This window comes from Kribbella sp. NBC_00382 (assembly GCF_036067295.1).
Taxonomy (GTDB): domain Bacteria; phylum Actinomycetota; class Actinomycetes; order Propionibacteriales; family Kribbellaceae; genus Kribbella.
Map to the genome: position 1 here is coordinate 7,725,524 of NZ_CP107954.1, position 57,671 is coordinate 7,783,194.

51 protein-coding genes (2 of these 51 running past the window's edge) are annotated in these 57,671 nt (G+C 66.1%); 21 read left to right on the top strand and 30 right to left on the bottom strand.

Annotation, left to right across the window (positions count from 1 at the left end):
• Positions 1–199, top strand: partial view of an ornithine carbamoyltransferase gene (argF, locus tag OHA70_RS36260; RefSeq protein WP_328325737.1) — the end only. The gene continues 803 nt to the left of window position 1, outside the view; the window shows 199 of its 1,002 coding nt (coding positions 804–1,002); the start codon falls outside the window, past its left edge; its stop codon occupies positions 197–199.
• Positions 200–201: 2 nt separating this feature from the next.
• Complete coding sequence (locus tag OHA70_RS36265) at positions 202–1,107, top strand: carbamate kinase (RefSeq protein ID WP_328325739.1); 906 nt, start codon at positions 202–204, stop codon at positions 1,105–1,107.
• Positions 1,108–1,165: 58 nt separating this feature from the next.
• Here the strand turns inward: OHA70_RS36265 and OHA70_RS36270 are convergent, their stop codons facing one another.
• From OHA70_RS36270 to OHA70_RS36285, 4 genes are all read right to left on the bottom strand, one after another.
• Entirely contained in the window at positions 1,166–1,327 is a 162-nt protein-coding gene (locus tag OHA70_RS36270) for a hypothetical protein (RefSeq protein WP_328325741.1), read from the bottom strand.
• Positions 1,328–1,786: 459 nt separating this feature from the next.
• Positions 1,787–2,698 (bottom strand): hypothetical protein, encoded by a 912-nt coding sequence (locus OHA70_RS36275; protein ID WP_328325743.1) that lies wholly within the window; start codon positions 2,696–2,698, stop codon positions 1,787–1,789.
• A gap of 51 nt (positions 2,699–2,749) precedes the next feature.
• Positions 2,750–2,911 carry a helix-turn-helix domain-containing protein gene (locus OHA70_RS36280; RefSeq protein WP_328325745.1) on the bottom strand — a complete coding sequence of 54 codons (162 nt, stop codon included), beginning with the start codon at positions 2,909–2,911 and terminating at the stop codon, positions 2,750–2,752.
• A gap of 1,757 nt (positions 2,912–4,668) precedes the next feature.
• The gene (locus tag OHA70_RS36285; protein WP_328325747.1) at positions 4,669–5,193 is read right to left on the bottom strand and encodes a recombinase family protein; all 525 of its coding nucleotides are present in this window, start codon (positions 5,191–5,193) and stop codon (positions 4,669–4,671) included.
• 334 nt (positions 5,194–5,527) lie between these two features.
• Here OHA70_RS36285 and OHA70_RS36290 point away from each other — a divergent pair, with 334 nt between their 5' ends.
• On the top strand, positions 5,528–6,784 hold the full coding sequence (locus OHA70_RS36290; RefSeq protein WP_328325749.1) for a YobI family P-loop NTPase: 1,257 nt from the start codon (positions 5,528–5,530) through the stop codon (positions 6,782–6,784).
• Between the two features lie 97 nt (positions 6,785–6,881).
• On the opposite strand, the gene OHA70_RS36295 is transcribed toward OHA70_RS36290, so the two are convergent.
• Positions 6,882–7,229 (bottom strand): twin-arginine translocase subunit TatC, encoded by a 348-nt coding sequence (locus OHA70_RS36295; RefSeq protein ID WP_328325750.1) that lies wholly within the window; start codon positions 7,227–7,229, stop codon positions 6,882–6,884.
• Positions 7,230–7,452: 223 nt separating this feature from the next.
• Entirely contained in the window at positions 7,453–7,998 is a 546-nt protein-coding gene (locus OHA70_RS36300; RefSeq protein WP_328325752.1) for a hypothetical protein, read from the bottom strand.
• Positions 7,999–8,224: 226 nt separating this feature from the next.
• Between OHA70_RS36300 and OHA70_RS36305 the strand changes: the two genes are divergently transcribed.
• On the top strand, positions 8,225–9,442 hold the full coding sequence (locus OHA70_RS36305; RefSeq protein ID WP_328325754.1) for a sensor histidine kinase: 1,218 nt from the start codon (positions 8,225–8,227) through the stop codon (positions 9,440–9,442).
• On the top strand, positions 9,439–10,104 hold the full coding sequence (locus OHA70_RS36310; RefSeq protein WP_328325756.1) for a response regulator transcription factor: 666 nt from the start codon (positions 9,439–9,441) through the stop codon (positions 10,102–10,104). Before OHA70_RS36305 ends, OHA70_RS36310 begins: the two co-directional genes overlap by 4 nt.
• A 45-nt stretch (positions 10,105–10,149) precedes the next feature.
• Here the strand turns inward: OHA70_RS36310 and OHA70_RS36315 are convergent, their stop codons facing one another.
• Positions 10,150–11,538 carry a glycosyl hydrolase gene (locus OHA70_RS36315; RefSeq protein WP_328325758.1) on the bottom strand — a complete coding sequence of 463 codons (1,389 nt, stop codon included), beginning with the start codon at positions 11,536–11,538 and terminating at the stop codon, positions 10,150–10,152.
• A gap of 223 nt (positions 11,539–11,761) precedes the next feature.
• On the opposite strand from OHA70_RS36315, the gene OHA70_RS36320 reads away from it, so the two are divergent.
• Entirely contained in the window at positions 11,762–14,467 is a 2,706-nt protein-coding gene (locus OHA70_RS36320) for an RICIN domain-containing protein (RefSeq protein WP_328325760.1), read from the top strand.
• A 96-nt stretch (positions 14,468–14,563) separates the two neighbouring features.
• Positions 14,564–15,601: a LacI family DNA-binding transcriptional regulator gene (locus tag OHA70_RS36325; RefSeq protein WP_328325762.1), complete on the top strand. Its 1,038-nt coding sequence runs from the start codon at positions 14,564–14,566 to the stop codon at positions 15,599–15,601.
• Between the two features lie 246 nt (positions 15,602–15,847).
• Here the strand turns inward: OHA70_RS36325 and OHA70_RS36330 are convergent, their stop codons facing one another.
• Entirely contained in the window at positions 15,848–16,222 is a 375-nt protein-coding gene (locus OHA70_RS36330) for a hypothetical protein (protein ID WP_328325764.1), read from the bottom strand.
• Positions 16,223–16,326: 104 nt separating this feature from the next.
• Between OHA70_RS36330 and OHA70_RS36335 the strand changes: the two genes are divergently transcribed.
• Positions 16,327–17,436 carry a glycoside hydrolase family 53 protein gene (locus OHA70_RS36335; RefSeq protein WP_328325766.1) on the top strand — a complete coding sequence of 370 codons (1,110 nt, stop codon included), beginning with the start codon at positions 16,327–16,329 and terminating at the stop codon, positions 17,434–17,436.
• Positions 17,437–17,891: 455 nt separating this feature from the next.
• Here the strand turns inward: OHA70_RS36335 and OHA70_RS36340 are convergent, their stop codons facing one another.
• Complete coding sequence (locus OHA70_RS36340) at positions 17,892–18,653, bottom strand: isocitrate lyase/PEP mutase family protein (RefSeq protein WP_328325768.1); 762 nt, start codon at positions 18,651–18,653, stop codon at positions 17,892–17,894.
• A gap of 466 nt (positions 18,654–19,119) precedes the next feature.
• Here OHA70_RS36340 and OHA70_RS36345 point away from each other — a divergent pair, with 466 nt between their 5' ends.
• From OHA70_RS36345 to OHA70_RS36355, 3 genes are all read left to right on the top strand, one after another.
• The gene (locus OHA70_RS36345) at positions 19,120–19,824 is read left to right on the top strand and encodes a GntR family transcriptional regulator (RefSeq protein ID WP_328325770.1); all 705 of its coding nucleotides are present in this window, start codon (positions 19,120–19,122) and stop codon (positions 19,822–19,824) included.
• Between the two features lie 128 nt (positions 19,825–19,952).
• A complete protein-coding gene (locus OHA70_RS36350; RefSeq protein WP_328325772.1) occupies positions 19,953–21,431 on the top strand; it encodes an NCS1 family nucleobase:cation symporter-1 in 1,479 nt (492 codons plus the stop codon).
• 5 nt (positions 21,432–21,436) lie between these two features.
• On the top strand, positions 21,437–22,147 hold the full coding sequence (locus OHA70_RS36355) for an aspartate/glutamate racemase family protein (protein ID WP_328325774.1): 711 nt from the start codon (positions 21,437–21,439) through the stop codon (positions 22,145–22,147).
• A gap of 133 nt (positions 22,148–22,280) precedes the next feature.
• Here the strand turns inward: OHA70_RS36355 and OHA70_RS36360 are convergent, their stop codons facing one another.
• Complete coding sequence (locus OHA70_RS36360; protein WP_328325776.1) at positions 22,281–23,867, bottom strand: glycoside hydrolase family 53 protein; 1,587 nt, start codon at positions 23,865–23,867, stop codon at positions 22,281–22,283.
• A 10-nt stretch (positions 23,868–23,877) separates the two neighbouring features.
• The gene (locus OHA70_RS36365; protein ID WP_328325778.1) at positions 23,878–25,905 is read right to left on the bottom strand and encodes a beta-galactosidase; all 2,028 of its coding nucleotides are present in this window, start codon (positions 25,903–25,905) and stop codon (positions 23,878–23,880) included.
• Positions 25,906–26,066: 161 nt separating this feature from the next.
• On the opposite strand from OHA70_RS36365, the gene OHA70_RS36370 reads away from it, so the two are divergent.
• The 5 genes from OHA70_RS36370 to OHA70_RS36390 all read left to right on the top strand — a co-directional run bounded on the left by OHA70_RS36370 (position 26,067) and on the right by OHA70_RS36390 (position 31,080).
• Entirely contained in the window at positions 26,067–27,383 is a 1,317-nt protein-coding gene (locus OHA70_RS36370) for an ABC transporter substrate-binding protein (protein ID WP_328325780.1), read from the top strand.
• Positions 27,380–28,297, top strand: a complete 918-nt coding sequence (locus OHA70_RS36375; RefSeq protein ID WP_328325782.1) for a carbohydrate ABC transporter permease — start codon at positions 27,380–27,382, stop codon at positions 28,295–28,297. Before OHA70_RS36370 ends, OHA70_RS36375 begins: the two co-directional genes overlap by 4 nt.
• Positions 28,297–29,193, top strand: a complete 897-nt coding sequence (locus OHA70_RS36380; RefSeq protein ID WP_328325784.1) for a carbohydrate ABC transporter permease — start codon at positions 28,297–28,299, stop codon at positions 29,191–29,193. Before OHA70_RS36375 ends, OHA70_RS36380 begins: the two co-directional genes overlap by 1 nt.
• A gap of 22 nt (positions 29,194–29,215) precedes the next feature.
• On the top strand, positions 29,216–30,229 hold the full coding sequence (locus OHA70_RS36385) for a LacI family DNA-binding transcriptional regulator (RefSeq protein WP_328325786.1): 1,014 nt from the start codon (positions 29,216–29,218) through the stop codon (positions 30,227–30,229).
• Positions 30,230–30,450: 221 nt separating this feature from the next.
• Positions 30,451–31,080 (top strand): tyrosine-type recombinase/integrase, encoded by a 630-nt coding sequence (locus OHA70_RS36390; protein ID WP_328325788.1) that lies wholly within the window; start codon positions 30,451–30,453, stop codon positions 31,078–31,080.
• Positions 31,081–31,152: 72 nt separating this feature from the next.
• Here OHA70_RS36390 and OHA70_RS36395 read toward each other — a convergent pair whose 3' ends face one another.
• The 16 genes from OHA70_RS36395 to OHA70_RS36470 form a co-directional block, all read right to left on the bottom strand.
• Entirely contained in the window at positions 31,153–32,370 is a 1,218-nt protein-coding gene (locus OHA70_RS36395) for an acyl-CoA dehydrogenase family protein (protein ID WP_328325790.1), read from the bottom strand.
• Positions 32,370–33,695 carry an acyl-CoA dehydrogenase family protein gene (locus OHA70_RS36400; RefSeq protein WP_328325792.1) on the bottom strand — a complete coding sequence of 442 codons (1,326 nt, stop codon included), beginning with the start codon at positions 33,693–33,695 and terminating at the stop codon, positions 32,370–32,372. The genes OHA70_RS36395 and OHA70_RS36400 overlap by 1 nt, the downstream gene beginning before the upstream one ends.
• A 178-nt stretch (positions 33,696–33,873) precedes the next feature.
• Positions 33,874–35,115, bottom strand: a complete 1,242-nt coding sequence (locus OHA70_RS36405) for an RNA polymerase sigma factor (protein ID WP_328325794.1) — start codon at positions 35,113–35,115, stop codon at positions 33,874–33,876.
• Between the two features lie 30 nt (positions 35,116–35,145).
• Entirely contained in the window at positions 35,146–36,738 is a 1,593-nt protein-coding gene (locus OHA70_RS36410; RefSeq protein ID WP_328325796.1) for a phytoene desaturase family protein, read from the bottom strand.
• Between the two features lie 10 nt (positions 36,739–36,748).
• Positions 36,749–37,288 (bottom strand): CGNR zinc finger domain-containing protein, encoded by a 540-nt coding sequence (locus tag OHA70_RS36415; protein ID WP_328325797.1) that lies wholly within the window; start codon positions 37,286–37,288, stop codon positions 36,749–36,751.
• Positions 37,285–38,133 (bottom strand): MBL fold metallo-hydrolase, encoded by an 849-nt coding sequence (locus tag OHA70_RS36420; protein WP_328325799.1) that lies wholly within the window; start codon positions 38,131–38,133, stop codon positions 37,285–37,287. The genes OHA70_RS36415 and OHA70_RS36420 overlap by 4 nt, the downstream gene beginning before the upstream one ends.
• A gap of 463 nt (positions 38,134–38,596) precedes the next feature.
• Positions 38,597–39,418: an HpcH/HpaI aldolase/citrate lyase family protein gene (locus tag OHA70_RS36425; protein ID WP_328325801.1), complete on the bottom strand. Its 822-nt coding sequence runs from the start codon at positions 39,416–39,418 to the stop codon at positions 38,597–38,599.
• On the bottom strand, positions 39,419–40,606 hold the full coding sequence (locus OHA70_RS36430) for a CaiB/BaiF CoA transferase family protein (RefSeq protein ID WP_328325803.1): 1,188 nt from the start codon (positions 40,604–40,606) through the stop codon (positions 39,419–39,421). It abuts the gene before it with no gap.
• A gap of 4 nt (positions 40,607–40,610) precedes the next feature.
• On the bottom strand, positions 40,611–42,599 hold the full coding sequence (locus OHA70_RS36435) for an SUMF1/EgtB/PvdO family nonheme iron enzyme (RefSeq protein ID WP_328325805.1): 1,989 nt from the start codon (positions 42,597–42,599) through the stop codon (positions 40,611–40,613).
• Positions 42,596–43,480, bottom strand: coding sequence for a ribokinase (locus OHA70_RS36440; protein ID WP_328325807.1), 885 nt, complete (start codon positions 43,478–43,480; stop codon positions 42,596–42,598). The genes OHA70_RS36435 and OHA70_RS36440 overlap by 4 nt, the downstream gene beginning before the upstream one ends.
• Positions 43,473–44,858: an ADP-ribosylglycohydrolase family protein gene (locus OHA70_RS36445; RefSeq protein WP_328325809.1), complete on the bottom strand. Its 1,386-nt coding sequence runs from the start codon at positions 44,856–44,858 to the stop codon at positions 43,473–43,475. The genes OHA70_RS36440 and OHA70_RS36445 overlap by 8 nt, the downstream gene beginning before the upstream one ends.
• Positions 44,855–45,991 (bottom strand): ADP-ribosylglycohydrolase family protein, encoded by a 1,137-nt coding sequence (locus OHA70_RS36450; protein WP_328325811.1) that lies wholly within the window; start codon positions 45,989–45,991, stop codon positions 44,855–44,857. Before OHA70_RS36450 ends, OHA70_RS36445 begins: the two co-directional genes overlap by 4 nt.
• The gene (locus tag OHA70_RS36455; protein WP_328325813.1) at positions 45,991–47,268 is read right to left on the bottom strand and encodes an ABC transporter substrate-binding protein; all 1,278 of its coding nucleotides are present in this window, start codon (positions 47,266–47,268) and stop codon (positions 45,991–45,993) included. The genes OHA70_RS36450 and OHA70_RS36455 overlap by 1 nt, the downstream gene beginning before the upstream one ends.
• A 21-nt stretch (positions 47,269–47,289) precedes the next feature.
• Complete coding sequence (locus OHA70_RS36460) at positions 47,290–48,123, bottom strand: carbohydrate ABC transporter permease (RefSeq protein ID WP_164592851.1); 834 nt, start codon at positions 48,121–48,123, stop codon at positions 47,290–47,292.
• Positions 48,120–49,043, bottom strand: a complete 924-nt coding sequence (locus OHA70_RS36465) for a carbohydrate ABC transporter permease (protein ID WP_328325817.1) — start codon at positions 49,041–49,043, stop codon at positions 48,120–48,122. Before OHA70_RS36465 ends, OHA70_RS36460 begins: the two co-directional genes overlap by 4 nt.
• Positions 49,040–50,074: a LacI family DNA-binding transcriptional regulator gene (locus OHA70_RS36470; protein WP_328325819.1), complete on the bottom strand. Its 1,035-nt coding sequence runs from the start codon at positions 50,072–50,074 to the stop codon at positions 49,040–49,042. The genes OHA70_RS36465 and OHA70_RS36470 overlap by 4 nt, the downstream gene beginning before the upstream one ends.
• Before the next feature lie 202 nt (positions 50,075–50,276).
• Between OHA70_RS36470 and OHA70_RS36475 the strand changes: the two genes are divergently transcribed.
• A complete protein-coding gene (locus tag OHA70_RS36475) occupies positions 50,277–51,416 on the top strand; it encodes an LLM class flavin-dependent oxidoreductase (RefSeq protein WP_328325821.1) in 1,140 nt (379 codons plus the stop codon).
• A gap of 138 nt (positions 51,417–51,554) precedes the next feature.
• Here OHA70_RS36475 and OHA70_RS36480 read toward each other — a convergent pair whose 3' ends face one another.
• The 3 genes from OHA70_RS36480 to OHA70_RS36490 form a co-directional block, all read right to left on the bottom strand.
• Positions 51,555–52,637, bottom strand: coding sequence for a potassium channel family protein (locus OHA70_RS36480; RefSeq protein WP_442913914.1), 1,083 nt, complete (start codon positions 52,635–52,637; stop codon positions 51,555–51,557).
• Positions 52,603–53,589, bottom strand: a complete 987-nt coding sequence (locus OHA70_RS36485) for a GNAT family N-acetyltransferase (protein ID WP_328325825.1) — start codon at positions 53,587–53,589, stop codon at positions 52,603–52,605. The genes OHA70_RS36480 and OHA70_RS36485 overlap by 35 nt, the downstream gene beginning before the upstream one ends.
• A gap of 91 nt (positions 53,590–53,680) precedes the next feature.
• Positions 53,681–54,076, bottom strand: a complete 396-nt coding sequence (locus OHA70_RS36490; RefSeq protein WP_328325827.1) for a hypothetical protein — start codon at positions 54,074–54,076, stop codon at positions 53,681–53,683.
• A 66-nt stretch (positions 54,077–54,142) separates the two neighbouring features.
• On the opposite strand from OHA70_RS36490, the gene OHA70_RS36495 reads away from it, so the two are divergent.
• The 4 genes from OHA70_RS36495 to OHA70_RS36510 form a co-directional block, all read left to right on the top strand.
• Entirely contained in the window at positions 54,143–54,748 is a 606-nt protein-coding gene (locus OHA70_RS36495) for a hypothetical protein (protein WP_328325829.1), read from the top strand.
• Between the two features lie 461 nt (positions 54,749–55,209).
• A complete protein-coding gene (locus OHA70_RS36500; protein ID WP_328325831.1) occupies positions 55,210–56,298 on the top strand; it encodes a glycoside hydrolase family 5 protein in 1,089 nt (362 codons plus the stop codon).
• Between the two features lie 139 nt (positions 56,299–56,437).
• Entirely contained in the window at positions 56,438–57,172 is a 735-nt protein-coding gene (locus OHA70_RS36505) for an ABC transporter ATP-binding protein (protein WP_328325833.1), read from the top strand.
• Positions 57,169–57,671: the 5' end (the start) of an ABC transporter permease gene (locus OHA70_RS36510; RefSeq protein ID WP_328325835.1), read on the top strand. 2,275 nt of this gene lie beyond the right edge of the window; 503 of the gene's 2,778 nt are visible here — the first part of the coding sequence; its start codon is at positions 57,169–57,171; its stop codon lies beyond the right edge, outside the window. The genes OHA70_RS36505 and OHA70_RS36510 overlap by 4 nt, the downstream gene beginning before the upstream one ends.

The window sequence follows — 57,671 nt, forward strand, 5'->3', positions numbered from 1 at the left end:
GGTCAAGTTCATGCACTGCCTGCCGGCCTTCCACGACCGTCAAACCGAGGTCGGCGAAGACCTCTACCGCCAGACCGGCCTCACCTCGCTCGAGGTGACCGACGAGGTCTTCGAGTCACCGGCCTCGATCGTCTTCGACCAGGCCGAGAACCGCCTGCACACCATCAAGGCCGTCATGGTCGCCACCCTGGGACGCTGACCATGCGCATAGTCATCGCACTCGGCGGCAACGCCCTCCTGCGCCGTGGCGAGAAACCCGACGCCGCCACCCAGCTCGCGCATCTCGTCGCGGCAGCACCCGCCCTGGCCAAGATCGCCGCCGAACACGAGCTGGTACTTGTCCACGGCAACGGTCCGCAGGTCGGACTGCTCGCTCTCGAAAGCACCACGGACACCAGCTTGTCCCGCTCTTACCCGCTGAGCGACCTCGTCGCCGAAACTCAGGGAATGATCGGGTACTGGATCCAGCAGGCCCTCACCAACGCCGGCCTGATGCATCCGGTCGTCACCCTCGTGACGCAAACCGTCGTCGACCAGAACGACCCCGGTTTCATCACTCCCACCAAGTTCATCGGCAGCGGCTACAGCGAGGACAAGGCCCACCAACTCGTCAAACGCAACAACTGGACCATCCGCCGCGACGGCAACAACTGGCGCCGAGTGGTCGCTTCCCCCAAGCCTCAACGAATCGTCGAGCTCGACACCGCCGAGATCCTCCTGCAGCACCACACGACCGTCGTACTCGCAGGCGGAGGCGGAATACCCGTCACCGAAGGCCCCGACGGCCTGACCGGCGCCGAAGCAGTCGTCGACAAGGATCACGCCGCCGCCCTCATCGCCACCGAACTCAAAGCCGACCTCTTAGTCATGCTGACCGACGTACCGGCCGTCTACCTCGACTACGGCTCGCCGTCCGAGCGGCCTCTGCGCGACGTCACCCTCGCAGACCTGACCGGCCGCTCCTTTCCAGCCGGCTCGATGGGCCCGAAGATCGCCGCCGCCGTCCAGTTCGTCGCAACCACCCACGGCCGAGCAGCAATCGGCGCCTTGGACGACACAACCGCCGTGGTGGCCGGAACAGCCGGCACCCAACTCACCACGACCTGACGATGGGTGCCCACTCTCGTTTCGCGCAACGAGAAGCGAGTGGCGAGGCAGCCTGGGGTTACTTCAGCTCGGCGGAGGTCTTGCCCAGCAGCCTGCGGGCGACGATCAACTGCTGGATTTGTTGGGTGCCTTCGAAGATGTCGAGGATCTTCGCGGTGCACGCGAGGGCATATTGGCCATCGCAGACGATATGCCCTCTGACCTGCGGTTTTCCTCTCAACAGCCCTCAACCCTAACCATCGCTTGCCAACGTCTCACGGAGCAGTGACGGAGCTGGCCCGAACGGCAAACCGCGATCGCAGAGATCCCGTCCGCCAAACGGATCGTGCGCGTCTCCTCTCCTCGCGCGACTTAGGTCGCAGCCATCGATGATTTCGGTAGCTGCCTGCGCCACGTCTTTCAGCCATAAATCCGTTGCGGTCCAAGGCATGCTCGCCGGCCTCTACCTCGAGGCCCCACCCCGTCAAGATCGCAGCCTCTGCCTTGAGCTGCTCAGAACTCGGACAACTCCCAGGCGACGGCAACCGCACCCGATCGCCCGGTCTCGACTTCGGCGGGACGCCGTCAGCACGTTGCATGGCAGGTCAGCACCTTCCCAGCAGGTCCATCAGGTTCGGCCATCCCCTGTACTGCTGTGGAGACCGTGCGACCAAGGCGGCAGCCACGGTACCAGCGGCTGTTACTCGCCGGAGAGTTCGTCGAAGTCTAGGGTGGCCCAGCGGAAGTGGATGGGGGCATTGAGGGTGGCGGGGAGTTTGCCGAGGCCTTGGATGACGGTGGTTGGGCCGGTGGCGTGGCCTACGGCGTAGAGGTATGCGGTATCGGTGTCCTTGTCGAGGCCGAAGAGGAGGGTGCCTTGGGAGCCGCACTTTTCGGCAATCAGGGTCTCGAAGCCTTGCCAGGTTGCGGTGCGGACCTTTTTCACCACCGGCTTCATCGGGGCGGTGGTCGGGATGTGGATGGTGTAGATCGCCCCGCCCTTGGTGTTCGCCAGGAAGGTGTCGTACGTCTGCGTCTTGCTGATCAGGACCATCGTCTTGATCGCGGCGAACCCGGGCGCGGATCCCGCGTTCCGCCATACCCCTCGGCTGTCGACAGTCCAGCGGAACAGCGTGCCGTCGTTGCGCAGGCCGTACTCGTTCGTGTGGGAGGAAGTCCCGTTGTACGGCGCGTACCGCGACTCCTGCAAGACCACGAACGCGTCCCAGCCGCCGCCGATCCGCTGCAGGACCACCGACTCGGGGATGACGGTTCCGTCGACGAGCGCGTCGTACCGGGTCCGGTACAGGGCCGATCCGATCACGACGTACCCGAAGACCCTTGGTCCGCCGGCAACCGGTTCGTAGACCATTGCGGTACTCAGTCGCGTGGCGCCGTCCGGGTATAGGTCACGGGCGATGACCCGCACGCCCCCGATGGTGGGCGGCGTCGTCGCGACGATGTCCTGCCCCTGCGAGTCGCCCGTCGCCGAGACCGACCCCACAGCCATCCGGCACTGCGCCGAGGCCGTTGCCACGCTTGCGACCGCTGGTTCGGGTAGAAGGCCCGCGGTCAGGACTGCCGCGGCCAGTACGCCCGTCATTCGCTTCATGGAAGCCACCCCTCATCATCTAACTCGATGCGAGAAGCCGACCGAAAGTTGTCAGCCGCGACAGGTAGATCCGGCCGGCCCTTGAACAGCCTCGTCGGCGACCCAGCGCAGGATGTCGCCAGGCTGGCAGTCCAGCGCCTCACACAGCGCCTCCAGCGTACTGAACGGGACCGCCTTCGCGCGCAAGACGAGAGCCGCTGCAGCAACGGCCACCAAAACGGTAGCCGATGGCGCCGCGAGTTCGGCGCAGGTCGGTCAGCTGGGCCCGCGATGCGGATGCCGCTCGGCATCGCGACCGTTCAGCGCTCCGCGGCCCGGCGGCGTCCGACCCGGCCGAGCATCGTGGTGCGATCGGTGATCCCCCGGCCGACGTTGTCTTGCACGAGTGCAATGGGCAAGACCCTCGTGGTCACTGCAACCGTAACGGTCTGCGCTGCCGCGAGGCGCCCAGGACCTGTCCAGAAAGGTCGGACACGACCCACTTGTTGTCGATCGCTACTGGTTCTACATCACGAACGATGCCGGTGCTCTTGGGTGTGTGCGTGGTGTTCGCGGTGATCGTATGCGTGTCCACGCGTAGGGTCCGCGGTCACTCCTTGGAGAGCGTTGGGCGGCCTCGGCACGGCGGGTTTGAAGCCCAGCGGCTGCAGATCGACCACTGAACCATCGTCGGCCAGCACCGCCAGCCGTGATCGCACGAGCGTTTCGCGCCCGAAGCCTGCTTCTCGCGGTCGATCTACCAAACTGGTACCGCCATCGGGCGGCGTACCCGATCTGCCACACAGACCCAGGTTCCAGCACTTCACTGGCGCCCCAGTTCTCGAGCAGGATCGCCGGCCAGGCGTCCGCTGCTCGCAGCAGCAACTCTTGCCGGAAGATGATCCCCGCTAACGCATTCACCTCGTACAATCGCTGCCTCCCATCGGACGAGACGCGGCCTGTCTCCACATCATTCATTGCAGCCTCCGAAACACGGCATCCGTCCTTGCCGTGTCGAACATCGCCGCTCTGCTACGTCGTGAGAACCCGGATAGGGAGGTCTGCAACCTGTGGACATTGAGGAACTTTGGATTCGGCTGGCAGAAGCCGGCGTGTCAGCGCTGCTGAAGATCAACCATGAGCGATACGAAGAGCGCGGCAAATACTGGACACTCCTGGTGTCCGGGCCTTCGCTCGGCGAAGCAAGGTTCGTCCGCGCTGAGGAGTCCTCATTCGAGAGATGCCTCCAGGTCGGCCTAACTCGCTTAATGAGCAAGGGCGACCAATGGAGCCGGCTCTCAGAGCACCTGCCTAAAGGTCCATAGATCGGCAGTGCAGCCGAACAATCGTTGGCCTCAATTCCTTCTCCCCACGTTGACCTGTCGATCTAGGCGCGGACAGACGATCGGCTATGAGCCCGATCGCCTGACCGCGTACAGGACCTTTCCACTCAGCTAAGGCTCAGGCGTGTGGTTAAGGTGCGTGTTCGGCCTCGGACACAACAAGCCGCAGACCTATGGGTCGGCGGCCTTCTTGTTGCCCAGGCTCTCTCGACCGCCTGGTAATGCGTTCAGGCACTCGATACCCGTAAGCGCCTCGCAGCTCCCCGGCGTCCAGGGAGGCACAACCTTGTAATGGCCGTCTCAGCAGCCCGCTTCTCTGCCACAGCAGCGTTGTACTGCTCCCGCAACGCTGCCGGATCCCACCCCGCATCCAACGCCCGCTGCAGCCGTGCCATCACCACATCCACCGCCGCCACGCGATCCCGCAACTGCGCCACATGCTCGTCGCGACGCGCCGAACCGTCGTCAGCCGCCAGAAGTAAGTCAATCGTTACCTGCCGATTCAACAGCCCAAACAGCTTCCCGATCCACCGATTGATCGCCGGTGTGATCAGGTCCTCCCGAAGATAAATCTGCTGCGGATGCGCCAGCGCCGTAGCCGGCTCCGGCACCAAGGTCCGGGCGTTGCATCGGTGGTACTTCAGCTCCTTATGCCGCGCAGCCCCCTCCCATCTTCCGGTCACAAATCCCACACTTGATTCGCCCGCGCAGCTCATAGCTCCGCTCCTTCGGAGCGCGCCGCCGACTCCTCGACGACCACTCGGCCACTCCACCGCTCCGCCTCTTCCGCTTCTCGAACTGAACCGCGGTAAACATCTCCACCGAAACGAGCGCCGGATGCGCCGGCTCCCGCGACCGCACAATCTTCGCCTGCGGCGACCGCCTGAACCTCGCGATGTAGCCCGCGGCAACATCGTCCGGATCCAGCAACTCCTCGACCTTCTGCCAGCGTCCGTAGATGGCGTATCCGGTATAGCGAGGGTTCTCGAGGATCGCGACGATAGTTGAGTGCTGCCAGCCGTCCATCTTCCGATGCCGATTCTGATGAGGCGCATGAGCCGACGGGCAAGGCACTCCATCCCGGTTCAGCTGCTCTGCGATCGCCTTCCTCCCCCATCCGGCGAGATACATCTCAAAGATCCTCTGCACCACCGCCGCTGCGAAGTCACCCACCACCAACACCCGCAACCGCTGCCCCTCCTGCGCCTTCCTCGGATGCGGATGAGGCCCACCATCCGCCACCACATACCCGTACGGCGGCCGCCCACCCTGATACCGCCCATCAATCAACACCTGAGCAGCCATCGCCGCCCGAACCCGCCGCCGCACATGCTGCCGCTCCGACTTCGACAACCCACCAGTAATCGTCATAGCCATGTCATGCACGGTGTTCTCAGGATCGAACCGCCCACCCAAACTCGGTATCCACAGGGACACCCCATACCGATCAAACCTCGGCCAAGTCAGGCTGAACTGATTACTGAACCAACACCGAGTCGCAGCTGCCGTGGAGACGATTCGGGCGAACCGGACCAAGTTCTTCGACCTGGTCATCCCGGTCGTGCCATTCATCTCGTACCGCAACGCCCGCGAACTGCTCAGCGCCTTGCTCAAGCAGGCAGGAATCACAGGCATCGAGCGGCCGCTGGTCGATCTGGTCGCACGCCACACCACCGATATGCGGCTGCTGCTGAACATGCGGAACGAGTACCTGGTGTTTGCCGAGCGACCACTCGAAGCAGACAAGCGCGCCCCAGGTTTGACGACGAGCAACCTCTTCGCCCTCGTGGCCTACAAGAACCTCCACCTCGAGGACTTCGAGCAGATCTCCCGCCGCAACAGCGACCTCGACAACCTCTATGTCGATCGACGCGACCTTGTCCGGTCATGCGTTGCAGGCCTCGAGAAGGAAAAGCGCGATCTGCTGGCGAATCACGTCCGTGTGCGCTCCATGCAAGCTATTGCGGAACGACTCGGCCAGAAACTCGCACGCTTCGCGGAGCTCGCCTGGAAAAGTTCGGGCTACGCGAGTTGGCCTCAACACTGCTGCCAGATCGGTGGTGACGAGTTCACCTCGGAGCAACTGGCGACCTACGAGTTCTGGGCTGCGGCACCGGACGCCGGCTCGATAGATCTCGTGGCGATCAATCCCCCAAGTGGGCAGCGCCAGAGATTTCTCACCCTGCAGCGTGAGGATGTCAATCTGTTGTTCTCGGACGCCGTGGAAGCCGGCCGATGGGACAAGATAGACACGGAAGCCGATTCCGCGAAGCTCGCGCGGATCGACCGCGATCTCGCCTTCGTCAGAGGTGCCGACTTCGACGACTTGGCGAAAGCCAGGCGGTTTCGCCTCGCCGTCGATGCGAGCGAGCAGACGTTCGCCGAGCTCGTTGACGCCACCATGAGGTCCGAGCTAGCTGGGGAGCTGGTCAAGCGCGGCTACATCGACCGCAACTTCGCGCTGTACGCGGCACAGTTCTACGGCGACTTCACTGGCGTCGACGTTGCAACCTTCATCGTGCAGAACGTCCAGACGAACACGATGGAGGCCGCCTATCAGTTCACCAGCCCAGGTGCCGTCGAAAACCTCCTCGCGGAAACTGACGACGACTTCACCCACTCAGTCAGCGCCTACAACATCGATGTTCTGAACCATCTCCTCAGCCGGCACGACGTGCGAGCCGACAACATCGTCGACCGCATCGGTCACCGAACGTCCGTCTCGAACCCCGCGGACCGCCGTCAGCTCACCGTACACAGTTGAGCGAACTCGAACGGCACTTCTGCTATCTGCTCAACCCACGGTCTCCGGAGAACTGCCGCCTTCCTGAGCTCATCGAGCTCTGCACGGCCGGCTCGCATCACCGCGTTGCAGCATAGAAAAGCTTTGTGAGCAAAGGTTGTTTGAGCGCGGAGGCCGGCACCAGGCCGAGCATGTTCCGCAGGACGACGACCAGCGGGATCAGGAACGCGATCCCGAAGACGAGCATCGTACGGATCACGAAGTCCAGGTAGTGCGGGATCTCGATCAGGTTCGTCGTGTCACCCGCTTTGGGGCCCAGTTGCCGCACACTCTCCTGGAAGGGCGCGGTCAGCAGCTTGAACGCCTCGTCATAGACGAACCAGGCGGCGACGGTACAGACCACGATCGCCACCACGCCGATGAGCAGCCGGTTGCGCAGCTCCACGATGTGCCCGCGCAGGCTCATCCGACCGTCACCAGCCTCCTCCACGGAGTCGAGTTGGTCAGCACGACGATCGCGAGAATGACAAGCCACTCCGCGCCCTGAGGCATCCCGAGAAGTGCCGGCATCATGACTCCATTTCCTTGGCTCATAGACCTGGTGTTCGGAGCCGCTCACCTCGAGGAGGGTCCGCCCGTCAAGCGGACTCTGGTTTTGCCGGCGGCGTCGACTGCGACCGATCCGGGCCTCAGACCAGCACAGGGCTGGACTCGTCGTACGCAGTCTGCGGGCGGCGATTGATTGTCGAGGCGCGGGCAGCGAGCGAGAGCGTGCGGGTGAGCATCATGGCGACGGCCATCATGATGAGGGCGTCTGTGAGCGCGTTGCCGGCGACGTGGTGGGTCGACATCCAGGTGACCAATTGCGGGCCGAACCAGTTGGACGCCCCGTAGGAGAAGGCGCTGCGGGCTGCGATCACGCCGATCCATACTGCGGCGTACCCCCAGGTTGCGGAACTGACCGGCTTGCCGGTGCGGGGACTGCGGTAGACATGGGTGAACTTGACCGCCAGCAGCCCGAGGAGGAGGCCTGCGGCGGTGAGGGCGAGCTCCAGGGCCAGTCCGGCTCCGTCTGTCGCGATGCCTTTGAGATACAAGGGGACGATGAGGCCGGCCGTGAGCAGCGGCCGCAGGATCCGGAATTTGCCGATCTTGCGATGCGGCCCCAGATCAGCCTCCAGCACCGAGACCAGGACGACTATGTTGATGAGCATGGCCTGCGCGATGGGAGACATTGTTCGACCTTTCGGCTGTGTTTGTCGTGCTGACCTCTCAAGTCTTGGTCGGAGAGCGCACCGACGGCATCACCGTCAGTGGTGAGGCCGGGGTGAACCGTGCCCGCCTCCGGGTGGTCCCCGGTACTACGCGACGTCACCGTGTGGTGTGACGCGCTGAACGCCTGGGGTGCCTAATGTGGGGAGCGCGTCTAGTTGCCCGCAGCCACAACCTCAGGGAGAACCCGTGCACGACGAGCTGCACCGGCAAGACAACGGCGTGATGGCCCGTCTGCGCGTGCCGACGTCCCTGCGCGGTCCGCACTCGGGGTCGGTGCTGCGGAACCTGTCCTGGCTGGCTCGAGTTGCCGCGTTCGTTCTGATCGGGATCGAGACCTTCATCCACTCCCCCGCCGGCTCAGCCGACCTGATCATCGCCGCAACCGCCTACCTGCTGTGTGGACTGCTGCTCTGCGGCTGGGCAGTCGCAGAGCTTCGAACTCCCAACCACCAGAACGGGTTACTACCGATGCTTGGCCTCACGGCCGCACTCTCAGGAGCAGCAAGTACGGTGACGCACGGCCATGCGCTACTTGGCCTAACCCTTCTGGTGGTCGTCAGTGCCGGGAGCGCCGGCAGCGTGGCCGTCGGCTGGGCGGTGACTGCGGCCGGGGTTCTGGGCATCGCCGTCAGCGGTCTGCTCACTGGGTCCGATCGCGCCGTTCTGCTGGGCTACCCGGCCGCGCTACTGCTCGCTCTCCTGGTCGGCAGCAATCGGCGGACCTACCGTGTCCACGCCGAGGAGACCTCGGCCCTGCTCGCCCAGGTCGAACAGCTCCAGGCCGGACAACGCCGCGCCGCGGTACTCGACGAGCGGACTCGAATCGCCCGCGAGATCCACGACGTACTGGCCCACTCCCTGGGTGCGCTCGGCATCCAGATCCAGACGGCGCGGGCCTTGCTCGATCACGACACCCGACGCGCCGACGAGGTACTCGAAGTCGCCCAGCGGATGGCCGCCGACGGTCTAGGAGAAACCCGTCGAGCTGTCCAGGCTCTTCGCGCCGACATAGCTCCGTTGCCCCAGTCGCTGGCCGAGATCTCCGATGCCCACCGCGGGCGCCACGGCACGTCGGCCGAACTCACGATCCACGGCGAACCTGCCACGCTGCCGTCCGAGCAGATCCTCGCTTTGGTTCGTGTCACCCAGGAATCGCTGGTCAACGCTGCCAAGCATGCCCCCGGCCAGTCTGTTGACATCACCCTCTACTACGAGGATGAGCACGTGAACTTGACCATCATCAATCTGCTGACCGGCCAACAGGCAGATGGGTCCGGCTTCGACACCGTCAACGGCGGCTACGGCCTCACCGGAATGCGTGAGCGACTCCTGCTCCTGGGCGGCAGCTTGACCGCGGAACCCACGAATCACCGGTGGCAAGTCACCGCCCGGGTCCCGCGATGACGGCGGTCGAACCACCACCGCTGCGTATCGTGGTGGCTGACGACCAGGCCAGCATTCGCGAAGGCCTGGTCATCATGCTCGATCTCCTGCCCGACATCGAGGTCGTCGGCTCCGCTGCCAACGGACTGCAGGCGCTCGATCTGGTCGCCGAACTGGCGCCCGACGTGATCCTGCTGGACCTTCACATGCCCGAACTCGACGGCATCGAGGTCACTCGCCGGCTCACTGCAGAACACCCAGGCGTCGCCATCGTCGTACTCACCACGTACGCCGACGACGCGTCGATCATGAAAACCCTCCGCGCCGGTGCACGTGCCTATCTGACCAAGGACGCCGACCGCCGAGACATCGCTCGAACTCTGCAGAGCGCCGCCGAGGGTTACTCAGTCCTGGCCCCCCAGGTCCAGGCCACCCTCCTCGCCGCCACATCCGTGCCGACCGAACCGACCGGCCGGGCAGAAGCCCCGCCGGACGGCCTCACCCCGCGCGAGGCAGAGATCCTCACCCTGGTCGCCGCCGGCCTGACCAACACCGAGATCGCCACCGCACTCTTCCTCAGCCACAACACCGTCAAGACCCATCTCAACCGAATCTTCACCAAGACAGGATCCCGCGACCGAGTCGCCGCCATCCACTACGCCCAACGCCACCACCTCGACTGAGACAACCCTCGATGCCAGGCGATCGCGATTGCTGACGAGTCCGGATCAGGTAGGTAGGGACCACTTCTGCCAGGCGTTGGTGTTGCAGTCCCAGATCTGCAGGCGGGTGCCGTCCGCGGTATTGCCGCCAGGTACGTCGAGGCAGCGACCCGACTGTGGATTGCGCAACTGGCCGGCTCCGGTGGCCTGCCACAGCTGGGCGCCGGAGCCGTTGCAGTCCCAGAGCTGGATGAGCGTTCCGTTCGCGGTGCCTTGACCGGTCACATCAAGACATTTGCCCAGGGCCCGCAATGTTGCGTCACTCCCGACCGTCCAGGTCTGTGCACTGCCGGCATTGCAACCGTACAACTGGACCGCGGTACCGTCCGCCGTTGCTGAACCCGCCACGTCGACGCATTTGCCGCCGACGCCGGTAATCGGTCCACTGCCCGGCTGTGGTGTTCCAGGCGATAGGTCCAGTTCGCCTTGGTTCAGTACACGAGGGTGGTTGTAGGCGGCGCGAACCTCGTCCGGGGTGTTGTTGCCACGGAGATGTTCGGACCACAACATGAAATAGCTCCACTGCGGCTGACCAGTGAGCAACGACGTATTGGGCATCTTGCCCAGCTCAGCAATCGCGATCGGCTTCGAGCCTGCGATCGACCGGATCTGCTGGTAGTCGCCGGAGCTGGGATAGCTCTTGTACCAGGCGTCGAGGCTGACGACGTCGACGTACGACGATCCGGGGTAGTAGGAAGCCCAGTTCCCCTCCGGGTTGTCCTGCACGTTCCAGACCCAGATCAGATTGCTGAGCCCCTTGCCGACCAGGTAGTCGTGGGTGATCTGGAAGAGCTTGGCTCCGCCGTTGGGTCCCGAGCGGTGGCCCCACCAGTTCCAGCGCTCGTTCATCTCGTGCAGAGGGCGGAACAGCACCGGTACGCCGGCGGTCTTCAGCTGCTCGAGGTAGGGCACCACCTCGTCGAGGCGGCGCTTCCAGGCGGTGTTCAACGACGTCCCGTCGGTGACGATCTGCCGGAACTGATCGTCGGTGATGCTGGTCTTCACGCCGCTGTCGAACTGGCAGGTGCTGCCGCTGGTCGGCGTACAGACATGCCAGGTGAGGGCGACCAGTGAGCCATTGGCCCATTCGACCTTGGCCTGATCGATCACCCGCTGGCGATTCGCGACGTCCTCCGGCCGGAACATCAGCTCCCCACCCCACAGGCCGGGGTAGACGCCGGTGATGTCCTTGACCTGCTGGGTGTACTGGCCCGGACTGCTCGCAGGTTCCTTGTTGTGCTGGCCCGAGACGATGTTGTGGCCACCGATCGACCCCAGGTAGTCGATCACCTGCTGCTTCGACGACGGCGGCAAAGCCTCGGCCGGAGCCGGAGCTCCGGTCAGGCCGGCGACCAGCAGGATGCCGGCCAGCAGAGCGGGGGCGGACGTCTGCATCTGAGTCTCCTTCGGGACGGGATCGTGCCAGCCAAGATCCCAGCAATCACCGGCCTTGTCCATAGAACGTTCTAGTCGAGCAGTTGCTGCGCGTTCAGAAATCGTTCCTACACGGGCGTCTCTCCGACTATTACGTTCTAGTCAAACCCTTGACAGATCTCCCCGAGTTTCGCAGCATCATTACCGAACTCTCCGCCCCCTTCGACTTCCGAGGTGTCTGCCGATGTCCTTCCGCCGTCGCATCACCCTGCTCGCCACCGCGCTCGCGCTGGCCTTCGCACCATCGACGATGACCGCCGCGCCGGCATCGGCCGCGCCACCCGGCACCGTCACCCGTCCCCAGATGATCGACTACTTCTCCAGCCTGACCGGCCGGAACTGGCTGTCCGGCCAGCAGGACGGCCCGAACAACAACCCCTCCCAGTGGCGCAACCGCGTCCACGGCATCACCGGCATGTACCCCGGCGTATGGGGCGGCGACTTCGGCTTCAGCCAGAACGACATCGACAACCGTCAACGCGTCATCGACCAGGCCAAGGCCGTCTGGGCCGCCGGATCGATTCCCGCCCTGACCTGGCACGCCTGCACGACGTTCGTCGCCACCTGCCAGTTCGAAGGCGGCTCCTGGCCGGTCAAGGGCAGCCGGCTGTCGGACAGCCAGTGGAGCGAGCTCGTCAGCGACGGCACATCGTTGAACACGGCATGGAAACGCCGGCTCGACCAGACCGTGCCCTATTTCCAGCAACTGAAGGACGCTGGGATCCCGGTGCTGTTCCGGCCTCAGCACGAGATGAACGAAGGCTGGTCGTGGTGGGGCGGGCGCCCCGGGGCGAACGGCAGCCGCAAGCTGTTCCAGATCACGCACGACTACCTGGTGGGCAAGGGTTTCGACAACATCGTCTGGGTCTGGAATGTCAAAGATGTCCGCGGCGGCGCCTCCCAAGCCGCCCAGTACTACCCCGGCGACCAGTACGTCGACCTCGTCACGCTCGACGTGTGGGTGGACTACTTTCCGAACACCGAGTGGTACCAGGCAATGCAGAACATCGCCCGTGGCAAGCCGATCGCCCTGGCAGAGGTCGGGCGCGCTCCAACTCCACAGAACCTGGCCGCGCAGCCGAAATGGACCTACTTCAGCGTCTGGATGGACTGGCTGGTGAAGTCGGAGTACAACACCGACGCCGGTGTCAGGGCGACCTACAACGACCCGCGGGTGCTCAACGAAGGTGAGATCCAGATCCCGACCGGCCCACAGCCGCCGACTCGAACTGGGCCGATCACCGGCATCGGTGGCAAGTGCATCGACGTCGCCGGATCCAGCACCACCAACGGCGCCGCCGTACAACTCTGGGACTGCAACGGGTCAGCGGCTCAGAGTTGGACAGTCGGCACCGACGGTACGATCCGGGCCCTGGGCAAGTGTCTCGACGTCACCGGACAGGGAACCGCGAACGGGACCCGCATCCAGCTCTGGGACTGCAACGGCTCCGGCGCGCAACAGTGGCAGGAACAGTCCGGCAAACTCCGCAACCCCCAGGCCGGCCGCTACCTCGACTCACCTGGCGGCAGTACGGCGAACGGCACCCAACTCCAGATCTGGGACTCCAACAGCAACGCGTGGCAGCTATGGACGCTCCCGTCCGCAGCGGCCAAGGAACTGCTGGCCACCAGCGGCCCACTGACCGGGTTGGCCGGAAAGTGCGCGGATGTCGCCGGTTCGAACACCCAGAACGGCACGCAGGTCCAGCTCTACGCGTGCAACAACGGCGCAGCCCAGCAGTGGAGCGTGGAAGACGACGGGACGATTCGTGCCCTCGGAAAGTGTCTCGATGTCGAAGGCGGTATCAACGCCAACGGTACTCGCGTCCAGGTGTGGGACTGCGGTTCCGGAAACCAGCACCAGCAGTGGACCTACCGCACTGACACGAAGCAACTGGTCAACCCACAGACGAGCAAGTGCCTCGATGTCACCGGGCAGAACAGCGCTGACGGCACCCGGCTGCAGATCTGGACCTGCAATTCCCAGACGAACCAGCAGTGGAAGCCGCCCACCGGCAGTCCCTCCTGCACCCGGTCGGCCGCACCCGGTGAGCGGACGATCCCCGTCTCGTACGGCGGCAAGACCTACCAGGTCACCGTCTACATTCCGGCCGGGGCCTCCCCGACTACACGTCTGCCGCTGGTGATGAACCTCCACGGCACTCAGGGCACCGGCTCCAATCAGCTCTACTACACCGATATGAAGCCTGCCGCCGACGCCGGCCAGTACCTCGTTCTCGCGCCCACCGGAGTGATCCCGGCCGGCAGCGGGTTCGCGTGGAGCGTCCCGAACGTCGGTACGCCCGGACCACGTGATGATGTCGGTTTCCTGTCCGCCGCCCTGGACGTCGCGACCACCCAACTCTGCGCCGACCCGACCCGTCTGTACGGCACCGGGTACTCCGGAGGCGCACGGATGCTCTCCGGGTTCGCCTGCGCCCGACCCGACAGGCTCGCGGCAATCGCCCCGGTCGCCGGTCTACGCTCCGGACGGCCCGATCCCGCCGACACGTCCCGGCCCGACCCGGAGTCTTGCAAGCCGTCCACTGCGGTTCCGGTTGCCGCCTTCCACGGACAACAGGACAACAGCAATCCGTACAACGGAGGTGGCAGCGACCTGTGGAAGTACTCCGTCCCGACCGCGCAGGCACGGTGGGCATCCCTTGACGGTTGTCAGCCGAATCCAGTCAGCCAGCAGATCAGCACGCACGTCACGCGGCTGGCCTACCAAGGCTGCCGGGACAACACAGAGGTCGCGCTCTACCGGGTGTCCGACGGTGGTCATACCTGGCCAGGATCACCACACCCTTCCAGCGGTAACGGCAACACGACGCAGGAGATCAGCGCCAACACCTTGATGTGGCAGTTCTTCCAGAACTACCACCGCTGACCGAGTAAGCGTTCCTCCCCATTGCCCCGGGAGGAACGCTCACTCGGTTGTGGATGAAGGGCGACGCTGCGATGACCTCGAAGGTAGATTGACCGAGTGGCAGGTGCGGAGACGGGGCGCGGAGAGCGCAAGGCGACCATCCGGGACGTTGCAGCGCGGGCCGGGGTGTCTCCGTCCGCAGTGACGATTGCCGTCCATGACCGTCCTGGCGTGTCGGCGACAACGAAACAGCGCATCCTGAAGGTGGCCGACGAACTCGGCTGGCGGCCGAACCTGACTGCCGCGACGCTGTCCGGACGCGGCATCCATACCGTCGGACTCGCGATCGCCCGGCCGGCCAGACTTCTCGGGCTCGAGCCGTTCTACATGGAGTTCCTGTCGGGGATCGAGAGCGTGCTGTCGGCGCGGTCCTGCTCACTCCTTCTGCGCCTGGTCGAGCCCGACGAGGAGATCGAGGTCCACACCCAGTGGTGGCAGAGCGGCCGCATCAACGGCAGCATCCTCGTGGATCTCGGGGTCGATGACGCACGTATCCCGGCCCTGTCGGAGATCGGTCTGCCCGCGGTCGCGGTGGGACATCCCTCACTGGCCGGCCCGTTCACCGCGGTCTGGACCGACGACGCCCCGGCGATCAAGGAGGCCGTCCGGTACCTCGCCGCTCTGGGCCACCGCACGATCGGCCGGGTCGGCGGCCCACCGAGGCTCGGGCACTCGATGATCCGCAAGGCCGCTTTCGTCGAAGCCATCGAGGAGCTAGGCCTGGCGGGCAGCAGCGCGGATGCGGACTTCTCCCCCGATCAGGGCCGGCGCGCCTGCCGCAGCCTGCTGCTCGCCCCCAACCGCCCGACAGCGATCATGTTCGACAACGACATCATGGCCGTGGCTGCCCTCAATGTCGCCGACGAGTTCGGCCTGTCCGTCCCCGGCGACCTCTCGATCCTCGCCTGGGACGACTCCCAACTCTGCGAGCTGACCCGTCCCGCCCTGTCCGCGATGAGCCACGACGTCTTCGCCTTCGGCGCCGACGTCACCCACACCCTCTTCGACGTGATGAACGGCGTCGAGCCGCCATCACACACCTGCCACATCCCCGCCCTGGTCCCCCGGGCCTCGACGGCGGCTCCGCCCTCCTGACCGCCGTCCTCCACTGGCTCAGCCTAGTATTTTGATGGTGAGGCCGAAGTTTCCCTGATTCCTGGCCTTGCCGAGGATCAGTCGGGCGTAGTAAGGCGAGTGCTGCCGCCTGATCGCCGGCTTGCTCCGCGACAGCAACCTTCGCGAGCAGGAGCCACAACGACTGCACGCGAACCATCCCAGTGATCACAAGACCCTAGCCAGATGCTGATCGGTCTTCGTTGCTCTGGCCCCGGCGGGCTGAGATCAAGGCCACCGCCCGGACCGGTAGTAGTAGGTAGGCTCGGCACTGGCCACACTGAGGTCCTGAGTTCCGTCGCCCAGCCCGGTGAGCTTCCGCGCACCATGCAGTGCTTTCTCCACCTCATCGACCGTCGAACTCCAGTTCGCCCGGTTCACCCAGAGCAGCACCCGCAGCCTGACAGCCGAGGGTTCCCCGCCGACCACGTCGAGCGCCTGGTCGATCAGGGCAACTGCTTGGCTCGCGTCCTTGTCGACCCAGGCCGCAATCGAGAGGACGTGCAGGGCCCGAGCGACCATCACCTGGTCGCGTTCGCTCCGCGTCTCGCCGCGGACTGTGCACGCTCCCAGTTCGGGGCACCGAACTCTTGTCAAAGTCATATTTTGTCCTGTTTCATCAGTGTTTCAGCCGATCGAAAACCTGAGCACGTGCACAGGTTTATCCGGCTCGGAAGACCTCACCGCCCGATTCAGAGGAGTACCTCATGTTCTCGAACAGGTATCGAACCGGCGCCGTGGCTGTCATCGGCGCCTTGCTCACGGCATCGCTCGGCATGCCGAGTGCCAGCGCTCAAACGACCAGCACGCTCACCATGCGCGGCGCTGACATCTCTTCCCTGCAGCGCGGGCTCGAGGTGGGCGCCACCTACTCCAACGCGGCCGGGACCACCGACCCCGTCGAGATCCTGAAGTCGGCCGGCGTGAACTACGTACGGCTGCGGGTCTGGAACAACCCGGTCAGCGGCTACAACAACCTCGCCAAGGTGCTGACCTACGCCAAGACCGTCAAGGCCAAGGGCCTGAAACTGCTGGTCGATTTCCACTACTCCGACAGCTGGGCCGATCCCGGCCAGCAGACCAAGCCCGCGGCCTGGTCAAGCCACGGAATCAGCGCGTTGACCACGGACGTCTACAACTACACCTACAACGTGTGCAACAGCCTCAAGGCCCAAGGCACCACCCCGGACAGCGTCCAGATCGGCAACGAGATCAACACCGGCATGCTGTGGAACGACGGCAAGGTCGTGAACAACGACTTCACCAACCTCAGCTTGCTGCTCAAGTCCGGCTACAACGCCACCAAGGCCTGCAACAGCGCCACCCAGGTCGTCATCCACACAGCCAACACGGACAGCGATGCCCACGCCCGCTGGTTCTACGACGGCATCAGCGCCAAGGGCGTCAGCTGGGACATCACGGGGCTTTCGTACTACTGCAACTGGCACGGAACGATGGCCAACATGACGAGCGTGGTGTCGGACATGGGTACGCGCTACGGCAAGCCCGTCATCCTGGCCGAAACCGCCGCGCCCTTCACGTTGAACAACGCAGACAGCTCGGAGAACAGCGTCACCACCGCCTGCGCCGGCTATGCCGCAACCTGGAACGGTCAGGGTGCGGCCTTCACCGCGATCCAGAACGCCGCGAAGGCCGGCGGCGCCATCGGCGTCTTCTACTGGGAACCCACCTGGATCGCCACCCCGGGCAACGGCTGGGACCCGGCCGACATCGCCAACTCCGGCGACGGCTGGGACAACATGGCCACCTTCAACTGGACCGGAGTCTTCAACGCCGCCGTCCACTGGATCTCTTGACCCCTCGCTCAGCCCGCGTCACCGGCCACCGCCGGTGACGCGGAACCACTGTCCCCTTGTCGTGAGCTACTCGTCCCTGATGTTTCCACATGGATGGTGCCGGTGGTCGGGGCGCCGGTTCCGTGGCCGAGGTAGAGGCAGAGGTTGAACGCTGTCACCTTGCTGAGGTGGCGGCGTCCAGCACGGCGCCTGCGTGGCCGATGTCCCAGGGTGCAGGCTTGAGCTGGTCGAAGGGGACGGCGATCTCCTGGCCGATGCTGTCGGCCAAGGCACGCCGTACTCGAACTAGAGGCCGTCGGCAACGATCTGGAGTGTTGCGCACTGTCCTACGACAAGTAGCCTCCACCTGGAAGACCACCAGGGCGTTGCCGCAGACGCCTATCAATCCCTCGACAGAGCGGGCCAGCTCCCCTGGTGAAACCGGCCCTCTTCATCCCTCGCTCGATAGGCGCGGCTCATTGCCAGGGCTTGACCAGCTTGGTGAGCTTCTTCGTCAGCGCAAGCTGCAGCAGCGGACCAAAAGTGATCCGTTGGACACCCGCTTCCTTCAGATCCTCGAACGAGCCCGACGGTGCTCCGTCGACCGGGTGAGCGGTCACGTTGAGCGGGCCGGACAGCGCCGCCAAGAGCACGTCGAGGCTCTTGGCATTCGGGATCTTCACCGGGTAGACGCAGCGGGCGCCTGCAACCTCGCACGCCTGTGACCGGCGTACCGCTTCAGCCAAGGGATCATCGAACTTCTCTACCTTGCCCAGGAACGCGTCCGTGCGGGCGTTGATGACCAACTCGACGGCGGCCTCATCGGCCGCCGCGCGCAGGGCGCCGATGTAGTCGGCGTGCTCCTGTACGTCCCGCAACCGGCCCTCACTGTGCACGGTGTCCTCGACATTGATGCCGACGGCACCGGCCTCCAGCACCCGCTCGACCAGCTCGGCCGCCGGGGTGTCGTACCCCGACTCCACATCAGCGGTCACCGGTACGTCGACCGCGGCAGTGATCCGGCGGATCCCGTCGAGCGCGTCCGCCAGCGTCATACCCTCGTTGTCCTCCTGGCCGCGGGAGTTGGCGAGTGGGTGACTGCCGATGCTCAGCGCCGGGAAACCGGCCTCGACGACTGCACGAGCCGACCAGGCATCCCAGACGGTCGGCAGTACCAGCGTGTCGCCGGTGTGATGAAGCCGGAGTAGCTCGCTGGCCTTTGCGGCGAGGTCACTCATGACGCCTGCCCTTGAACTCGTCGGCATTGACCATGTTGATGTCGGACATTTCTCTCCCGAAGATGTCGAATTCGATGCTTCTGCACCTCCCGGTACCCCGCTGTCCTCGCGAAGCACTCCCAAAGGGCGTGGCCTCGAGTCGGACTGGCGCAGCGTTAGGCTTTGGCTGGTGGTTGGCCCATCCACCCAGCGGTTGGCTTCGAATGACGAATTGTGGTGTTGCAGGGCGGCTGACGTACCCGCCGGCGGCACCGGGCGCGGATCGAGGTGATCGGGCGGGGAGCAGGACGAGTCTCGATTACCCGGTCCGCGGCGATGGCTGCGCCAGGACTAAGAGGCGCAGCCATCGCGCTTTACTCCCGGGCGACCTTGACGTCAGGTCGGTCGAAGCGTTCAGGAGCTCGAATCAGGCGCCGAAGTCTGACACCGCAACCTCACGGAAACATCTGCGGATTATCGTGCGGGGATGCGTCGTCGGTCAGCGTTCGCCTCGCGGTTGGTGCGGACCGGCGGTGTGGGTGAAACGCCATCCCTGGAAGGCGACCTGAGGCGTTCCGTCCTGACCGGCGACCAGCAACCCGGGACGCCGATCGCCATCGACGAGGTTGCGGCCTTCTTCGGGGTCAGCCCGATCCCGGTCCGGGAGGCGCTCAAGACCCTACTCGCCGAAGGGCTTGTCGAGCATCGACCACATATCGGGTACAGCGTTGCCAAGTTGACGTTCAGCGAGTTCAAGGAGCTGTACGACGTTCGCCAGGCGCTCGAGTCGGCCGCCCTCCGTGCGGCGGTCAGCCCTGCCGGGGCGGGTCACGAGGAGCGGGTGCGTACGGCGCACGAGCAACTCGGTGCGGCCGTCGAGAGTGGCGACAGCCGTTCGTACGACGCTGCCGCACGCCGGTTTCACCTGGCGCTGATATCGGCGTCGGGCATGCGGCGGTTGGTCACGATGTACGAATCCGCCTGGAACATCACCGAACCCGCCAGGCCTATGTCCCGGGTGGCCGAGCACGACCGTGCGGAACTGCATGCCGATCACGAGCGGATGGTGGAAGCGTTCGTGGCCGGCGACGCGGATGCGCTGATCGCCGAGTCGAACGCCCACTACGACCGTCTCCGGATCGCCATCAGCCGGTTCGCCGACGACCCTGACTGCTTCGTCGACCCCGAGTAGTCGTCGACACATATATTCGACCCGAAATCCTGGGTTTACCGGCGGCGTCCACCGGCGAAACGACTTCTCCTTAGCGTCACTGCATCGGCCGCGTGACCCCTAGCGCGGCCCGGCCCGAGGAGCTCATCATGACTGACCTGGCCCAGCACATTGTTTACGACCCTCGACTCACGAACGAGGATCTGGCGCCGCTGAAGGAGCAGTCCTGGAGTGCGTACAACATCTTCGCCTTCTGGATGTCCGACGTTCACAGTGTCGGCGGCTATCTGACCGCGGGCAGTCTGTTCGCGCTCGGCCTGACCAGCTGGCAGGTGTTCATCTGCCTGATCGCCGGTATCTGTATCGTGCAGTTCTTCTGCAACCTCGTGGCCAAGCCGAGCCAGCTCGCGGGCGTCCCGTACCCCGTGATCAGCCGAGTCTCCTTCGGTGTCCGAGGTGCCAACATCGCGGCCATCATCCGCGGCCTGATCGCGGTCGCCTGGTACGGCGTACAGACGTTTCTGGCCGCCGCGGCGCTCAACATCGTGTTCCTCAAGCTCTGGCCGGGCCTGGCGCCCTGGGCCGACGTCACGCAACACGGCTTCCTCGGCCTGTCCGCCCTCGGGTACGTCGGTTTCGCCATCCTCTGGGTAGCCCAGGCGGCCCTGTTCTGGCGAGGCATGGAGACCATCCGCAAGTTCATCGACATGGCCGGCCCCGCGGTCTACGTCACCATGCTGCTGCTCTGCGCCTACCTGCTCGTCAAGGCCGACTTCACCATCGACCTGAACCTGTCGGACCACCGGCTCTCAGGCTGGACCACGGTCGGCACGATGCTCGGCGCGATCGCGCTCGTGGTGTCCTACTTCTCCGGGCCGATGCTGAACTTCGGTGACTTCTCCCGCTACGGCAAGAGCTTCACGGCAGTGAAGAAGGGCAATCTGTGGGGCTTGCCGCTCAACTTCATCTTCTTCTCCCTGCTGACGGTCATCACCGCTGCCGCCACCGTCCCGGTCTACGGCGAACTGATCACCGATCCGATCGAGACCGTGCAGCGGATCGACAGCACCTTCGCGATCCTGCTCGGCGCCGCCACCTTCGTCACGGCCACCGTCGGTATCAACATCGTGGCGAACTTCATCTCGCCGGCCTTCGACTTCTCCAACGTCAGTCCGCAACGCATCAGCTGGCGGATGGGCGGCATGATTGCGGCGGTGGGCTCGGTCATCCTGACACCGTGGAACTGGTACAACAACGACACCGCCATCCACTACACACTGGGCATTCTCGGCGCGCTGATCGGTCCGCTGTTCGGCATCCTGATCGCCGACTTCTACCTGATCCGAAAGCAGAAACTGGTCGTGGACGACATGTTCACGATGGACGAAGGCGGCGAGTACTACTACGCCAAGGGCTACAACCCGTGCGCAGTGAAGTCGGTCATCGCCGCCGGTCTCGTAGCAGTCGCTTCGGTCCTTGTCCCCCGCTGGCTCGATACGGCGTTGTGGATCAGTGACTACAGCTGGTTCATCGGTTGTGGTGTCGGCTTCGCGACCTACTCGGTCCTCGCGAAACGTGCCCACGTGGCTGGCTCGGGTCTGACCGCCGTACCGGAAGAAGTGGCCTGATCGGCGTGCTGATCAAGGTCATCAACCCCAACATCACCGCGTCGATGACCGTCAAGATCGGCGAGTGCGCCCGGGCCGCAGCCGGCCCGGGGGTCACCGTCGAAGCGACGAATCCCCGGCACGGACCTGCTGCCATCGAGAGTCACGCCGACGCTGCCCTCGCCGTACCGGGTGTGCTCGAGGAGATCTCCAGCGGCGAGGCCGCAGGGTACGGCGGCTACGTCATCGCCTGCTTCGGCGATCCCGGCCTGAAGGCCGCGCGGGAACTGGCGCGCGGCCCGGTGGTCGGCATCGCGGAGGCAGCCATGCGAACGGCGGCGTATCTCGGCAGGGGTTTCAGCGTCGTCACCACCCTGTCGCGAACCGTCCCGCAGGCTCGCGATCTGGCTCACGAATACGGCGTCGCCAGGAATTGCCTCGGCATCCACGCCTGCGAGATTCCAGTCCTCGCTCTCGAGACCGACCCGCACGCCAGAGCAATCGTCCTGCAGGCTTGCAAGGAAGCAATCGCCAAGGACAGCTCCGACGCGATCGTGCTGGGCTGCGCGGGCATGGCCGACCTGTGCCACGACCTGTCGGTCGAGCTGGGTGTGAGCGTCATCGACGGTGTCGCGGCGGCGACCGTTGCGGTAGAAGGGCTGGTCCGATTGCGGCTCATGACCGGCAAGCTCGGCGAGTTCGCCCCACCGCCGACCAGAGCGATCGTCGGCGTATGACTAAGCCGCCGACCCGGGTCTGAAAAGAGAAAGACCCACCAGCGCTCCGGGGAAAGGCTGGTGGGTCTTGAAGCCGGGGACTGGGCCCCGGCCTCCCGCTTTATCGGGCAGTGGTTGTTGTCTGTTACATCCTTCAGCTCAGGATTCCTGGGTCAGGTGCGAAGTTGCGGGCGGCGGGGAGCAGACGGCCGTTGAACCCGAACAGGGCCTGGTTCTCCCATGCGTTGCCGGACGTCGGGTCTGCGGGATCCCAGCCGGCGCCGGCGACCGAGGTCCAGGCCGGCTCCCAGTAGACGGTGCCGATCCCCCGGCCACCTTCGGCGGCTGCGACCGCGTCTTGTACAGCGCGGAACTCTGCGCTCTGTCCGGCTGGTGTAGCCGGATATCCCGGGACAAGCTGGTCAGAGCTCTTGATCACGTTCTCGTAGGCAGGCGTATCGTCCGCGAGAGTGAAGGGATAGGCGGTCTCGACCACCATGACGTCACGGTCGTACCGGGCGGACAGGGTCGTGACGGCCTGCTGAAGATCAGCCAGGCTGCCGTGCCAGTAGCCGTAGTACGACAACCCGATCAGATCGAAGCGCACCCCACGCGCCACGACGTTGTCGAACCACCAGGTGAGTCCGTCGATACCGTTGTTGATGTTGGTCAGGTGCAACAGCACCTTGGTTTGCGAATGAACGTCCTTCACCGCCCGGGCGCCGGCCGCGAGAAAGGCCGCTAGGTTGTCCCACTGCGCGCCATCGACGCCGTCTGCCGGATCCACATCCCAGGTCTGTCCCCACGGCCAGAGCATGCCCGGGTTGATCTCGTTGCCGACCTGTACGTAGTCCGCGGTGATCCCTGCTGCTTTCAGCGCACCGAGGACTTCGTGCGTATGCCGGTAGACCGCATCAGCGAGCTGAGCAGATGTCATGCCGCGCCAGGCTGCGGGAATGCCTTGAGCACCAGGGTCTGTCCAGCGATCTGAGTAGTGGAAGTCGATCAGCAACTGCATCCCTGCAGCCTTGATCCGTTTCGCGCTGGCGACCACGTGTGCCTTGTCGTTGTAGCCGTCGACGGGGTCGACCCATACCTTGAGCCGCCCCAGGTTCATCCCGGCCCGTGCGAGGAGCTTGACCGCATCTCCTTCGCGCCCGCCAGCTGAGGAGTACTTGGCGCCGAAAGCCTCGTTCTTGGCCAGCCCCGACAGATCGCCACCGCGGATCGTGCGGACCACCCGCCCCCGGGTCAGGGCCAAGTCGTCGAAGCTGGCCCACGCGCCGGCGGGGCCGGCTGTCGTGACACCAACCGTGCACCGGCGCCGGCCCTCGGAGTACAACGAAACAGCAGAGCGCACCCAGGAGTCGTCCTGTTCGGTCAGCGGAGCAGCGACCGATGCGGTCCTACCGCAGCCGGTTAGGGTCAGACTGGTCGCGTTCAGCGCCCCGCCGGACTTCAGCCAGATGCTGGCGGTCCACCAGCCAGCGGTCGGCACCACGATCGTCTGCCGGGTCGTGACTCTGTACGGGGTCGCCGACCAGTGTGTGAGTCGCTCGCCTGTTCTGCCACCGCTTTCGATCTTGGCTGCTGCAGATGTGCCTGACACGGTCCAGCCACTCAGTCCGTGCTCGAATCCTGCGTTGGTGATGTCTGGGTGGGAGCTGGGCTGACCTGTCGCGGGGAGGGCGGTCGCGATGAGAGCGAGAGCAACCGCCGCAGCCGTGAGAACTACACGCATGATCGGACTCCTAGTCGGTCGGTTTGTCGATCCGGATCACGCGGGCGCCACCGGCTTCGACCTTCAACGACTCACCCGCCTGGCCTGACAACAGATCCACTCCGCCGACGGGCAGATCGACTGGCCTGGTGCCGTGATTCACGGCGATCAGGTAGTCCGCCTGCGACCCGCGGCGCCGGACGAGCTCCAGATCCTCAGGTCCATCGCCCGCAACGATTCCCGCGTCTACATAGGCTTTGTCGAGTACTACGGACAGGTCGTCCACGGTCAGTCGCGTGGACAGATACCAAGCCGAGCCATTGCCCAGCCGATGACGAGTGATGGCAGGCTTCCCGGCAGCGGGTCCGTCTTCGTAGGCAGCAACGACCTCCGCTCCTTGCAGCGCGACATCGTCGGTCCACACATCACCGACAATCCCATCGAAGGACAGTCGCACCTTCTCCCCCGCGCGCAGCGGCAGAAACTCCTCCACCGTCAGGCCGAGCACGTCCCGCAGCGGCGCTACGAACCCACCCGGGTGGACTGCGTCATGCTCGTCGACGATCGCCGAGAAGTACGACACAACCAGCGTCCCGCCGCCTTCCACATAGCGGCGGAGGTTGTCGGCCGCCGACTGCGTCAGGAGGTACGACGCGGGCGCGACGACCAACCGGTAGCTCGACAGATCGGCCTCGGGATGAGCGAAGTCAACGACGATCTGGTCCTGCCACAGCCGCTCGTAGAAGGCATTCACACGTTCTCGATGCGACAGATCCTTACTCGGCCGCCACTCCAGGTCCTGCGCCCAGAATGACTCCCAGTCCCACAAGATCGCGGCGTCCGCCGTCACCTCTGAGCCCAGTACCTCGGCAAGCCGGCCGAGATCCCCGCCGAGCGAGCAGACCTCCGACCAGACCCGGCTCCTGGTCCCGGCGTGCGGAAGCATCGCCGAGTGGAACTTCTCCGCTCCCGACCGCGAAGCCCGCCACTGGAAAAACATCACCCCGTCGGCGCCCCGGCCGAAGTGCGACAACGCATTCCTGGTCAACTCGCCGGACCGCTTGGCGAGGTTGCGCGGCTGCCAGTTGACGCTCGAGGTCGAGTGCTCCATCAACAACCACGGCCGGCCACGCGCGATCGAACGGGTCAGATCCGCCGAGAGTGCGAGGCCGACCTGGCTCCGCTCGTCCTCCGCGACCAGATAGTGATCGTTGGCCACGAGATCCACCTCGTCGGCCCACTTCCACAGGTCCACCGATTCGCAGGTGCCTGCCATGAAGTTCGTGGTGATGGGCACACCGGGGCACTCGGTCCTGATGGCGTCCCGTTCCGCGATGAAGCACTGCAGCAAGGCATCCGAGGTGAACCGGGCGAAGTCGAGCCGCTGTGCAGGGTTGACCACACTCGCCGAAACAGCCGGCGCGGACACATGCTCCCATTCGACGTACCGCTGTCCCCAGAACGCTGTTCCCCAGGCCCCGTTCAGCGCGTCCAAGGATGTGTACCGATCACGCAGCCACTCGCGGAACGCACGGACACTTTCATCGGAATAGCACTCGGACACAGGCGCGCCGTACTCGTTGTGCACATGCCAGACAGCAAGTGCCGGGTGGCTCCCATAGCGCTTGGCCAGCGCGGTCGCGATCGAAGTACTGGCCCGCCTGTACGCCGGTGAGCTCGGGCTTGCCATACCCCGGGAGCCGAATCCCAGAGTGGTGCCGTCCCGGGTAACCACACGTGCTTCCGGGTGCTCGTGAAAGAACCAGGCCGGCGGCGACGCGGTCGGCGTACCGAGACTGATCCGGATCCCGGCGGCGTGCAGCAGCTCGAACAGCCGGTCCATCCAGCCGAAGTCGTACTCGCCGGGCCGGGGCTCGATCATCGCCCAGGAAAAGATTCCGATGCTGACCAGGTTCACGCCGGCCTGACGCATCAATTCGACGTCTTCCGGCCACAGCTCCTCAGGCCACTGCTCGGGGTTGTAGTCGCCCCCATAACTGACCGCGGACACCCCCGGCAGCCAGCCCGCCGACGTGCTCCAGTTACCCGTGGATTCCACCCAGACTCCTTCGATGCTGTGCACGCACACAGCCGATTGACACCGCGCAACAGCTAGGAAACAGGATGAAACACGCTGTTGACAAGACCGTGAACTCGATATCACTGTGAACGTGCACAGTCTGGCTCAGGACAGTGCACCCCTGCAGAGGAGAGAAGACGATGCGACGACACACCGGGTTCCGGCTGGCAGCCCTCGCGGCTGCCGCCGCACTGCTGGTGACGGGCTGCTCGAGCAACGGCGACACCCAGTCCACCGACAGCGCGCCGAAGGAGAACGTCAAGCTGACGTTCTGGACCTGGGCGCCCAACATGGACAAGGTGGTGGCCGGCTGGAACGCGACGCACCCCGAGATCCAGGTCACCGTGAACAAGCAGGACGGCGGGGACCCGGCGGTCACCAAGCTGCTCACGGCCATCAAGGCCGGCAGCGGCGCACCGGACCTCATGCAGGCCGAGTACCAGAAGATCCCCACGCTCGTCTCTGCCGACGCCTTGGCCGATATCTCGAAGCAGCTCGGTAGCGGTACCTCCGGCCACTTCCCCGAGAGCGTCTGGAAGTCCGTGACGCTGGGCAGCGACGCCGTGTACGGCGTACCGCAGGACTCCGGTCCGATGCAGTTCTACTACCGGGCGGACATCTTCAAGCAACTCGGCCTGACGGTACCGACCACCTGGGACGAGTACGCGCAGACCGCGCAGAAGGTTCACGCCGCGGATCCCAAGAAGTACCTCGGCACGTTCTCCGCGAACGACCCGGGATGGTTCGTCGGGCTGGCCCAGCAGGCCGGTGCGTCCTGGTGGGGCATCGACGGCGAGTCCTGGTCCGTCTCGGTCGACGACGAGGCAACGCTCAGGGTGGCTGACTACTGGGGCGGACTGGTGGCATCCGGAGTCATCGACAACAAGCCGATGTACACGCCCGAGTGGAATGCCGCACTGAACAGTGGCAACCAGATCGGCTGGCTCTCGGCCGTCTGGGCGCCCGGTGTGCTCGCCGGTAGCGCGGCGGCGACCAAGGGCAAGTGGGCAATGGCTCCGATGCCACAATGGTCGAAGGACCAGCCGGCGACCGGTAACTGGGGCGGCTCGGCGACCTCGGTCACCTCGCAGTCCAAGCACCCGGCCGAAGCTGCCAAGTTCGCGGAGTGGCTGAACACCGACCCCGGGTCGGTGGACGCACTGGCCAAGGTCAGCGGCGTGTATCCGGCCGACCAGCCCGGTCAGAGCTCCGCCTTGTCGGCGCCGCCGGCCTTCTTCTCCGGCCAGGCCGACTTCTACAAGGTGGCGGCCGAGACCGCGAAGACCGCGCGCAGCTTCACCTTCGGCCCGAACCTCAACGTGACCTACTCCGCCTATACCGACGAGTTCGGCAAGGCCGCCGAAGCCCGGTCCCGCAGTGGGTTCACCGCGGCGGTGAAGGCGATGCAGAAGACGACACTGGACAACCTCAAGAGCTCAGGGTTCTCGGTCAAGTGAAGATCTCGTCGAGCACCCGCCGCAGATCTACAGCGCCGTACCTTTTCATCGCTCCCGCGGTGCTGCTCTTCGGCGCGTTCCTCGCCCTCCCCATCGGCTATGCCGTCTACCTCAGCCTCCGGACCGTCAAGGTCCGGGGCCTGGGGCTCGGCAAGGGTTCCCGCGAACAGGTCTGGGCCGGATTGTCGAACTACTCCAAGGCGGTCACCGATCCGGACTTCGCCGCGAGCGTGCTGCGGGTGGCGGCGTACGGCGTGCTCGTAGTACCGGCGATGCTCGGCCTGGCGCTCCTGTTCGCTCTGCTCCTGGACACTCCCCGAGCCCGGGCACGGAGGTTCTCCCGGCTGGCGATCTTCTTGCCCTACGCGGTCCCAGCAGTCATCTCCTCACTGCTCTGGGGATTTCTGTACCTGCCGTCGGTCAGTCCGCTGTACTTCGTCAGCGATCGGCTCGGCTGGGACCTTCCCAACGCGTTGTCGTCGGGCTCGGTGATCTACTCGGTCGCCAATATCGCTGTCTGGGGTGGCGTCGGGTTCAACATGGTCGTCATCTACACGGCCCTCAAGGCGATCCCGACCGACATCTACGAGGCGGCCAAACTGGACGGCTGCAGCGAACTGGCCATCGCCTGGCGGATCAAGGTGCCGGTGGTGCTGCCGTCCCTGATCATGACGTTCGTCTTCTCGCTGATCGCCACCCTGCAGGTCTTCGCCGAACCGGTGACCCTGCGACCGCTGACAAACACCATCTCCAGCACCTGGACCCCACTGATGAAGGTGTACCGCGACGCCTTCACCCGTGACGACCTGAACTCGGCAGCCGCGACCTCGGTGATCATCGCCGTGGCAACCTTCGTGCTGTCGTTCGGCTTCCTCCGACTGGTGCAGAACCGCGCCTTCAGCCAGGAGAACTGATGACGACCACTCTGTCTGCCCCGACGACCAGGCCGTCCGAATCCATCGTCCGCCGACGCGGGCGGAAGGTGGGATCCAGTCCGGTCAGCACCGCGATCCTGCTGATCGGCGCGGCGTACTGCCTGCTCCCGGTCCTCTGGGTTCTGATCGCCTCGTCGAAGAGCGGCACCGAACTGTTCTCGACCTTCACCTTCGCCCCGTCGAGCCACTTGTTCGACAACATCGCCGACCTCACGGCGTACCGGGGCGGGCTCTTCTGGCGATGGATGGCGAACACCGCCCTGTACGCCGGGGTCGGCGGCGTCCTGTCGACGGTGGTGTCCGCCGCCGCGGGCTACGGCCTGGCGAAGTACTCGTTCAGCGGCAAGCAAAGCATCTTCAACGTACTGCTCGCCGGAGTACTCGTACCCAGCGTGGTGCTGGCGGTCCCGCAGTACCTGCTGCTCGCCAAGCTGGGTCTCACGAACACCTACTGGGCAGTCCTGCTGCCGAGCATCATCAGCCCGTACGGGATCTACCTGGCCCGGATCTACGCGGCGGCGGCAGTCCCCGATGACGTGGTCGAGGCAGCTCGGACCGACGGCGCCGGTGACTTCCGCATCTTCCGGTCGATCGCCTCACCGCTGATGGCACCCGGACTCGTGACGGTGTTCCTGTTCCAGTTCGTGGCGATCTGGAACAACTTCCTCCTGCCGTACATCATGCTCGGCAACGACAAGCTCTTCCCGTTGACAGTCGGCCTGTCGGGGCTGCTCAACCAAGGGGCGGCGCAGCCGAGTCTGTACACCTCGGTGATCACCGGATCCCTCCTGTCCATCTTGCCGCTGCTCGCGCTGTTCCTGACCCTCCAGCGATACTGGAAGGTCGACCTGGCTGCCGGCGCCGTTAAGAGTTGAGGTGACACTAGACTCGACCTCCGTGACCCAGAACGGCGGCCGTAAGCGACCAACCATCAAGGATGTGGCCGTCGTTGCCGGCGTGTCCCGAGGCACAGTCTCCCGGGTGCTCAACGGCGGCCACTGGGTGTCTCCGGAGGCGTTGACAGCGGTCGAAGCCGCGATCCGCTCGACCGGATACGCGGCGAACAGGCACGCGCGAAGCCTGGTCACCGGCCGGGCGAACTCAGTCGCCTTCCTCCTGACCGAGCCGCAACAACTGCTCTTCGAGGATCCGAACTTCTCGGTCCTGCTCCGCGGCGCGGCCGACGCCCTCGCCAAACAGGACATGCCCCTGCTGCTGATGGTCGCCGGTACGGCGGCAGAGCGGCGCCGCGTCACCGACTACGTCACCGCCGGCCACGTCGACGGAGTGCTGCTGATCTCGTCACACGCAGACGACCCGGTCGTCGCGTCCCTGCTCCGTGAACAGATCCCCATCGTCGCCTGCGGGATGCCGCTCGGCTACGAAGGAAAGGTCGGATACGTCGCCGCGGACGACGTGACCGGAGCCCGCGAGATGGTTCGGCACCTCCACGAGACCGGCCGCAAGCACATCGCCACCATCACCGGCCCGATGGACACCCCCGGTGGGGTTCAGCGACTCCAGGGCTACCGCACGGAACTCGGCGACTCCTACGACAAGGGACTGGTTGCCCACGGCGACTACTCGCGTGCCGGAGGCCAGCGCGCAATGGCAGAACTGCTCGCCGCCCGACCCGAGATCGACGCGGTCTTCGTCGCCTCCGACCTGATGGCCGCAGGCGCCCTGACAACCCTCGCCATCCTCGGCAAGCGGGTACCACAAGACGTCGCCGTCGGCGGCTTCGACGACTCCTGGCTGGCCGAAACCCTGGCGCCGACGCTGACCACCATGCGCCAGCCGTTCGAACGCATCAGCAGCGAGATGGTCCGCCTCCTCGGCGAGGTCATCAACGGCGAACAACCCGCCACCGTCATCCTCCCCACCACTCTCATCCGGCGTGAATCCACCTGACCGAGAGGTCGACCTCACTGATCGGCCAGGTCGGCAGCGCCGATCCTCGACGCTGCGTTGTCCAGAATCTCCTCGATAGGTGGACTCCTGAGGTCGCCCGTCGCCCTCAGCTGAGCACAGACCGCCGCTCGCTGCCCGGCGTTCAGCACATCCTGGCTGACCGATCTGATCGGTGTGTACGGCCCGTCGACGGCCCGGAGTGCGTTCCTGGTGCTGTATAGATGCCTCGAGCTTGCGACCGCCGACGAACTCATCAAACGCAACCCTGGTCAGTCAAAGATCGTCAAGAAGCCCGCTCGCCGGTTCTCGCAAGTGTCTTCGCCCTGCCGAAGAACGACAAAGAGCGCATTGTGCCCATGTCTCCGTCGCTGGCCAAGCTGGTCAAGGAGCGCATCGAGCAGTTCGGTACAACGACCATCTCCCTGCCGTGGGAGCAAGTTGATGGCCAACTCCAGGAGCACGATCTGCTGTTCGTCTGGTCGGACAACAAGGTAATCCGAGCGGGCGTTTACAACCTGATGATCTGGAAGCCTGCACTCGCGGCAATTGGCGTCATCGCGCCGCCGGTCAAGGGCAAGTGGGGCCGATGGATCTTCAAGACCGACTACACGAAGGGGATGCATGCGCTGCGCCACTACTTCGCCAGCATCACGCTGGCGGATGGTGTCAACATCAAGGAGCTGTCCGAGTACCTCGGACATTACGATCCCGGGTTCACGCTACAGATGTATACCCACATGCTCCCGTCGTCCTACGACCGCGCCAGGCAGGCAGTCGACCGCCGGCTCGAGCGACTTTCTTCGCGGCTGACGGAGCAGGGACGGAGCAGGGATGATTCCGCCGCGGCCTGAGGCCTGGCATACGGGCCGCCGACGACCCGGCATCTACCGGTCGATGAGCTGCCGAATCCCTTCTAGTTAAGGCTATTTCAGCTCAGCCGAGGTTTTCCCAAGCAGTCTCCTCGCGACGATTAGTTGCTGGATTTGTTGGGTGCCTTCGAAGATGTCGAGAATCTTCGAGTCGCGGGCCCATTTTTCCAGGAGTTCGTGTTCGGAGTAGCCGATGCTGCCGGCTAGTTCTACGCAGCGGAGGGTGATGTCGTTGGCTGTTCGGCCGGCTTTGGCTTTGGCCATGGAGGCTTGGAGGGAGTTGGGCTGGGAGTTGTCGGCCATCCAGGCTGCTTGGAGGGTCAGGAGGTAGGCGGCTTCCCAGTCGGCCTCCATCTGGAGGTACGAGGCCGCGGCGGCGGGCTGCATGAAGACCGGCCGGTCGTAGTCGACCCCGACGCCAGCCTCCGACAACAGCGATCGGGTGACTTCAAGAGACGCGCGGGCGCAACCAACAGCCATCGCGGCGACGAGGGGGCGGGTGTTGTCGAAGGTCTGCATGACGCCTGCGAAGCCTTTGTCTGCGTCGATCTCGGGGCTGCCGAGCAAGTTGGCGGCAGGCACTCGGCAGTTCTCGAAGCGGATCGTGGCGGTGTCCGACGAGCGGATCCCGAGCTTGTGTTCGAGCCGTTCGACCGTCATCCCCGGTGTGTCCTTGAAGACGACGAAGGACTTGATGGCGGCCCGCCCGACGGACTTGTCCAGCGTTGCCCATACCACCACGGCATCGCAGCGCCCACCCGCGGTGACGAAGATCTTCTCGCCGTTGATCACGTAGTCATCGCCATCGAGCCGTGCGGTCGTCCGGATACTCGCCGAATCCGAGCCACACTCAGGCTCGGTGATCGCCATCCCCGCCCAAACACCGTCAAAGCGCCGCAGCTGCTCATCCGACGCGACCGACGCGATCGCCGAGTTCCCCAACCCCTGCCGCGGCATCGACAACAACAGCCCGACATCACCCCAGCACATCTCCATGATCGAGAGCACCGACGACAGGTTCGACCCGTTCTTCACCTTGCCGTCATCATCTTCAGCACCAGCAGTACGCCGTACGCCGCCGGCTCCCGCGCCCGATCCGGTCCCCGACGCCCCCAGCCCGTCGACCATCGCCGCGAGCATGTCGAGTTCCTTGGGATAGGCGTGCTCAGCCAGGTCATACTCACGCGAGTTCGGCCGCAACATCTCCGCCGCCACCTGATGCGCCTGATTGATGAACGCGCGGAACTTCCGCGGAGTCTCGAGGTTGATCATCAGACCAGCACCGCACCTTCCATGACGCCGATGGCCCGCAAATCCCGGTACCACCGCTCAACCGGATGCTCCTTGACGAACCCATGCCCACCGAGCAGTTGCACCCCATCCGTCCCGATCTGCATCCCCTTCTCGGTGCACAGCCGCCGCGCCAGCGCGACCTCGCGAGCGAACGGAAGCCCTTGCTCAGCACGCGATCCGGCCCGGTACGTGACCAGCCGCATCCCCTCGAGCTCGATCGCGATGTTCGCGACCATGAACGCGACCGACTGCCGATGACTGATCGGCTCGCCGAACGCAGTCCGCTCGTTCACGTACGGCGTGACGTAGTCGAGCACAGCCTTAGCAGTACCGAGCGAAAGCGCACACCACCCCAGCCGCGACAGCCGGATGCACTCGGCATAGTCCTCGAGCGTCCCCAACTGCACAGCCGGTACGTCGTCCAGCAACACGCGACTCAGCGAGGCCGCCCGCAACCCCATCGACGGCTCAGCCTCGATCGTCACACCCGGATGCTCCGACTCGACCAGGAACAACGCCGGCCCTTGATCCTCCAGCTGAGCGGCGATCACGAAGACCTCAGCCTCAGCACCACGCGGCACCAGCGACTTGACCCCGTTGAGCAAATGGCCAGTTCGTTGCCTAGTCGCCCTAGTCTTCAACGCAAAAGGATCGAACAACGCGCGCGGCTCCACGATCGCGAGTGCGGCGGCCGGTACCGACTCACCCGTGAAGGCCGGCAGGTACGTCGCCTGCTGCGTCTCGTCGCCCCACAACGAGATCGCCGTGCTGACCGCGGCCGGCGCCAGACACGCAACAGCCTGCCCCATATCGCCATGCGCCATCGCTTCGGCGACCAGTACTCCGGTCATCGCCGACCGCTCGCTGACGATCCCACCGAGCTCTTCCGGTACTTCGATCAGGCTCAACCCAAGCTCCGCCGACTGCGCGAGCACCTTGGCATCCGTAGTACCGGCGACATCAGCCTCGGCCGCGGCGGGGCGCAGTACCTCGGCGGCGTACTCCGTGACGACACCGACCACCATCTGCTGGTCCTCGGTCGGAGTCAGGTCGAACCGCCCGCTCCCCTTGGCCGCCGGCAGCCGCGACGGCTTGGCCAGCTTCGAGGCCGCTACGAAGCTCCGCGTCAACGCCCCAGCCGTCCGGAATCCGGTCTTGGTCGCCTCGAACACCACCCGCTCGGCCTGCTTGCGCAACCCGAACCGATCGATCGCCCGCGACTTCGCCAGCCGGTTCAGCAGCGCGACCCCGACCCCGATCGGATCCCGCCGGCGGCTGGGCTTCGCACTCTCCTGGATGGCCATGCGCCAACTGTAAACCGAAGTTACAACCCAAGTCACGCATGCCAACACGCCACCTCGGTCCCGTTCGACAGGTAGTGCACCGCGAGACGCTGTACACAAACCGGCAACTCAGCCTGAAGCGCACTACCTCGCGCCGACTACGTCCTGTCGATCGGTACCGCTCCACGCCGGATCGGCCTCAGGAGTTGTCGGCGATCTGGGCAGCCTTGGCGTTCAGATAGCGCTGCTCGGGCAACGAGGTCGTCCGGCGTGCGGCCGCAAGGTAGTGGTCGCGGGCTTCCGGGAGTTTGCCGAGGCGTTCGAGCAAGTGGGCCCGTACTGCGTCCAGCCGGTGGTTGTCCGTCATGCGGTGGTCGTCGTCGAGCGTGGCGAGCAGGTCCAGGCCGGCTTGCGGGCCTTCGACCTGGGCTAGCGCGATGGCGCGGTTGAGGGTCACCATCGGGTTCGGCGCGACCTTCTCCAGCAACAGGTAGAGCGCGAGGATCTGGTTCCAGTCGGTCTCATCCGCGCTCGGCGCCTCGGAATGGATCGCCGCGATGGCTGCCTGCAATTGGTACGAGCCGACCTCGCCGTGCGCGAGCGTACGTAGTACCAGCGCGGATGCTTCCTCGATCGGCTCGCGTTGCCACAGGCTGCGGTCCTGCTCGTCGATCGGGATCAGGCTGCCGTCGGGCTTGGTACGAGCAGCCCGCCGCGCATCGGTGAGCAGCATGAGCGCCAGCAGCCCAGCGACCTCGCCCTCGTCCGGTAGCAGCTGGTAGAGCAAGCGCGCCAGCCGGATCGCCTCAGCGGTCAGCTCGACCCGCTGCAGATCGGGGCCGGAACTGGCCGTGTAGCCCTCGTTGAAGATGAGGTAGAGCACCTGCAGTACTACGCGCAGGCGATCCGCGCGCTCCTCCTCGGGCGGCAACACGAACCGACTGCCGGCCGCCTTGATGCTCTTCTTCGCCCGGCTGATCCGCGGCGCCATCGTTGCCTCCGGCACCATGAACGCCTTCGCGATCTCCGCCGTCGTCAACCCACCGACCGCCCGCAACGTCAGCGCGACCTGCGACGCGGGCGTCACCGCCGGATGACAACACAGGAACAGCAACGTCAACGTGTCATCGGATTCCGGCACCTGATCCTGGTCAGCCCCCGGCGCAACCAGCTCGTCGGTCCCAGCCATCGCCGCCACCGAATCCTCGCGCCGCCGCCGAGCACTCTCACTCCGGAACTGATCCGTCAGCTTCCGCGTGGCAACGGTGATCAACCACCCCCGAGGATTCCCCGGCACCCCATCAACCGGCCACTGCGTCGCCGCCGCCAGCAACGCCTCCTGTACCGCGTCCTCACACAAATCGAACTGCCCATGCCGCCGAGCCAAAAACCCCAAAACCTGAGGCGCCAACTCCCGCAACAACCCCTCAACCTGCTCCATCGTTCTACCTTCCCATCCGCGCAGGTCGATTCAGCGTTGGAGGTGGCGGAGGGCTGCGGTGGTGGGGATTCGGGTTAGGGGGCCGAGGAGGGAGGCGTCGCGGAGGGCGGTTCGGGCGGCTAAGTGGCCGCAGGCGCCGTGGACGCCGGGGCCGGGGTGGATGGCGGAGCTGCCGAGGTAGAGGCCGTCGATGACGGTTCGGGGGCTGCCGAGGCCTACGGTTGGGCGGAAGATGAGTTGCTGGTGGAGTTGCGCAGTACCGCCGCCGAGCGCGCCCAGGCCGAGGGAGGCGTTTGCGTGGATGAGGTCACTGGGGCGCTGGAGGTCGCGTTCGATGACCAGGTCGAGGAAGCCGGGTGCGTGGCGTTCGATGGCGCGGTCCATGCGGGCGGCCAGCTTCTCGGCCTCGGTGTCGTCGGGTAGGCCGCGGGGTAGGTGCGAGTAGGCCCAGACGGCCTCGGTGCCTTCGGGTGAGCGGGATGGGTCGGCCTTGGTGGTTTGGCCGATCAGCAGGAAGGGGGCCGTGGGCAAGCGGCCGGTGTCCAGGTCGGCGCTGACGTGGACCAGGTCGTCGGCGGTGCCGCCGAGGTGGACGACGCCGGCTTCGCGAGCTTGGGTGGCGCGCCATGGGATCGGGCCGCTCACGCGGTAGTTGAGTTTGACCGTCGGGTAGTCCCACTCGAAGTTTTCGAGGTCGCGGCGGAGGCCAGCCGGGATGCTCGCTGGCGGCAACAGTTCGGCGTACAGGGTCTGGGCGGAGACGTCGGCGATGACGGCGCGGCGTACGGAGATGGTCTCGCCGCTTGCGGTCCGTACTGCGGTTGCCTTGCCGGCCGAGACGTCGATCGAAGTGATTGGGGTGCCCGTGGAGAGGAGGGCACCGGAGCGCTCGGCCCGGCGTACCAGGGCTGTGGACAGCGAGCTCGAACCGCCTTCTGCGACGGGGAAACCGACGTCCTGGGCGAGCATCGCGAGCAGCCAGCCCATAGTGCCACTGACGCTGCCGCTGAGTGGGGCGTCGGCGTGGAACGCGTTGCCGGCCAGGATCGCGCGGCCGCGGTCGCCTACGAACAGTTCCTGGCCCATCCGGTGCATCGGCATCGCCATGAAGCGGGCGAATCGGGCCAGCTCCCCCACCGAGCCGAGCTTGCGCGCCAGGCGGAGGCCGGAAGTGACGGGCGGCCAGGAGGTGAGCAACGACTGCAGGAAAGGCGCGCGGATCTTGACGTACTCCTGGTAGAGGCGCAGCCAGGTGTCGCCGTCCTTCGGGTGATCGCGGCCGATCGAGGCGGCGGTGTCGGTCGGATCCGGGTGGATCGCGGGTGCGTCCTCGTCGTCGGGGTCGATCAGGTGCGTCAAGGCGAGCGGGGCGTGGGACCAGCGCAGTCCGAAGTTCTCGAGCTCGAGCGCGCGCAGTACTGGCGAGGCGACGCCGAGTGGATAGCTGGAGCTGAACCGGTCGCTGACCCAGCCGTTGGCGGTCGTGGAACGCACCGCGCCGCCCGGCTCATCGGCGGCCTCGACGATCAGTACGTCCCAGCCGGCGTCGGCCAGCGCGATCGCGCTCACCAGCCCGTTCGGCCCGGATCCGATCACCACAGCATCAACCACGCGCGGCAACATGCCTCCGACCTTAGCCGCTCACCTCTTTGTTCCGGGCGCGGAAGGCGCGCAGGTTCGCGGGATTTCCACAGGTCTTCAACGAATGCCAGACACCACTGTTGTTCCGCGACCGGTCGTAGAACACCACCCGGCACCGCTCGTTCTTACAAGCCTTCAACCGCCGCCAGGTATCCCCCTGCTGCCCAGCCAGTACCTCCGCCAGCACCCGGGAAATCACGTACTCCGCTCCGCCACCGCCCGGCCGCAGCTCCACCACCCCATCCGCCCCGAGCACCAACTCCGCGGCCGTGTGTCGCACGGAGGTGGCGGAGGTGCCGGGGGTGATGAGGTCATGCAGGTCGGCGCGGAACGCTCGGAGGTCTTCGAGGTCCGTGGCGCTCAGTTGCACCTCGTCTGGGAGGACCTGCGCGAGCCAGCCGGTTGCGCTCGGCACGTCCGCCAGCAGGTCCGGTTGCGTGCCTACTCCGGTGGTGTTGAGGAGGTCCTGGGCCAGGGCCAGCGCGTCGGGGGCGGGGTCCAGGGTGTAGCGGGTAGTGGCGGGCGAGGTCATTTGGTGAGGAGCGCTAGGGCGCCGTACCAGAGGGGGCTGGGGTTGAGGCGGTCCGGGTGGAGGTCGGTCATCTGGTCGAAGAACTCCTGAGGCGTCGGGCTGCCGGCGAGCAACTTGGTCACGTCCTGAAGGTACTGCTTGGTCTCCTGCAGGATGATCGGATCGTCGGGCAGGTCTCGGTTCTTGTGACCGGCGACGACTGCAGTCGGCTCAAGAGCCGCCACCTGGTCCAGCGCAGCGATCCACGCCTCGAACCCGCCGTCGCCACCCTCGACGATGTACTGATGGATGCCGTTGTAGGCGACGTCCCCCGCCACCACCAGACCAAGCGACGGCACCTGCAGCACAGTCGTCTGATCGGTGTCGGTATGACCGACCTCGATCGCCTTCAATACCTCCCCTTCCAGCAAGATCCCCTCCGCCGGCACCGGCACAGCGAGCACCGGCGTCGACGGGATTTGCCCGGGGAAGATCCGGTCCCACAGCTGCTCCCGCCCCACCCCAGCCTGCTGGTGCATCATCTCGATCGTCCCCGGCGTCGCGTACGCGATGGCACCCGGGAAGCGCTTGACCAACTCCCCCGTACCGAACCAGTGGTCCCCATGCCCATGCGTCGCGTAGATCGCGGTCAGCCGCTTCCCCGACCGCTCGATCCAGTCCCCGACCTCCTGGATGTGCTCCCTCAGGAACGGCGGATCGACCAGCACCGCATCCTCGGCGCCGAAGATCAGCGTCGTCGAGAGCGGGTTCCAATACAGCCGGTCGCCGTTCGGCATCCGCTGCTCACCGGACCGCAACGCCCCTGGACTGACATGCACCTCGTAGGACAGCCGTGTAGTCGTCATGAAATAACCATAACGCGTTTACCTCTTGCTCGCCAGTCTTCTCCGGTACGCCGATGAGCTCCGCCGCCCGCGATCCGCTCCCACTCGAACTCCCACGCACGCACAAGTTGCCAACCCCACCGCCTCCAAGCGGCGGAGCCGGCACCCACAGTGACTTGGGTATGCACCGCCGTCCGCAGAGTCCGAACCTCCAGAGGGAGACCAGCGCGGAGCAACCCGGCGGAGCCGCGGGCGCAAGGTGGCGGGGCGACTCGGGCAGCGGGTGGCGGGTGGCGCGGGCTGCCGTGGCGCGAGGTGGCCTCGTCCCAGGGAGCGACGGGTGGCGATGGCGGATGCGGGGTGACGTGGGCAGGGGCGGCGCGGGATGGCACCGGACGGCAAATGGGGGCGGGGAGGCGGGACGACCGGCGAGGGTGGGCGGGGCGAACCGGTGAGAGGTGGGCGGGAGGATCAGGGTGGTTGGTCAGACGTCGATCTGGCTCATCAGCTCGACGAGTTCGCGGGCTCGGCCGAGCATGGCGGGGTCGACCATGCGGCCGTCTGGGAGGACGATCACGCCGCCGTCGGTGATGCCGGCCTTCTCGACTGCGGCCAGTAGGGCGGCTGCGTCTGCCACCTGCGTCGCCGACGGGGTGAAGCACTCGACGATCGTCGGCAGCTGGCGTGGATGGATCGCCGTGCGCCCGACGAAACCGAGCGCGCGACCCTCCAGCGACGTACGCCGCAGTCCGTCCTCATCGTCGACGTGCGGATACACCGACATCATCGGCGCCCCGAGACCGGCCGCTCGCGAGGCCGACACCAACCGCCCGCGCGCCCACGCCAGCCCTTCCGGCCCGTCGACACCCAGCGAGCTCGCCAGATCGGCCTCACCCAAAGCGACCGCGACCACCCGTGGATCAGCCGTCGCGATCTCGAACGCCCGCTCCAACCCCAGCGGCGACTCGATCAACGTCGTGATCCTTGCCGAAGGCACCTGATCCAGGATCCACCGGACGTCATCGGCGCTCTCCACCTTCGGCACCCGCACCCGCGCAGCCGGTACTGCGCCCAGCGCCGCCAGGTCGTCCTCGATCCACGGAGTCCCCGGCGCATTGACCCGAACCTCGACCGGCGTCCGCCCAGTGAACGCCGCGATCCACGCGACCGCCCACCCCCGCGCATCCGCCTTGTCGTCAACCGGTACGGCGTCCTCGAGATCGAACACCACCAGATCGGGGCCAGCGGCAACAGCCTTCGAGAACCGGTCCGGACGATTGGCCGGTACGTACAGCGCAGTCAACACCTAAACAACTCCTGCCTCACGCAATGCGGCCAACTGCTCAGGGGAAACGCCAATCTCAGCCAACACCGCATCCGTGTCGGCTCCATGAGGCCGGCCCGCCCAGCGGATCGAGCCTGGTGACTCGGAGAGCCGGAAGAGCACGTTCTGCATCTGGACCGGCCCCCCGAGCTCCTCGTCCTCCACCTCGACGATCGTGTTCAGCGCGGCGTACTGCGGATCCGCCACGATCCCCCGGATGTCATGCACCGGCCCGACCGCGGCCTCGGCCTTCTCGAAGGCGAGCATCACCTCGTCGAGGGAGCGCTCTCCGATCCAGTTGCCCACGGCATCGTCCAACTCGTCCGCATGCTCAGCCCGCTCGCGCCCACTCCCGAACCACGGCTGCGCGACGAGATCAGGCCGCCCGACCAGCGTCACGACCCGCTCAGCGATGCTCTGCGAGCTGGTCGAGACCGCCACCCATCGACCATCAGCGGTCCGATACACGTTGCGTGGCGCGTTGTTCGACGACCGGTTCCCGAGTCGCGGCTGGACGTACCCGGTCTGCTGGTACGCCGTAATGCCACCACCCAGCATCATCAGGATCGGCTCGATGATCGCCATGTCGATGACCTGGCCCGCCCCCGACTGATCGCGCTCTCTCAGCGCCACCAATACCGCGTAAGCCGTCGCCAGCGCCGTGATCCCATCAGCAAGCCCGAACGGTGGCAACGTCGGCGGCCCATCCGGCTCCCCCGTCACCGCCGCGAACCCACTCATTGCCTCAGCCAACGATCCGAACCCGGGCCGGCTAGACCACGGACCGACCTGCCCGAACGCGGTCACCCGAGCGATCACCAACCGCGGATTGGCCGCCAGCAACACGTCAGGCCCGAGCCCCCACCGCTCCAACGTCCCCGGCCGGAAGTTCTCCACCAGTACGTCGTTCGCGCGGACCAACTCGAGAAACACGTCCCGCCCCTGCGACAGGTCAAGCGTCGCCAGCCTCTTGTTGCGGCCCAATGTCTTGAACCACAGCCCGACGCCGTTCTTGCTCGTCCCATGCCCCCGCGCCGCATCCGGCCGCGACGGGTGCTCGATCTTCGTCACGTCCGCCCCGAAATCACCGAGGAACGTCGCAGCCAGCGGGCCGGCGAACAAAGTCGCCGCCTCCAGCACCTTCACACCTTCGAGCGGAGCCGGTCTCACAGCGTCATCCCGCGCACCGGAAACCGATGGTCTCCGAGCGATCCAGCCCGCCACCGGTGAGGACCAGCTTGAAGCTGACCTCCGGGTCCTGCGGCCCGCCGTCGGCGTACCAGTCGGAGCCCTCGGCAACGAAGTACGAGCCGCCCTTGAGGATGCAGAACCGGCTGCGGCCGTCGCGGTACTCGCTCTCGGTCAGGTTCCAGACCAGCGGCTCGGCGCGGGTGAACCGGTCCAGTCCGGCCGCGACCTGCCACTCGTCCTCGGTAGGTAACCTCCCCCCACACCACACCGCATAGGCGCGAGCGTCGGGCAGATCGACGTACGTGACCGGCTGATCCTCGGTACCGGCGACGGGCTTGCCATCGACCCAGTGCGCGAGGAACCGATTGGCCACTTTCGGCTTGTATCCGGTCGCTTTCAGGAACTCCGCGTACTCCGCATTGGTGACCTCGGCAACGGCCACAGCCACCCCGGGCAGCTCGACCGAGCGCGTCACGGTCTGGATGTCATGCAGCCGTGGAGGCAGCGGCTTCCACTCCTCCACGTACGGCGCCTGGTCGTACAGACCCGTCTCCCGCCGCCGGTGCCGAACCGTCAGAGAGCGCTCCCCGGCCGGTACCTCGACCGCATCGCCGGCAAAAGCACCAGACACCTCAGGAACGGCGACCCGGACAGCCGGCGACATCGGGAACGCAGAGTCCTTCACATGCGGCCGCGACATCGTGCCCAGCCGCCGCGCGGTCGCCCGGCACTCCTGGCCGGCCGTCGCTCCGACCCGCACGATCCCGGCCACTCCACGCCCCGGTACGACGAGGTGCACCCCGTCGTCATCCGCCGTGACGGGTACTCCCGACGTCACGTCGTACCAGTCACCCACCTGATCCTCGGACCGCAGGACGATGCCCTCGAAGTCCTCGTCGTCACGGTTGATCAGCGTCCAGAAAGTGATGTCGGCCAACTCGAAGCGCGAACCGAAGACGCCGTGCTCGCGTGCCTTGTCGGGGATCTCCGGCGTCAGCGGGATCCAGTCGCCGCCGATCAGTACCGGCGAGAACGCTCTCTGCGCCGCGACCATCCGGCGCAGCGTCGACCGGTCGCGGGCGTTCCAGCCGACCCAGGCCGAGAACACCGACTCCCAGACCAGGATGCCGACGCCGTTCACCCAGGCGGACTGCAGCTCGTCGCTGTGGTCGCGGTTCCAGCGGCGGGTGTGGTGCATCATGTGCCGGCGCTCGAACAGGTGCGCCCGCAGTACGCCGGGCGCCCGGGTGTCGGCGAACCATTGCGCCCAGGACAACGCGTGGTCGCTGATCCTTGCCAACGGCAACCGTGACTCGCCCTCGAAGGCGATCGCCGGGTTGGCCCGCTTCAGCGGCCGGGTGAACGCCGGGTCGGCCTGCTTCAAGGTGTCGAGGAAGGCGCCGTCGGCACCGAATTCGCCAACCAGGGCAGCGAATTCATCGCCATCGGGACGCGCGGCGCGACGAGTGCCGACGTCCCACGGATTGTAGTCGAAGAACACCTTCAGCCCGAGATCGTGCAACGCAGCAACCAGTTCCTTGAGGCCCGGTACGTCGCGATAGAAGTCGAACTGGTTGCGCGAGTCGATCCCGATCACCGGGTACGCGTGCCAGAGCACCACCGCGTCGTACCCGCCGAAGTCGTCGATGCCGTGCTGGACGAACTTCTCCGGCGTGAAGACACCCTCGTCGACGTCGTAGAGCTGGTCGTCCCAGAGCCAGACCAGCGCCACCGAGTACGCCGTCTGGGTCCACTCGCGACCGGGCTCCTCGTAGTGCAGGCCGCCGTCGTACGCCGTCCGGTCGTAGGCGCCCATCAGCCACTCGGCCAGCTTGCCGCGCCAGCGGGGCAGGTCGGTCGGGTCGTCGGGGGCGCCGAGGATCTTGGCGTCGTCGAGGAAGGCGAGATCGGCCCGCAGGCCGAGATCGACCCTCGCGGGCTGATCGATCGGCCTGGGCTCGAGCGGGTTCACAGGTATACCTCCGCAAGGCGCGCGTCGATTGCTTCCCCGTGAGGCACCGAGGGGATCGCCCCCGCGGTCTGAACACTCAATGAAGCAGCAACGTTAGCGCGTCGGACCGCATTCGTCAGGTCGCGGGGCGTAGTTGACTCGGCAGCCAAGGTCGCGGCGAGGACTCCGCAGAAGGTGTCCCCGGCGGCGGTGGTGTCGACGACCTCGACCGACACGCCCGGGATACGAATTTCCGCGGCATCCCGGGACAGGATCACGGCTCCCTCGGCGCCGAGCGTCACCACGGCAGCCGGTACGCGGGTGAGGAGCGCTGTGAAGTCCTTGCCGGCGATCGCCTCCGCCTCGGTCTCGTTGACCACCAGCAGGTCGACGTGGGCGAGCAGGTCGTCGGACAGCTGGGTGGCCGGCGCCGCGTTGAGGATGAAGTACGCGCTCTCCTCGGCGGCCGCCTGGACCGTGGAGAGCGGGATCTCCAGCTGGGAAAGGACGATTTTCGCATTCCTGATTCCGGACAGCGCCTCGGCGGAGAGCTTGAGGTCGGCGTTCGCGGAGGGGGCGACGACGATCGAGTTCTCGCCATCGGCGGCGACGGTGATGATCGCAGTACCGGTCGGGTTGCCGGAAGTGGAGACGAGCGAGAGGTCTACCTCAGAGCCTTCGAGAGCGGCACGGAGGAGGGCGCCGCCGTCGTCAGCCCCGAGTGAGGCGACGAACGCGGTCGAGGCGCCTGCGCGGGCCGCGGCGACTGCTTGGTTGGCGCCTTTGCCGCCCGGGCCGCGCGTCAGGTCGCTCGCCAGCAGCGTCTCGCCGGGTCGTGGGATCCGCTGGACCGCCAGCACCAGGTCCACGTTCGCGCTTCCCACTACAACAACCTCAGCCACGCCCAGCCTCCACCTTCCGTGCCGCCACCGTCTGCCCGTCCGCCTGTACTACGTCTGCCCGTACTGCGCCTGCCTGCGCTGCCACCGTCCGGGCGGCGAGCTCGCTGATCGGCACCTGGTTCATCCCGGGCAGGCTGGTCGCCAGCCGATTGTCGAGTGGTTCGGTCCACTCTGCCGGAACCCCGAGCACCGCGCCAAGCACCGCACCCACCGTCGCGCCGGCCGAATCCGTGTCCCAGCCGCCCATCACCGCGCGCCCGATCCCGGTCGCGAAGTCGGGCGCCGTGAGCGCATACGCAGTCAGTGCCGAGTTGTTCACCGAATGCACCCAGTGCAGGTGCCCGTACTCCGCGTGCAACGCGTCCAACGCATCATCCAGAGGTGTCTCAGCCAGCGCCAACCCAAATCGCACGGCCTTAGCCAACTCGCTCGCGGGGTCAACCACACCCAGCCCGGCCTCGGCGACCGCAACCGGATCATCCAGCACCATCGCCGCAGCCGACATCGCTGCCACCCAGAGCGCGCCATCCACTCCAGCACCCGTATGGCTCAACCGACCATCCGCCAACGCAAGCCGAGCCGCCGCCGTCCGATCCCCCGGCCGCACCCACCCATAAACATCAGTCCGAATCTGAGCCCCGATCCACTCCCTGAACGGATTCCTGACCACCGCGGCCCTTAACGGATCCACCCCGTCGAGCAGATTCCGGTAAGCCACCCGCTCAGCCGTAAACACCCGCCCAGCCGGCAAGTCGTTGAGCCAGGCGGCCGCCACGTCCTCGGTACTCAGCCCATCCCCATGCCGCTCCACCAGCTGCAACGCCAAAATCGCAAAGTTCAAATCATCGTCTTCAGGCATCCCATCGATGACTTCCCGAAGACTCGTCGGCTTAGACCGCCGATTCCACGGCCACCGCCCCGCCACCTCATCCGGCACCCCCACCGCGGTGATGTACTCCCGCAACGGCCACTGCCCCGAGGCCTGAAGAATCTCCCGAATCCCCTCTCGAGGAATCTTCTCGACAGGCTTCCCCAGCAGATTCCCGGCAGCCCGCCCAAGCCACGCATCCAACACCCGCCCACTCGCCGGCGTGAGGGACGAGTCATCGCTCTGCGCGCGACTCAGCAGCGGGAGCTGCGGAATCTGCGGCGCCGCCCAACCCGTGAAGCGGGCGTCCAGTTCTTCCAGCAGCTCGCGGGCGAGCGCACGCAACTCGGTGCCGGCGGGTTTGTCCGAGGCGCCTGACACCGGCGCTTCGGTGGTACCGCCGGCTGAGACCCAGCGGTTGGCGATGTCGGAGACGTCTGCGCCTTCCGACTCGGATTGGACCAGTTGATGCGGGAGGAGGTCCTCTGGTTGCACCCAGGTCAGTCTCATCGGGTTAGTCTCTCCAACGTTTGACTGCGGTCGGTGAAGCGACGCGCATCGGCTGCGTGCAGGTCCAGCGCGACCGATGCCATCACCCGTCCCGGCTCCTCGAGATCCGTCTTGCTCGCCTCCGCGATCGGCCCGGCCCACTCGGCCGGTACCCCGCCAGCCCCACTCAATGCCCCCGTGATCGCCCCCGCCATCGACGCGATCGAGTCGGCGTCGCGTCCGTAGTTGGTGCCGCCCAGCACGGCTTCCCGAACATCCCCACCCGAGACGAGGACGAAACCAAGAGCGACCGGCAATTCCTCGATCGCCTTCGTCCGGCTCGGCCGGCGCGCGTCCAGCGACTGGTTCCGGTACTCCGGTCCGACGGTGTCGAACGGCTCGACCGCTTTCCGGAGTACCGGGATCGCCGACTCCCAATCGGTCAACCCGTCAGCCGCCTCAGCCACCGCCTCGACCGCAGCCCGCGTCCCATCCTTGGCCAACGCCAACGCAGCCGCCACAGCCGACGAAGCCGTTGCCTCAGGCATCATTGCCGCCGCGACCGCAGCGGCCAACACCCCAGCAGCCTCCCGCCCGTAGCTCGACTGATGCGCTCCGGCCAGCTCGATCGCCTCCGCATAGGCCCCGGCCGGATCACCCGCATTGGCGATCCCGACCGGCGCCACATACATCGCCGCCCCACAGTTCACGATGTTCCCGACGCCGGCCTCACGCGGATCGACGTGTCCATAGTGCAGCCGCGCCACCAACCACTTCTCCGCCAGGAACACGCGCTGCAGCAGCAACGCCTCCGTCTCCAGCTCCGGAATCCAGCGCTTCTCCGTCAGCAACTTCGGCACCAGCGACTCAGCGATCGAGTACGCGTCGAGATGCGTCCGCAGCTCGTCGTACACCTCGACCAGCGCGTGCGTCATCAAGGTGTCGTCGGTGATGTGCCCGTCGCCCTTGTGGTACGGCGCGATCGGCCGCGCGTTGCGCCAATCGTCGTACCAGGGACCGACGATCCCCGTCACCCACCCGCCGTGCCGTTCCCGGATCGCCTCCGGGGTCCAGCCCTCGACGGCGCCGCCGATCGCGTCACCGACCGCCGACCCGACGAGGACTCCTACTGACTTCTCCTCGAGCACCGACATCAGCTGTTGACCTGCCCCCAGCCATCACTCAGCTTCTTGCCCAGACCGGCCAGATCGATCTTGTTCGCGAGGAACTCCTGCAGTGCCGGAGTCGCGATCTGGTCCTTCCACTTCGGGTAGTTCTCGACGCTCTGGAACGGCGCCTTGGTCAGCTCCTCGCCGCTCGCCAGCGTCTGCGTCCAGCCGTTCTTGCCGCCGGTCGCCTTCTCGATCGCGTCCCTGGCCGCCTTCGTGGTCGGGATCAGCCAGTCGCCCTGCCCCACCGTGGCCAGGTTGTCGGCCTTCATGAAGTAGTCGATGAACTGCGCGGCCTGCTTGACGTGCTTGCCCTCGGCCGGCACCGACAGCGTCTGCGGGTTCGCGGCCTGCTTCTCCGACGTGCCCTTCAGCGGCGGCAGTACCTCCCACTGGAAGCCCTTCGGCGCCTGCTCGACGATCTGCTGGGCCGCATAGTTGCCTCCGACAATCATCGCGTACTTGCCACCGAAGAAGCCCGGCAGCACGTCGGACCCGCTCTGGGTCAGCGACGTCGGGTCGATCGACTTGTCGGTGTAGGCCATCGCGTGGATCCGCTTCGGCACCTCGAGCTCGGCATCGCCGATCTTCGCCTTGGCGTCCCGCCCGGACCCCTCGAAGAAGGCGCCGTCGAAGTTCATCCCGAGGTTCAGCACGGTCGCCGTCGGGCTCTTCAGTCCCCAGCCGAGCCCGTACTTCCCCGCGCTGGTGAGCTTCTTCGCGTTGGCCTGCAGGTCGTCCCAGCTGAGCGAGTCACCCGTCGTCGCGACCCCGGCCGCCTTGAGCAACGCGGAGTTGCCGAACACGACGTACGACTGGAGCAGCGTCGGCGCGGCGACCACCTTGCCATCGACGGTAACCGTGTCCCAGACACCCTGGGAAACGGCGTCCTTCGTCTCCTGACTCAGGTACTGCGACAGGTCGGCGAGGTACCCCTGGTTCGCGAACCCGGTGATATCGGCCGACTCGTCCTGGATCACGTCCGGCGCGGTGGAACCCTGGAACTGGGTGACGAGCTGGTCGTGCACCGAGTCCCAGCTGCCCTGGACGTACTCGACCTGGATGTTCGGGTTGGCCGCGTTCCAGTCCGCGACGATCTTCTTGGTCGCGGCGACGGTGGTCTTCTGGAAGGCGAGGCTCTGGAACTTCAGCGTCACCTTCTCGGTCGACCCACTGTCACCGGATCCGGAGTCACTGCCACCGCAGGCAGCAAGCGTCACCAGAGCGCTTGCCGCCAGCAACGAGATCACTAATTTCTTCATCACATCTCCTCAGGGGACAACTCAGCCTTTTACGGCGCCGGACAGCAGGCCAGAGGTCAACCGGCGCTGCAGGAAAGCGAAGAACACGAGACTCGGCACGGTGGCCAGGACGGACGCTGCCGCGAGTGGCCCGAACTGGACCTGGCCCTCGGCCCCGACGAACCGGGCGAGCACCAGCGGCAGCGTCTTCAACTGCGGGTCCTGCAACAGGACCAGGGCGAAGAAGAACTCGTTCCACGCCGAGATGAAGGTGAACATGGCGGTCGCGATCAGCCCCGGCCGCAGCAACGGCATCACGATCGACACGATCGTGCGGACCCGGCTCGCGCCGTCGACCGACGCCGCCTCCTCCAGCTCACGCGGTACCGCGGCGACGTACCCCTGCAGCATCCACAGGGCGAACGGCATCGACCAGACCATGTAGACGATCACCACGCCGGGGATCGTGTTGGTCAGGTGCAGCGGCCGCAGGATCATGAACAGCGGGATCACGATCAGGATCACCGGGAACACCTGGCTGACCAGGATCCAGCCGTTCGTGATCGGCCGGAGCCGGCTGCGGAAACGCGCGAGAGCGTAGGCGACCGGCAGCGAGACGATCAGCACGAGCACCGTCGACGCGACCGAGATCTGCAGGCTGTTCCACATCGAGTGGACCAGGCCCTGCTCGCGCAACGCGTCGGTGTAGTTCGAGAGATCCGGGTGCTTCGGGAGAATCGACGGGGTGATGCTCGCGAACTCTCGTGGCGATTTCAGCGAACTGGAGATCAGCCAGAGCAGCGGGAAACCGAGAAAGATCAGGTAACAGATCACCGCCACGTACTGTGCCGCGCGGGCTGCCGGGCGGGTTCTCATGCCTCGCTCCTCAACCGGTTCCGGAGATAGAACGCGAGGAACACGATGATGATCACGACCATCACGTCACCCATCGCCGCGGCCATCCCGAAGTTCCCGTACCGGAACGCCTCGTTGTACGCGAACAGCATCGGCAGCATCGTCTTGCCGCCCGGGCCGCCCGCGGTGAGCACGTAGACCAGCCCGAACGAGTTGAAGTTCCAGATCATGTCCAGGCTGGTGATCGCCACGATCACCGTCCTGAGCTGCGGCAGCGTGATGTTCCAGAACTGCGACCACGCGCCCGCTCCGTCGACCGCGGCCGCCTCGTACAGAGAACGGTCGATGCCTTGCAGCCCGGCCAACAGAGTGACTGTCGTCATCGGCATGCCGACCCAGATACCGACCACGATCACGGCCGGCAGCGCGGTACTGAAGTCGCCGAGGAAGTTGATCGGGTGGTCGGTCAGGTGCAGGTTCTGCAGGATCTCGTTGACCGGGCCGTTGGTCGGGTGCAGCAGCAGTCGCCACATGATCGCCACGACCACCGGCGGCATCGCCCACGGGATCAGCGCGAGCGTCCGAGCGACGCCGCGGAAGCGCAGATTGGTGTTCAGCAGCAGAGCGAGTCCGAGCGCGGCGACGAACTGCAGGATCGTCACCGAGAGCGTCCAGATCAGGCCGATCTTGAACGAGTCCCAGAACAGCCCGTTGTGCAGCAGCTTGCCGAAGTTGCCGAGGCCGATGAAGTTGGTGTCGACGTTCAGCCCGGCACGAGCGTCGGTGAATCCCAGCGCGATCCCACGGATCAGCGGATAGACGCTCAGCAGCAGAACGGGCAGCAACGCGGGAAGGAACAGAAAGATCGCTTCTCTGTTCTGCTTCGGCCGGCCGCTCTTGGGAGTCTGCTCCGGAGCTGCGGTCAGCGTCGCGGCACTCATGGCGTCGACTTCCGCACACTGAGAGTCGGCTGGACGACGATCCGCCGCGGTGTGCGGGTGTCGTCGTCGATCCTTGCCAACAGCAACTCAGCAGCCCGGCGACCACGCTCGGCCGACCCGAGGTTCACACTCGTCAACGGCGGGAAACACTGCTCCGCCAGCTCACTGTCATCCATCCCGATCACCGCAACGTCATCCGGTACTACGAGTTGCCGCGCCGCCAGCTCATGCATGATGCCCACGGCAAGCAAATCATTGGCCGCAATCACCGCATCAAGCCGACCAACCCGCGCCGCCTCCACGCCGGAGCTGCGCACGCCACTGTCCAGCCCGGACAGCAATTCCACCCCGGCTTCCCGGCCGGCCGCGAACGTGAAGTCCGCCGCCTCCACCTCGGCCACCTGCCGCAGCCCGTTCGCCTTCATCGCATCGGCGAACCCCTTCGCCCGCGCGGTGCCGGGCACGGTGTCCACCGGACCGTTCACGAAAGCGATCCGCTTGCGCCCCTTCGCCAGGAGGTGCTCGACCGCGAGCAGCATCCCCTTCGGCGAGTTCGCGCGAACGGTATCGACCCCAGCAGAGGACGGCACGTTACCGGCGACGACCACCGGCACGTCGCACTCGCGGATCGACTTGATGAGGTCGTCGTCGACCCGCAACGGGCTGATCACCAGCCCATCGGCGTACCCACGAGCCATCCCGCGGACCAGCGCGACCTCGTCGACGACATCCGGCCCGGTCGTCGTCACCACCAGCCGGTAGCCGGCAGCAGAGACGACCTCCTCGACCGCGCGCATCATCGTCACGTAGACGGGGTTACCGACGTCGGCCACCGCGAGGGTCAGCTGGAAGGTCCGCCCGACCTTGAGCGACCGCGCCCGCGAGTCAGGCACATAGCCGAGCTCCTCGACCGCGCGCTGCACCCGCTCGACCATCTCCCCGGTCGCGGGCAGTCCGTTCAGCACCCGCGACACCGAGGCCACCGAAACTCCGGCGGCCCGCGCCACTCCCGCGATCGTCGGCCGGCTCACGCAGTCTCCTGTAATCGTTCTTGTAATCGTTTACAGCAGCGACTCTAGGACCCCGTTCAAGCCCTCGTCAACACCGGACCACCAGTCACCTGGTCTGCACTCCGCGCAACCACCGCCGCCCGCCATCCGAGACGCGACCGGCCGTCTTCGCTATGTCAACTAATCTCATCGACTTAAGCGCCTATCGCCCAGGAGCAGCCCGATGACCCTGACCTTTCACTGGTTCCTGCCGACGTCCGGCGACTCGCGCAACATCACCGGCGGCGGGCACGGCGCCGAGGTGGTGCATCGGGATCGGCGGGTGACCACCCGGTACCTGCGCCAGATCGTCACCGCGGCCGAGGAGCTCGGTTTTGAGGGCGCCCTGACGCCGACCGGGCTGTGGTGCGACGACGCCTGGCTCTCGACGGCTTCGTTGCTCGATTCAACGGATCGACTGAAGTTCCTGGTCGCGTTCCGGCCGGGGTTGATGTCGCCGACGCTGGCCGCGCAGATGGCGACCACCTTCCAGAACCAGTCGGGCGGACGGCTGCTACTCAACGTGGTGACCGGTGGAGAACCGGCCGAGCAGAAGGCGTTCGGCGACTTCCTGAGCAAGGACGAGCGGTACCGGCGTACGGACGAATTCCTGGCTATCGTGCGGAGGCTGTGGGAGCACGGCGATCCGTTCGACTTCCGGGGCGAGCACCTGCGGGTCGAGCAGGCCAGGTTGGTATCGGTGCCTGACCCGGTGCCGCAGATCTACTTCGGTGGCTCGTCGGCCGCAGCCGGTCCGGTGGCGGCAGCCCACAGCGACGTGTACCTGACCTGGGGCGAACCGCCCGCTGCCGTCGCCGAGAAGATCGGCTGGATCCGCAAGCTGGCCGCCGAAGCCGGCCGGACCGTGCGCTTCGGCATCCGGTTGCATGTCATCACGCGAGACACCTCCGAGGACGCCTGGCGGGAAGCGCGCCGCCTGCTCGCAGCACTGCCACCCGAGACGATCGCCAAGGTCCAAGCGGGTCTACACAAGAGCGAGTCCGAGGGGCAGAAGCGCATGCTGTCGCTCCACGGTGGCTCTGCCGAGGATCTGGAGATCTACCCGAATTTGTGGGCCGGCGTCGGCCTCGCCCGCGGTGGCGCCGGCACCGCCCTGGTCGGCAGCCACGAAGAGGTTGCCGACCGCATCAAGGAGTACGCCGACCTCGGCATCGATGAGTTCATCCTGTCGGGCTATCCCCACCTCGAAGAGGCCTACTGGTTCGGCGAGTCAGTACTCCCCCGCCTAGAACGCGACGCCCTCTGGACCCGACCCGGCGGACACCTCCAGCCAGCGGACACCGCAGTCCCCTTCGCCATCTAGTGGCAAGCCCACATCTGGCGGGCTCGGACACCTAACGGCGACCTCGGACAAGGTATCACTTGTTCAAGGTCGCCGTTAGGTGTTCAAGGTCGCCGTGAGGTGTGCGAGCCCAGCAGTTGTGGGCTTGGACAGGAAGGTTTATTCGTCCTGGTCGTCGGCGCCGGGGCGCTCGGCCCAGGGGGTCTCCTTGGCCGGGCGGACGACGATGAGCTTGTCGCCGGCGGCCAGGACCGAGACGGACGAGTCGTAGTAGCGGTGGACCTTGCCGTCGCGGACGACCGAGACCACGCGGTCCGGTACCGACGACGGCGCCTTGCCGACCTCGCGGCCGAGGACCGGGCGCTCGGCGACCTCGAGGCCCTCGCCGTAGGTCAGCAGGTCCTCCATCACCTCACCCAGGTTCGGGCTGACGGCGGACAGACCGAGCAGACGCCCGACTGCCTCCGATGAGGTGACGACGGCGTCCGCGCCGCTCTGCCGCAGCAAGGGAACGTTGTCCTCCTCGCGGACCGCGACGACGATGTGCGCGTTCGGATTGAGCTGCCGGACCGCCAGCGTGACGAGCACGGCCGAGTCGTCACGATCGGTGGTGACGATCACCTCGCGAGCCGTCATCACCTCGGCGCGGCGCAGTACGGTCCGGTTGGTGGCGTCGCCGTGGAAGGCGGCCATCTGATCGTTGCCCGCGTCACCGATCGCCTGCGCGCGCGGGTCGATCACCACGATGTCGGTGCGCTTGACCCCGTTGCTGAGCAGGGTCTGCACGGCCGAGCGGCCCTTGGTGCCGTAGCCGACGACAACTACATGGTCCTTCATGCGCCTCCTCCATCGCGAGTCGCGCATGATGCGGCGACCTTCGTTCGCCAGGACTTCCAGCGTTGTGCCGACCAGCACGACCAGGAACGCGATCCGCAGCGGCGTGACGATGAAGGCGTTCACCAGCCGGGCGGTCGGCGTCACCGGAGTGATGTCGCCGTACCCGGTCGTGGTGAGCGTCACGGTCGCGTAGTAGATGCTGTCGATGAAACCGACGCTGCCGTCGTACGTGTCCTTGTAGCCGCCCCGGTCGACCAGCACAATGCAGACCATCAGCACCAGCAGACCGAGTGCGATCACCAGCCGCCTGGACAGCTCCACCACCGGCGAGCGCGTGCTCGCGGGCAGGTTGACGAGAAGGCCGTGGGGGTTACGACCGGGCAGGGATGGCACGCGTCTGACGATAGGGCACCGACGGCCGATCCACCGCATGCGACAGGCTCTGGTCGGACAGTGCGACGGTCACCATCAGATGACCGCTATCCTGCACGACCCTGGTCCGCATCCGCAGGCCTTCGACGGTCCGCAGCATCGCGACGTTGTCCGGCTGCACCATGCAGACCACTCGATCAGCACCGAGGTCCCGGGCCTCCCGGATCACTCTCCGCAGCAGCTGCGACCCCAGGCCGTGCCGCTGCCAGCCATCCTCGACCAGTACGGCGATCTCCATCGCCGCACCGCTCATCTCGTCCCAGGGAGCAGCAGTAGCCATCCCGACGACGGCCTCACCGGCTGCGGCGACGATGGAGATCCCACCGGCGGGCGCCGACAGGTGACGCGCAGTACGGGCGGTGAGCTTAGGCATGGGGACGTGGTACCGCCGGGTGCGACTCTCGTACGAACACCGGTCATGCATGGCGACTACTGCCTCGGCATCGTCGACAGTGGCTTTGCGCATCTCCGGTACTGCGCTACCTGGCCGAGGCGGCTCTGGTACCGGGCCGACCTCACGCTCAGCCAGTCGGCCGGCAATCTCGACCAGTACGTCGGCACGGGCCCACTCGGCAGGCGTGTACTCGTCAAACCCCTGCAGGCTCTCCAGTTCCTCGTCCACGGAGAGCGGGTCGTCGATGAGCCGCAGTACTGCGCGCAGGTACCGGGTGGGGCCGTCGTGGAGGACATCCGCCTGGCACGGGCGGACCGTAGTACCGGAGCAGCCGGCTTCGGCGACCAGCGCGGTGAGGTCCGCAGCGGTCCAGCCGACGCCGGTGGAGACGACAAGCTCGTCGACAGCGCCCGACTCGGCGGTGAAGACCTCCAGGCTCAAGATGTTGATCTCGTCCGCACCACAGCGTGCGGCGAGCTCGGCCAGCGCACCGGGCCGGTCAGCGAGTTCGGTCCTGATCTTCCAGAGCATGAGTGACGCCCTCCCTCGTGGACACGTCCCTCCACTGTGCGCGGGAGGTGTTGCCACGCAGGGTCCTGAATGTTACAAGCAGGTCAACCCTCTACCGGCGGGGCCGCTTGAGCTTGGGCAGCCGGTCGGTCAGCTTCGGCTTGCTCGCCGCCAGCGCGAGAGCGTTCTCCCGCCGATCCAGGTCCGCATGCAGCAGTAACTCCGGGTACGTGGCCTGCGGGACCGGTGGGTAGGTGGTGACGATCGCATCCCCGCTGAACACGAAGAACACGGCCTGCCCGTCCTTGATCACCTTCAACAGCGATCCGTCCCGCACGGTCAGCGCATGCTCGATCGCCTTCTTCCGCGCAGTCCGCTTGGCCATCGCCGCCTGCAGCGCCTGCTGCGCCGGTTCCCGCCCATGCTTGACCGCCTCGAACGCCATCGGCCCGTACCGCACGCCGTACTTGACAACATTCTTGGCCAACTTGCCTTTTCCACCCGCCATACTCCGACTGTACTGACTGCGCCGGGTCGGCATGCGGAGTTGGGGGCGGTCAGGCACGATGGGCGGGTGACCGTTCCTACGCCGCGCCGGCCGATTCTGCCGGGTGCCAAGTTGTTCGAGTCGTTGCCTGGTGCGCACGACCCGGCCGCGGTGGCCGAGGTGGCGCACCGGACCGCCGAGTTGCTCGTGCGGGGTGCGCGGTCGAGTGAGGACGCCGAGGTGATTGCGCGCGTGGTCAAGCTCGCCGACGACTACGGGCTCGACGAGCTCGCCGATCTCTGGTCGGACTCCCCGGCCGACTCGCTGCCCGGCACGCTCTGGCGGCTGTACCTGCTGCGCTCCTGGGTGCACGGTGCGGCGGAGGAGGTTTCCCGCGAGTACGCCACCGGCCGGAAGTACGCCGAAGTACACGCGGTGGTGGCCGGCGTCGCCGATCCGCCCGGCCCGACCGAGGTCCGGGACATGGTCGACGCCGTACTACGAGGTGTCGCGACCGGCGATTTCTCCATCACTCTCGACCGCGCCGCCGCCTTCGCGCGCATCGTCGCCACCGGCCGGGCACACCTCGCGGACGACACGCATGACCAAGTACGGTCCGCGTCCAAACTCGTCGAACTGGCCGACCAGTTGCAGGTTGCGGCGCGTACCGAGCGGGCCGGGAACCTCTGGTAATTCGCCGTCAGTTCGAGTGCGGTACTTGCATCGGTAGCGGCAACCTGTTATAAGGCAACAAATGCCTGAGAACTCAACAGGACAAGGGATTTGCGGCCCGGTTATACTGATGAAGGTGTCGGGCCGCGGTAGCCCCGGGTCCCAAAATTAGCCGCTTCGAGCGGCCTCGCGCCGTGAGGCGCTTCCCGGTCCGGCACCCACAAATTCCATCGATCCGGTCAGCATTCTGCGCTGACCGGATTTTTTGCGTCGTTATCTTTCCGTGATCTCGAGCGTTAACTTTTCCGGCCGGTCCACGCCTGCCGGACCAGCGGACTACGCAAGTTCCATCCAAGCGCTGGTTTCAAGCCGGAGCCGCTAGGTTGCAGCCTGGTAACGGCCACTGGTAGGCATGTCTTCGCGGAGGTGGGGCCGTGTCCGAAGCAGTTCAATCTGGGGACCAGAACAAGGAGAGTTTCCCAGTGCGGAAAGCCCTGGCCGCCTTGGCGTTCGTTGCCCTGATCGCATTACTCACCGTTGTACTCCGACCATCGGGCGTGACCTTGCCGCCCGCCGACGCGAAGGCCCAGCTCACCGTCAAGGTGGCCGGCAACCAACTCGTCGACCAGACCGGCGCCAAGCTGCAGTTGCGCGGCGTCAACCACTCCGGCGCCCAGTACGCCTGCGCCGAAGGCTGGGGGCTCTTCGACGCTCCTGCCACCGACGCGACCATCACGGCCATGAAGTCGTGGGGCGTCAACGCAGTACGAGTGCCCCTGAACGAGACCTGCTGGCTGGGCAGTACCCAGCTCAAGGCCGGCATGCGCGGCTCGACGTACCGGAACGCCGTCGCGGCCTGGGTCGACAAGCTGACCACCGCCGGCATGCGGGTGATCGTCGACGCGCACTGGACGCAGACCAGCGCGAAGATGGCGACCGACCAGCGGGTGATGCCGACGCGCCTCTACTCGGCGATGTACTGGCGGTCGGTGGCCGTCACGTTCAAGAACAACCCCGCGGTCATGTTCGACCTGTTCAACGAGCCCTACCCGGACAACAACCGCGACACCACGGCTGCCTGGAAGTGCGTCCGCGACGGCGGCACCTGTCCCGGCGTCAACTTCGTCACGGCGGGCATGCAGGAGCTCGTTCTGATCGTCCGGGCCACCGGAGCCAAGAACGTCATTCTGGTGCCAGGACCCGAGTACGCCGGATCGCTGCGCCGCTGGCTGGAGTTCAAGCCGGTCGATCCCGCCAACCAGCTGGCCGCGTCGGTGCACATCTACGGGCAGCCGCTCGGATCGCCCTACGACGACCCGAAGCGCTGGCCCGAGATCGACAAGGTCGCCGCCAAGGTACCGGTCGTGATCGGCGAGATGGGCGACACCGACTGCACGCACAAGTTCAGCGACCAGCTGACCAAGTGGGCGGACGCACGCAAGATGTCGTACCTGGCCTGGGGCTGGGTGGTCGGTGACTGCGCCGACGAGCCGTCCCTGCTGAAGGACTACAACGGCACTCCCTCGGGCTGGGGCGCCGGCTTCAAGGCGACCCTGCAGAAGAAGCGCTAGAACCCAGCACCCCTCGGCCGGATCTCGGGGTCCGGCCGGGGGAAACCCCCTGTCGCCGCCCTCCCTCCGAGGAGCAGACTCGGAGCACTGTCGACGGTTCCCGGGGAGAACCGCTGATCTGCTTGGGAGGGCGATCGGCATGGAAGGAAATACTGTCGTACGTGCGACGGACCTGGTTCGCACGTACGGCGAGGGCGACACCGCGGTCAACGCGTTGCGCGGGGTCGGGGTGGAGATCACGGCCGGGCAGTTGACGGCGGTGATGGGACCGTCCGGCTCGGGCAAGTCGACGTTGATGCACATCCTGGCGGGGCTGGACAAGCCGACCTCGGGGTCGGTCCAGATCGGCGGCACCGAGATCACCACCCTCGGCGACGACGATCTGACCAAGCTCCGCCGCAAGCACATCGGGTTCATCTTCCAGTTCTTCAACCTGCTGCCGATGCTGACCGCACGCGACAACATCGTGCTGCCGTTGACGATCGCCGGCGAGAAGCCAGATCCGGAGTACTTCGACGAGCTGGTGGCCCGGGTCGGTCTGACCGACCGTCTCACCCACCGTCCGGCCGAACTGTCCGGCGGCCAGCAGCAGCGGGTCGCGATCGCCCGGGCACTCGTGTCCCGCCCGACCGTGATCTTCGCCGACGAGCCGACCGGCAACCTCGACTCGCGGACCAGCAACGAGATCCTCCAGCTGATGCGTGGTTCCGTGGACGAGTACGGGCAGACCACGGTGATGGTGACCCATGACGCCAAGGCGGCCGCGATGGCCGACCGGGTGCTCTACCTGGCCGACGGCGAGATCGTGAAGGAGACCGGCCGGACCGACCAGCACGAGATCCTGCAGATCATCGACTCGCTGGACCTGCAGTGATCGGCTTCGCGCTGCGCGGACTGCTCAGCCGGAAGCTCCGCACCGCGCTGACCGCGATCGGCGTCGTCCTCGGCGTCGCGCTGGTCTCCGGCACATTCGTCCTGACCGACTCGATCTCGAGCGCCTTCGACTCGATCTTCTCCAACAACTACAAGAACACCGACGCCGCGATCACCGGCAAGACTGCGTTCGACGTACCGGACGGGACCGCGCCGGCACCGCCGTTCGACGAGTCGCTGCTGACCAAGGTCTCGGTACTTCCTGAGGTCGGTCTGGCCGGCGCCGCGGTCTCGGGCGAGGCGCAGCTGATCGGCAAGGACGGCAAGGCGGTCGTGTTCGGCGGCGCGCCCAACCTCGGCTTCAGCGTCGATCCTGAACACCAGGAGTTCAACTCGCTGGCGCTCGTGAACGGTGCCTGGCCAGGTCCCGGCGAGGTGGTGATCGACACCCAGACCGCCTCCAAGAAGGGCTTCGCGACCGGCGACTCGATCGGTGTGCA

Coding starts and splice junctions, on each gene's coding strand:
- OHA70_RS36265 (WP_328325739.1), top strand. CDS start 202: ATGCGCATAGTCATCGCACTCGGCGGCAACGCCCTCCTGCGCCGTGGC.
- OHA70_RS36275 (WP_328325743.1), bottom strand. CDS start 2,698: ATGAAGCGAATGACGGGCGTACTGGCCGCGGCAGTCCTGACCGCGGGC.
- OHA70_RS36295 (WP_328325750.1), bottom strand. CDS start 7,229: ATGAGCCTGCGCGGGCACATCGTGGAGCTGCGCAACCGGCTGCTCATC.
- OHA70_RS36300 (WP_328325752.1), bottom strand. CDS start 7,998: ATGTCTCCCATCGCGCAGGCCATGCTCATCAACATAGTCGTCCTGGTC.
- OHA70_RS36310 (WP_328325756.1), top strand. CDS start 9,439: ATGACGGCGGTCGAACCACCACCGCTGCGTATCGTGGTGGCTGACGAC.
- OHA70_RS36315 (WP_328325758.1), bottom strand. CDS start 11,538: ATGCAGACGTCCGCCCCCGCTCTGCTGGCCGGCATCCTGCTGGTCGCC.
- OHA70_RS36320 (WP_328325760.1), top strand. CDS start 11,762: ATGTCCTTCCGCCGTCGCATCACCCTGCTCGCCACCGCGCTCGCGCTG.
- OHA70_RS36330 (WP_328325764.1), bottom strand. CDS start 16,222: ATGACTTTGACAAGAGTTCGGTGCCCCGAACTGGGAGCGTGCACAGTC.
- OHA70_RS36335 (WP_328325766.1), top strand. CDS start 16,327: ATGTTCTCGAACAGGTATCGAACCGGCGCCGTGGCTGTCATCGGCGCC.
- OHA70_RS36340 (WP_328325768.1), bottom strand. CDS start 18,653: ATGAGTGACCTCGCCGCAAAGGCCAGCGAGCTACTCCGGCTTCATCAC.
- OHA70_RS36345 (WP_328325770.1), top strand. CDS start 19,120: ATGCGTCGTCGGTCAGCGTTCGCCTCGCGGTTGGTGCGGACCGGCGGT.
- OHA70_RS36350 (WP_328325772.1), top strand. CDS start 19,953: ATGACTGACCTGGCCCAGCACATTGTTTACGACCCTCGACTCACGAAC.
- OHA70_RS36360 (WP_328325776.1), bottom strand. CDS start 23,867: ATGCGTGTAGTTCTCACGGCTGCGGCGGTTGCTCTCGCTCTCATCGCG.
- OHA70_RS36370 (WP_328325780.1), top strand. CDS start 26,067: ATGCGACGACACACCGGGTTCCGGCTGGCAGCCCTCGCGGCTGCCGCC.
- OHA70_RS36380 (WP_328325784.1), top strand. CDS start 28,297: ATGACGACCACTCTGTCTGCCCCGACGACCAGGCCGTCCGAATCCATC.
- OHA70_RS36390 (WP_328325788.1), top strand. CDS start 30,451: ATGCCTCGAGCTTGCGACCGCCGACGAACTCATCAAACGCAACCCTGG.
- OHA70_RS36395 (WP_328325790.1), bottom strand. CDS start 32,370: ATGATCAACCTCGAGACTCCGCGGAAGTTCCGCGCGTTCATCAATCAG.
- OHA70_RS36400 (WP_328325792.1), bottom strand. CDS start 33,695: ATGGCCATCCAGGAGAGTGCGAAGCCCAGCCGCCGGCGGGATCCGATC.
- OHA70_RS36405 (WP_328325794.1), bottom strand. CDS start 35,115: ATGGAGCAGGTTGAGGGGTTGTTGCGGGAGTTGGCGCCTCAGGTTTTG.
- OHA70_RS36410 (WP_328325796.1), bottom strand. CDS start 36,738: ATGTTGCCGCGCGTGGTTGATGCTGTGGTGATCGGATCCGGGCCGAAC.
- OHA70_RS36415 (WP_328325797.1), bottom strand. CDS start 37,288: ATGACCTCGCCCGCCACTACCCGCTACACCCTGGACCCCGCCCCCGAC.
- OHA70_RS36420 (WP_328325799.1), bottom strand. CDS start 38,133: ATGACGACTACACGGCTGTCCTACGAGGTGCATGTCAGTCCAGGGGCG.
- OHA70_RS36445 (WP_328325809.1), bottom strand. CDS start 44,858: ATGAGACTGACCTGGGTGCAACCAGAGGACCTCCTCCCGCATCAACTG.
- OHA70_RS36450 (WP_328325811.1), bottom strand. CDS start 45,991: ATGTCGGTGCTCGAGGAGAAGTCAGTAGGAGTCCTCGTCGGGTCGGCG.
- OHA70_RS36455 (WP_328325813.1), bottom strand. CDS start 47,268: ATGAAGAAATTAGTGATCTCGTTGCTGGCGGCAAGCGCTCTGGTGACG.
- OHA70_RS36460 (WP_164592851.1), bottom strand. CDS start 48,123: ATGAGAACCCGCCCGGCAGCCCGCGCGGCACAGTACGTGGCGGTGATC.
- OHA70_RS36465 (WP_328325817.1), bottom strand. CDS start 49,043: ATGAGTGCCGCGACGCTGACCGCAGCTCCGGAGCAGACTCCCAAGAGC.
- OHA70_RS36475 (WP_328325821.1), top strand. CDS start 50,277: ATGACCCTGACCTTTCACTGGTTCCTGCCGACGTCCGGCGACTCGCGC.
- OHA70_RS36485 (WP_328325825.1), bottom strand. CDS start 53,589: ATGCTCTGGAAGATCAGGACCGAACTCGCTGACCGGCCCGGTGCGCTG.
- OHA70_RS36490 (WP_328325827.1), bottom strand. CDS start 54,076: ATGGCGGGTGGAAAAGGCAAGTTGGCCAAGAATGTTGTCAAGTACGGC.
- OHA70_RS36505 (WP_328325833.1), top strand. CDS start 56,438: ATGGAAGGAAATACTGTCGTACGTGCGACGGACCTGGTTCGCACGTAC.